The organism is Streptomyces tropicalis (assembly GCF_029269835.1).
Classification (GTDB): Bacteria; Actinomycetota; Actinomycetes; order Streptomycetales; family Streptomycetaceae; genus Streptomyces; species Streptomyces tropicalis.
Genome location: NZ_JARJBB010000015.1, coordinates 115,344 through 164,690 on the forward strand (window position 1 = coordinate 115,344; position 49,347 = coordinate 164,690).

The window sequence follows — 49,347 nt, forward strand, 5'->3', positions numbered from 1 at the left end:
GCAGGTGCGCACCTGGACCCGGCAGATCATCTCCCTGCGCGGCGGGGCCACGGCCGCGGACCGCGCCAAGGCCGGTATGTACGGCTGGATCGCCGACACCATCCGCGCCCGCCGCGACAGCGGCGCCGAGGACGTCCTGTCGCTGCTGGGCGCCGCGGTCGGCCGGGGCGAGATCAGCGAGGACGAGGCCGTCGGGCTCGCCGGTCCGCTGCAGATCGGAGGCGAGGCCGTCACCCACAACTGCGGGCAGATGCTGTTCCTGCTGCTGACCCGGCCCGAGCTGATGGCACGGATGCGGGAGCGCCCCGACGGGCGCGGCCCCGTGATCGACGAGCTGCTGCGCCACGTCCCGCACCGCAGCAGCGTCGGGCTGGCCCGGGTGGCGCTCGAGGACGTCGAGCTGCACGGGGTGCGCATCTCGGCGGGCGACCCCGTGTACGTCTCGTACCTGGCCGCGAACCGCGACCCGGAGGTCTTCCCTGACCCGGACCGGATCGACCCCGACCGCGACCCCAACCCGCATCTCGCCTTCGGCAACGGGCCGCACTACTGCACGGGTGCCGTCGTCGCCCGCCTCCAGACCGAACTGCTGGTCGGCACGCTCCTCGACCGGCTGCCCGGACTGCGGCTGGCGGTCCCCGCGGACCAGGTGGCCTGGCGCCGCAGCACGATGATCCGCGGCCCGGAGACCCTGCCCGTCCGCTGGTGAGGGGAGCGGGACCCCCCCCCGCGGAACCGGAGGGGCTCTGGTCGCCGTGCGGCGCGGGCCCTCCCGTTGCGGGCCCGTGCGGGAGCGCTCCGGCGGCAGGGCGGCGCGGGAAGCCGGGCCGTGACCGCGCGGCGGCTCAGGCCCGGAGCCACTCCGTGACCACCGTCTCCCCGCCGGTCCGCAGGCGCAGCGCGAACGGCCCCGCGGGCGGGGCGTCCCCGGCGAAGCGGCCCAGTTCGTCGGCGACGATCGGGACTCCCGGCCGGGGCCCGCTGAGCACCTCGATCCGGGCGGGCCCGGGCGGGATCAGCTGCCCCAGCAGCCCGTCCCCGCCGACCTCGACGTCCACGGTCAGCCCGCCCGCGCGGAAGGTCAGCATGCGCGGCACGTCCGTCGCGCCCCGCACCGGCAGCGCGTCCACCAGCGAGTCGAAGGTGAGCTCGGCGAGCCGGGCGTCGAGGTCGTGCAGGGCGAACGCCTCGACGGCCAGCCGGCGCAGCTCGGCGGGGACCGGGTCGAGGATGGCGGCCGCCTGCCGCAGCTCCTCCTCCAGCGGTCCGGTGTCCGGTTCGTCGGGGCCGCGGCCGCCCTCGGCGAGGACGCCGTCGTCGTGGCCGCTCACAGCGCCCCCCGGGCGTCGAGTCGGGCGCGCAGCCGCCGCAGGCAGCGCTGGCGCAGTGGTCCGATGCTGCCCACGGCGATGCCCAGCCCGGCGGACACCTCCTGGTAGCTCGGGGGCGGAGCGGCCATCAGCACCCGCAGCAGCTGACGGCAGCGCTCGCCGAGTGCCTCGAACTCCTGCCACAGCCTGCGGATCCGCTCGCTCTGCGCGGCGGCCTCCTCGGAGTCGAGCAGCGACTGCTCGGGCGTGCGCTCCTCGCTGACCCGGTCGAGCAGGCGCGGATCGTCCGTCACCGTCAGCCGGTTGAGGCTGCGGATGGTGCGCAGGCACTCGTGCCGCGCGGTGCTGGCCAGCCAGGATCCGGCCTTGTGCGGCTCGCGGATGCGCCCGAGGTGCTGGGCGAAGCGGAACCAGACTGTCTGGTAGACCTCGTGCCCGTCGGCGTCCGAGAGCCGGTGCGCGCGCACCACCGACCACACCAGCGGGCTCAGCCCCTCCACCAACGCCTTCCAGGCCGCCGCGTCGCCGTCGACGGCGGACCGGACGAGCGCGCCGACATCTGCTCGGTCCACGTCCCCACCCCTCGTGTACGGCAAGACATCGTACGCCGTGGTGGGGAAGGCTCCGCTCCTCATGTCCGCGGAGCGTGTCGGGCGACCGGGGCCGGGCGCCAGGTGGGCGGGCGGAGCGCCGGTACGTGCGCCCCGCGCACCTCGGCGTACTCGGTGTTGGCCGCGAGGAGTTGGCGTCGGGCGGCACGCGGGTCGCGCTCCTGATGCGCCGTCATGTGGGCGGCGACCATGCCGGCGGCGACGGGGGTGGCGAAGGACGTCCCGCTCCAGTGCGCGAGCCCTTCGAACATCACCTGGTCGGCCTTGCCGGACCGGGCCCCGCGCTCCTCGCTCAACACACCGGTGTGGCGCGGGAACTGGCAGGTGCAGGCGTAGCCGAAGCCGTAGCGGCAGGCGTCGTAGGTGGAGTGCTGGTAGACGTACGGGACGGGCGCGGCGAAGCCGGTGAGGGCGCTGGTGAGCCGCTCGCCGGGGGCGTACGCCTTCACCCAGTGGCCGTGGTTGCTGAAGCAGGCGCCGTGTTCGCCGTCGCCGCGCAGCGCGCCGACGGACAGCACCACGTCGGCGAAGTCGGGCTGGTCGGCGTAGGCGGCGGGCCAGAAGGGCGTGGCGCTGGAGTTGTTGCCGGCGGCCGCCACGAGCAGGGTGTCGCGGGTGCGCAGTGCCTCCATGAAGGCGTGCACGCCGAGCAGTTGGTCGGTGCGGCCGTTGGAGGTGCCGGCGGAAAGACTGATGAGATCGGGCCAGCCGTGCGTGTCGACGGCCTCGAAGAGCCGGTGCCCGAACTCGGACTCCAGGACGGCGCCGGCGTCGTCGAGGGTGCCGAGCACGGTGATGTCGGTGCTGGGGGCGACGGCGGCGACGAGCCCGGCGATGAAGGTGCCGTGGCCGACGTACTGCCCGAGGACGCCCCGGTCGTCGCACTCGGTGGTCTGGGTGTCGCCGTCGACGTGCGCGAGAAGCGGCAGGGAGCGGTAGTCGTGCATGAGGCCGGTGTCGATGACGAGGACGCCGACCGCTCCGTCCGCGTCGTACGGCGTGTCCGCGGGCGCCGGGTTGGTGCCCGCGCCGAGCGGGGCGGGCACGGGCTCGTCGCCGGGACAGGCGTTGACCGCGACGGACACCACGTGGTTGCGGCTCACCAGCCGCCTCCCGGCGCGGCCCTCGTGCTGCCGCAGCGCCCGCAGCGCGTGTCCGACGGCGGGGTCGCCGCTGCGGTCGCCCTCGCCGGGGTCGCCCACGCGGATGCGGGTGACGCCCGAGCGGTTGGTGTCCGGGCCGCTCCGGCGCACGTGGTCGGCGCTCAGGCCGGCCGTCCCGGCGAAGTGGCTCCGCACGGCGTCCTCGACCAGGCGGGCCTCCTCTCCGTCACGGGCGAGGACGACGCCCTTCTCGTAGAGGAACTCGGCGGAGTCGTCGGGCCCCATCGCCAGGGGGACGCCGGGCATCGCCCGCTGGATCTGGTCGAACTGCTCGTGGAATCGCTGTGGTGCCATGGCGCGTTCCCTCCCGTGGTGGCGGTGGTCGACAGTCTGAGCCGCGGGGGCCCCGCGTGATACAGCGCAGCACCGTATGACGCGGTCACGGCGGCCACTACCATCCGTGGGGTGAGTGCGGGAAGCGAGGCGGTGCTCGACCTTCTGCCGATGGTGTTCGCGGCGCCCGGCGAGGCCCTGGCGCAGGCCACGGAGGTGCTGGACGACCGTCCGCCGCCGCTGCACGCCTCGGTGGCGCACCAGGTCATCGGCATCTGGCAGCGCGACTTCGGCGATCTGCGCCTGGCGTTGCGGCATCTGCGGCGGGCCCGGGACCTGGCGGCGCGCGCGGACTCCGCCGACCGGGAGGCCGACGTCCTGGCCACGCTGGGGGTCGCGTTGGTGCACGCGGGGCGCACCCGGCAGGGTCTGGAGGCGTTCGACCGCGGGGTCGCGCGGGGCACCGGGCACACGCGGGCCCGGGTCCTGTACCGGCGGGCGTACGTGTGGTGGGTGCTGGGCCGCCACTCCGAGGCGCTGGAGGACGTGCGCCGGGCCGTTCCCGTCCTCCGGCAGGCGGACGACGTGATCTGGACGGCGCGGGCGCTCACCCTGCGGGCCACGGTGCATCTGGCGCTGGGCGCGGTGGAGCGGGCCGACGCCGACTTCTCCGCGGCCGAGGTGCTGTGGGACACCACCGGCCAGGAGCACGACAAGGCGGACGCGGTGGAGAGCCGGGGTCTCGCGGCCTTCCGGCGCGGCGACATCCCGGCGGCGCTGCGGCTGCTGGACGAGGCGGAGGAGCGGTACGGCAAGCTCGGCACGCCGACGTTCATGCTCGACATCCGCCGCTGCGAGGTGCTGATGGCCGCCGGGCTCGCCCCGGAGGCGCTGGCCGAGGCGGACACCGCGATCGCCCGGCTCGACCGTATCGGGGGGCAGTCGACCCGGAAGGCGGAGCTGCTGCTGGCCGCGGCCCGCGCGGCGCGGCTGACCGGCGACCCGCACACGGCGCTCGCGCGGGCGGCCGTGGCCGTCCGGTTGTTCGCCGGGCAGCGGCGCGCCTGGTGGGAGACACACGCCCGGCTGGTGCTGATCGAGGCGAGGGCGGGCACCGGCCGGCGCACCGGCCGGATGGTCGCGGACGCCGCCGCCGTCGCCGAGCGGCTGAGGTCCTTCGGCTCCCCGGCCGCGCCGGAGGCGTCGCTGCTGGCCGGCCGGATCGCCCTGGCGCTGGGGCGTCCGGCCGATGCGGAGCGGCACTTGGCGGTCGCCGCGCGCAGCCGGTACGGCGGTCCGCCGCTCGCCCGGATGACCGGCTGGGCCGCGCAGGCGCTGCGGGCCCGAGCGGCCGGTTCGGGCCGGGGCGTGCTGGAGGCGTGCCGGCGCGGCCTGGACGTCCTGGACGACCACCGGATGACGCTCGGCGCCTCGGAGTTGCGGGCGCGTGCGACGGCGCAGGGCACCGAACTGGCCGCGCTGGCCCAGGAGGCGTGCCTCGCGTCGGGCGATCCGCGGCGGCTGCTGGCGTGGAGCGAGCGCTGGCGGGCCACGGTGCTGTCCGCGCCGCCCACCCGGCCGCCCGCGGACCCGGCGCTGCTGAGCGGGCTCACGGCCTTCCGGGAGATCGCGGCGCGGGCCGAGGGGGCCCGGCAGGACGGCCGGCCGGTGCCCGCGCTGGACCGTGAACAGCGGCGTCTGGAGAGGGAGATCAGGTCCCGCACGCTGCGGCTGCGCGGCGCGGCTCCGGGCACGGGCGACCGCTTCGACCCACGGGCCCTGCTGGCACGGCTCGGTGACGGACGGCTCGTCGAACTCGCCGTGCTGGACGGGCGGGTGCACGTGCTGCTGTGCGGGGCGGGCCGGGTCCGGCGCTACGAGGCCGGACGGCTCGCGGACGCGGTGGCGGAGGCCGAGCACGTGCAGGCCGGGCTGCGGCGCCTCGCGCACCCCGGCGGCCAGGCCCGGCTGCCGCTGGTCGAGGCGGCGGGGCGGCGGCTGGAGGAGCTGCTGCTGGGCCCGGCCGCCCGGCACCTGGGCTCCGGCCCGGTGGTGGTCGTGCCGCCGGCCTCGCTGCACCGGGTGCCGTGGGCGCTGCTGCCGTCGCTGCGCGAGCGGGTGCTGAGCGTGTCGCCGTCGGCGAGCAGCTGGCTGCGCGCGGGGGCCGTGCGTCCCCCGGCGGGCGGCCGGCAGGTGCTGGTGCGCGGTCCGGGGCTGGCCACCGGCGGCGCGGAGGTGCCGGAGCTGGCGGGCCGCTACGGCGCGCCGACGGTGCTGGAGGGCGGCTCGGCGCGCGCGGCGCGGGTGCTGCGGGAGCTCGACGGGGCGACGCTCGCCCACATCGCCGCGCACGGCGCCTTCCGGGCCGACAGCCCGCTCTTCTCGTCCCTGGCGATGGCGGACGGCCCGCTCATCGTGCACGACTTCGAACGGCTCGCCCGCAGCCCGTACCGGATCATCCTGTCCTGCTGCGACACGGCCCGCTTCGCTTCGGTCGGCGCCGACGAACTCCTCGGTCTGGTGTCCGCGTTGCTGCCGCTGGGCACGGCGGGCGTGGTGGCGTGCAGCGCACCCGTCAACGACGCGGCGGTGGTCCCGTTGATGCTGGCCCTGCACAAGGGCCTGGACGCGGGCCTGTCCCTCGCGGAGTCCCTCCGCGACGCCCGCTCCGCCCTCCCGGGCGACGCGGTCCACCAGTCCACGGGCTGGGCGTTCACGGCCTTCGGAGCGGCCTGAGCGATGCCCCGGAAAACGGTCAGGAGGGGTCCCTCGGGACCCCTCCGAACCGCTCTGCCGCTGTCGGGACGACAGGATTTGAACCTGCGACCCCTTGACCCCCAGTCAAGTGCGCTACCAAGCTGCGCCACGTCCCGGTGCGTCCCCACGGTGTCCCGTGTGAACGACCAGGTGAAGCCTACCGCACGCGGACCGGTGGGCCGGTCGCGGGCCGCGTGGCGGCCCCGGCGGGTACGGGGTCCCGGGGCGTTCAGGGGTTCAGCGGGTGGTTCGGGGCCGGGGCGGTCGCGATGCCGACGAGTTCCGGCGGGGTCCACGGGCGGAAGGGGTCCGCGTAGAGCTGTTCCACGAACGCCGGGTCGGTGACGTGGTCGTGCAGGCCGGAGGTCGAGTCGCCGAGCATGCGCAGGGTGATCCGGTCGCCGCGCGGCAGGTCGGGCAGCCGGCGGGAGACCGGGTCGTCGAGGCCCACCGTGTGCTCGTCGACGAGCTGGCAGCACGGTGCCGAGGTAGGCGATGCCGGCCGGGCCGACCCGGACGTGCATGCCGGGCGTGGCCGGGACTCCGGACTCCGGACACCGGCTCGCCGGCGGCCGCGGTCACCACCTCGTGCCCGTCGACGGTGACCCGGGCCAGGGCGGACCTGAGGTCCAGGTCGCGGGGTGCCGTCCGGACGATGTCGGCGACCGTGCGGGCCCGGTCGTCCCCGGGCCGGTCGGTCGCGGTGCAGCCGGGTCCGGGCGGGGCTGCGGGGGCCGTGGCAGCCGCGGTGGCGGGGAGCGCGGCGGCGCACAGCAGGGCGGTCCGCCTACGCACCATGGGTCCGCTGTGCGCGCGGCGGCGCGACCCGGCCCGGTGGGGCAGGGACGACGGGCAGGACGATCGGGCGGAGCGGAGGACAGCGGACGGAGCGGAGGACATCGGGCGGCACGGCACGGCGGCTCCGGGCGGCCGGCGGGACACAATGGCGTCGCGGCGGCCCGGGCCCCACTCCCGCGGCTCCGCGTCCGGACGACACCGAAGGAGCAGGCAGCATGGCCGCGTCGGCACAGAGGATCACCCCGTTCCTGATGTTCGAGGGCCGCGCCCAGGAGGCGATGGACTTCTACGTCTCGCTCTTCGACGACGCGAAGGTCGTCCGCGTCACCCGCTACGGCCCCGACGGCCCCGGCGCCGAGGGCACCGTCCGGCACGCCGTGTTCTCGCTGGCGGGCCGGGACTTCCAGTGCATCGACAGCGCGGGGCACGACTTCGGCTTCACCCCCGCGCTGTCGCTCGCCGTGGAGTGCGGAAGCGAGGAGGAGATCGACCGGCTGTACGCCGCGCTCGCCGAGGGCGGTTCGGAGCTCATGCCGCTGGGGTCGTACGGCTTCAGCGCCAAGTTCGGCTGGGTGAACGACCGGTTCGGCGTCTCCTGGCAGCTGACGCTTCCCGGGGAGCCTTCCTGACGGGTCGTCACGCGCCGGGGCCCGAGGGACGCCGTGACCTCGGGCGTCGGCGGGCGGCGGGCCGTGCGGCCTCGTTCCCGGGGACGTCCCCGGTGTCCCCGGGACGCGGGGACGACATCACGGGCCGCCACCCCGGAAACGCTGGGTGACGAGTGATCACGTCATGTGGTCGCTGGAACGACAGCCCGGAGGTTTCCATGATCCGACGGTCCCTCACCGGTGGCCTGCTGACGGCGGTCGCGGTCCTCGCGCTCGCGCCCTCGGCGCACGCCGCCCCGGTCGCCCCGGTCCCGCAGGTTTCGGCGTCCGCGGCCGCACCCCGTCTGCTCCCCGCGCCGGTGACCCTCCCCGCGGGGCAGGCGCCCGCCGCGCACCGGGCCGTGCGTCCGGTGCACCGTCTCCACCCGGCCCGGCGGACGCACTGCCTCCGCCCCATCGGCCGGCTCACCGTCCACCGCCGGGTGCTGCAGCCGGTCGGGCGGGTGACCACCGTGCACTTCCCGCTCAACGTGCGCAGCGGGCCGGGCACCGGCTACCGGGTGATCGGGGTCCGGCACGCGCACCGCGCGCTGGCACTGACCTGCCGGACCCACGGCTCCTGGGTGCGGGGCAACCGGCAGTGGTACCGGCTGACGTACGCACGGGGCTGGGTCTCCGCCCGTTACGTGCGCGTCCGCACCGCCCTGCCCTGGTGCTGACGCCGGGCAGGTCCGCACTCCCGTGGTCCTGACCCGCAGCACCTGACGGATCGGCCCGCCCGGGCCCGCACGCCCCCGGGCGGGCCCTCGACACGCCCGGCCCCCTCCGCCTCACCGTCCTCACCCTTCCCGGAGGTGTGGCGGCACCCCGAACCCGGGAAACCTTTCCGACAACCGGGGTGAAACGCCCAAAGCGGTAGCGGAGTCGGGAGACGCATCATGCGGCAGCCCCCAGCAGCGGCACCGTCGGACGAGCAGCTCACGGCGTGCTTGCGCGAGCTCCGGGACCGTACGGGGCTGAGCCTGGCGGCACTGGCTCAGCGGACGCCGTACAGCAAGTCCGCCTGGCACCGCTACCTCACCGGGATCAAGCCCCCGCCCCGCTCGGCCGTCGAGGCGCTCGCCCGGCTCGCCGGCGCGGATCCGGCCCGCGCGCTGGCCCTGTGGGAGACGGCGAGCGCGCCCGGGCCCGCGCAGGGAGGCGCGCCCGTCCCGGCGCGGACCGGGCGCGGCCCGCTGCCGGCGCTCACGGTGCTGGCCGCGGTGGCCGCGGTCGTGGCGGCCCTCGTCGCCCCCAGCGGGAGCGGTGTGCCGGGCGCGCGTGCGGTGATGGCCGGTCAGCGGTGCCACGGACGGGCCTGCCAGGGTGTGCTGCCCGGCGCCTCGGCGTGCGCCGGGGACGCCCAGACCCGCAGCACCGTGGCCGACGCGGATTACACCGTGCGGCTGCGCTACTCGCCCTCCTGCGGCACCGCCTGGTCGCAGGTGCGGGTGAGCGGCGCGGTCGCCCGGGAGGTCTCGGTGCGGGCGGGCGAGGACGCGCTGTCCGCGACGTACTCCGCCGACGACGTGCGCGGGGACACCAGCCCGATGCTCGCGGTGCCCTCGCCGAGGGGCGTCGAGGCGTGTGCCGAGGTGGCCGGGAAGCTGGCGTGCACGGGCCTGGACGCCGACGCGGCCCAGCAGCCCTGACCCCGCCGCGGGACCCGCCGGCGCCCAAGCACCCGTGGACGGCCGGCGCCCGTCACGCGGCCGAGCGGTGGGCGCGTGGGCGCGTGGGCGCGTGGGCGCCCCTCACTTGATGAGCGCGTTCGCCACGACCACGAACAGGCCGAGCAGCGCGTCGCCCACACCCGTGACGAGCGCCGCGGGCCAGCGGCGCCCCGCCCACCGGGCCGAGAGCAGGCCGAGCACGAACAGCAGCCCGATGTTGAAGACGAAGGCGGGCAGTTCGACCCGGTCGGCGGGCCACCAGCCCCAGCCGGCGCCCGCCAGGATCAGGGCGGTCGGCAGCATGGCCACGACGAGGGGCCACTCCGCGGCCAGGGCCCGCAGGGCCTGACCGCGCCGGCGCGGGCCGCGCTCGGCGATGTAGTGCGCGTAGCCGTGGGCCAGCGCGGAGGCGAAGGCGGTCACCAGCAGCCAGGCGGCGTCGTAGCGCCGGTCCCCGCGCGTGCTGTGCCCGTACTCGGTGAGCGCGGCCACCATGGCACTGGCCACCACGGCGCCGTAGACACCGCCGAAGACCACCATGGAGCGGGTGTCGCGCGCGGGCGTGGTGCGGGCGGCCTGCGTGGTGTCCGCCATGGGCTGCCCCCTTCGCGGGCGCGGAAGGACGGTCCTGTCCACGATCACCCGGCCCGCCTGCGGGCGCCACTCCACCGGGCGGCCGGGCGGCGCCGCGCCGGGGCGACGAAGTGTCAGGGCACCCGTGCCGATCACGGACACCCTGTCGACGTCGGCGGGTCGCGCGGCCCGGCTAGGGTCGCCGCATGACCCACAGCTTCGCGCTCCACGTCCCCGACGCCGACCTCGTGCCCGAGCCGCTCGACCCGACGCAGATCGTGTCCGGCACGCCCGAGGTGACCGGGAAGGTGGTCTGGGAGTCGGCGGACGGCCGCCGGGCGCGCGGCATCTGGCAGATCACCCCCGGCGTGGTCACGGACACCGAGGCGGACGAGGTGTTCGTGGTGGTGAGCGGCTCGGCGACGATCGAGGTGGAGGACGGCCCGACGCTGCACGTCGGCCCGGGCGACATGGCGGTGCTGCGCGAGGGCGACCGGACGACCTGGACGGTGCACGAGACACTGCGCAAGGTGTACGCCGTGACCCTCTGAGCGCGCCGCGACAGCCGGCACGGCCGCCGGTCGGGCGACCGGCCCGCGGTCGAAACGGCCGTACCGGATCAGGGCCGCGCACCGGGCGGCCGGGGGCGAGGCCGCACACCGGGCCGCCGCACGGTCGACCGACGCCCGGGCCGAGGCCGCACACCCCGCGTCGGCCCGCACGGCTCCGCGGCGGCAGGTCGTGGCGTCACCCTCCGCGCGCTCTCCCGCACACCGCCCCGCCCGTGGCACACCCGGTCGGCGGTGGCCTCGCCGAGCCCGGTCGGGCGTGCGATCGCGCGGATCGGGAACGGATGGCCCCTGCGGGGCTCCTCGAGGGCTTCTTGGCGGCCCCGGCTGTTCGAGGGGTTTGTACGGACAACACCGACCACAATGACAGGACCGCGGAGCCGGTGCCGGGGGGCGGCGCAGTGATTCGACCGGAACCAGAACGCGCCCGGCGCCCCGGACCGAACCGGCCGGCGGCCCGCCGTACGGAACCCTCGACACGAAGGAGCAGCGGAGCTCATGCGCATCGGAATCCTCGGCCTCGGCCGCATCGGCGCCTTCCACGCCGGGACCCTGTCCGGACTCGACGCGGTCGCGTCGCTGGTCGTCGCCGACCCGGTCGCCCGGGCCGCGAAGGCGGCCGCCGAGCGGTTCGGCGCCGAGATCGCCGACTCGCCCGAGGCGGTGCTCGCCGCCGGGGTGGACGGTCTCGTCGTGGCGGCCGCGACGGACGCCCATCCGGCGCTGATCCTGGCGGCCGTCGAGGCGGGGGTGCCGGTCTTCTGCGAGAAGCCGGTGGCGCGCACCATGCCGGAGGGCGTCGCGGTCCTGGAGGCGGTGCGGGGCGGCGGCGTGCCGGTGCAGATCGGCTTCAACCGCCGCTTCGACGCCGGTTTCGCCGCCGCCCGGGCGGCCGTGCGCGCCGGTGAGCTGGGCCCCCTGCACACCGTGCGGTCGACCACGCTCGACCCGGCGCCCCCGCCGGCCGCGTACATCGCCGCGTCCGGCGGCATCTTCCGCGACTGCGCGGTGCACGACTTCGACGTCATCCGCTGGGTGACCGGGCGCGAGGTGACGGAGGTGTACGCCGTCGGCGGCAACCGGGGCGCCGACTACATCCGGGAGGCGGGTGACGCCGACACCACCGGGGCGCTGCTGACCCTGGACGACGGCACCGTGGCGGTGGTGTCCAACAGCCGCCACAACGCCCGTGGTTACGACGTCCGCATGGAGCTGCACGGCTTCCGTGACTCCCTCGCCGTCGGCCTCGACGACCGGCTGCCACTGCGGTCCGCGGAGCCGGGCACGGTGTTCCCGGCGGGGCCGCCGCACGACTTCTTCATGGACCGCTTCGCCGACGCCTACCGCGCCGAACTGGCCGCCTTCACCGAGGTGGTGGCCGGGCGCCTGGCCTCCCCGTGCACCGTCGCGGACGCGTTGGAGGCCGGGTGGATCGCGGAGGCGTGCACGCTGTCCCTGCACGAGCACCGCCCGGTGCGTCTGGACGAGGTGCGCGGCGGCGGGTGACCGGGACCGCGCGGCCGGCGGCGCGGCAGCGGGTGGCCCGGGCCCCGGCGGTCAGCGGCGCGGGCGGGGGGCCGCGAGGACGGCGCGCTCCCGGGCGGCGCGGACCGCGGCGGAGAGGGTGGCGATGTCGTAGGCGCCGTGGTGGCGGCGGCCGTTGACGAAGAAGGTGGGGGTGCCGGAGACCCCGCTGAGATCGGCTGACTCCACGTCCTCGGCGACCCGCTCGGCACCCGATCCCTCCCGCAGGTCCCGGCGGAAACGGTCGGTGTCGAGGCCGGTGGCCTCGGCGTGGCGCAGCAGGTCCGGTGGCCGCAGGTCGCCCTGGTGGCTGATCAGGACGTCGTGCATCGGCCAGTAGCGGCCCTGCCGTTCCGCGGCCTCGGCCGCCTCGGCGGCGAGCTGCGCGTCGGGGTGGACGTCGGTCAGCGGCAGGTGCCGCCACACGTAGCGGACGTCGTCGCCGAACTCGGCGAGCAGTGCGCGCACCACAGGCTCGGCGAGCCCGCAGTACGGGCATTCGTAGTCGCCGTACTCGACGAGCGTCACTGGCGCGGACGGCGGCCCGCGGACGTGGTCGCGCCCCGGGTCGACGGGTTCGGCGAGGTCGACGACGGTCTCGCCGCCGCCGAGCAGTGCGCGGGCGCGAGCGGGCGGGGGCAGCAGCGCGAGGGCGCGGGTGATCAGCCAGGAGAGCAGGAAGGAGCAGACGACGGCGGCCAGCACGCCGGTCTTGGCCTCCTCCAGCCGGGCGCCGTCGAAGGCGAGGGTGGCGATCAGCAGGGCCACCGTGAAGCCGGCCCCCGCGAGCCCGCCGCCGGTGGCGACGGCGCCCCAGCCGATCGAGGGACGCAGCCGGCCACGGCTCAGCCGTGCGGCGAGCCAGGTGGAGCCGGCGACGCCGATCGGCTTGCCGGCGACGTAGCCGATCAGGATGCCGAGGGTGACCGGCGAGGCGAGGGTGTGGGCGAGCCGGCTCGGGGAGACGGGCAGACCCGCGTTGGCGAGGGCGAACAGCGGCACGATGACGTAGCCGGTCCAGGGGTGCACCATGCGCTGGAGCCGCTCGTTGGGCGGGAGGGAGGCGGCGAGGCCGCGGCGCAGGGTGCGTTCCAGTTCGGGGGTGGGCTGCTCGCGGAAGTTGCGGAAGAGGCGGCTGACGCGTTCGAGGGAGTGCCGCCGGGCCGGGTGGGCGGAGGTCAGCAGACCCATGACGAGGCCGGTGACCACGGGGTCCACGCCGGAGCGCAGCAGCGCCGCCCACAGGGCGAGGGCGGGCAGGAGGTGGACGGCGGAGACGCGTACGCCCGCGGCGCGCAGGCCGAGCAGCACGGCGAGCACGCCGACCGCGGCGAGCAGGGCCGGGACGTACACGGACCCGCTGTAGGCGAGGGCGATGACGGCGAGCGCGAGGAAGTCGTCGGCGACGGTGACGCCGAGCACGAACACCCGCAGCCCGGCGGGCAGCCGGGAGCCGAGGACGGCGAGGAAGCCGAGCGCGAAGGCCGTGTCGGTGGACATGGCGGTGCCCCAGCCCCGCGCCGTGTCCTGTCCGGCGTTGAGGGCCAGGAAGACGGCCACGGGGACGAGCATGCCGCTGGTGCCGGCGATCGCGGAGAGCGCGAGCCGGCGGCGCTCGCGCAGCTCCCCGATGTCGAACTCGCGGCGGGCCTCCAGCCCCACCACGAAGAAGAACAGCGTCATCAGCCCGCTGTTGACCCACTCCCTCAGGTCCAGGGACACGCCCGCGGGGCCGAAGGCGAGCGACAGACGGGTGTGCCACCAGGCCTCGTACGTGTCCGGGGAGGCGTTCGCCCACACGAGCGCGGCGACGGTGGCCGCGAGGAGCACGGCGGCGCTGCCGGTCTCGGTCCGCAGGAAGGCCAGGAGCGGGCTGCGGGCGCCGCCGCCGCAGACGGTCCGGCCGGTCATGGGCGGGCCGGGCGGCGGCTCCGGCCGGGTCGGGGACGCCTCGTGCATGGGGGTCGTGGTCCGTCGGCGGTGCGCGCGGCCGCGGGTCACCGGGCGGCGGGCTGCGCCGGCAGGTCGAAGACGTGCTGCGGGGAGACGATCCTGGTGACGGTCTCGCCGAAGACGGTGCTGGGCTCGCTGCCCCGGTAGTCGATGTCGGTGTTGAGCAGGACGACGAGGGTCGCCTGCGCCGAGGGCAGGTACACGGTCAGGGACTCGTAACCGGGCAGGGAGCCGTTGTGGCCGATCCAGCCCTGCACGTCGAAGATGCCGAGGCCGTATCCGGTGCCCGCGATGGGGGTGGGCGGGGTGGTGAGCCGCTGCTTCTGGGTGGCGGGGCTGATCAGGGTGCGCCCGTCGGGGAGCACGCCGGTGGCGACGGTGCGCGCCCACACGCGGAGGTCGTCCAGGTCGGAGATCATCGCGCCGGCCGCCCAGGCCCAGGAGGGGTTCCAGTCGGCGGCGTCCTCGACCTGGCCGGTGGCGGTCTGGTCGGTGTAGCCCTGCGCGTGCGGCTGCGGGAACTCCGCGCCGCGCGGGAAGAGGGTGTGGCCCAGGCCGGCCGGAGCGAGGACCCGGGTGCGGAGGTAGTCGGCCAGGGGCAGGCCGCCGGCCTTCTCGACGACCAGGCCGAGCAGGATGAGGTTGGTGTTGCAGTAGTCGAACTTCTGGCCCGGCGGGAAGAGCACGGGGTGCTGGAAGGAGTAGTCGAGCAGCTGCTGCGGGGTGAAGGGGCGCTGCGGGTCGGACGTGAGGGCCTTGAAGAACCCGTCGTCGTCGGAGTAGTTGAACAGTCCGCTGCGCATGCCTGCGAGTTGGCGCAGGGTGAGGGAGTCGCCGTTGGGGACCCCGGCGACGTACTTGCCGATCGGGTCGTCGAGGCCGACCTTGCCCTGGTCGGCGAGCTGGAGCAGTGCCGTCACGGTGAACGTCTTGGTCTCGCTGCCGATCCGCAGGTACAGGCCCGGGTCCATGGGACGGCCGGTGGTCTTGTCCGCGACGCCGAAGGACTTCACGTACTGCCCCTGGTGCGGCGTCCACACCCCGACGGTCGCCCCGGGCACGTGGGTGCGGTCCATGAGCTGCTGGACGGCCTGGTCGAGTTGCCGCTTCACGTCGGGGGTGAGGGTGCGGACCCCGGTGTCCGAGGGCGAGGGGGCCGGTGGCGCGGTGGCGGTGACGGCGGCCGGTGCGGACGCGGGCGCCGCGACGGCGGTTCCGGCGGCGGACGGGACGACGAGCGCCCCCACGGCCGTGGCGGTGACGGTCCCCCGGCGCAGGCGGGTGCAGGTGTGCCTCATGGACTGACTCCCAGCACAGGTGCGAAGACCCGCCCGCGTCGTGGACGGGGCGGGACGGGCGGCGGGCGTCGCTCCGCGGTGGACGCCCGTCAGGACCGGTCTCGGCGCGGGCGGAGCATCCGGTGCCTCATCGACCTCGCGCCCGACGCCTCCAGGATAGGAGCGCCCGCGCCCCACCGCCCGTCGGTGCCCCGGCCGCCCCGCGCCGGGGCGGCCCAGGGGGGAGTCCGGCGCCGGGTCCTACGCCCCTCGCCAGACGTTCGCGAAGGCCGCGTCCTCGATGGCGCGGCGCTGGCGCACGGCCTCCAGTTCCATCAGGGCGTCGTGGACGGCGGCGAGCACGGTGAGGACCGTGTCGTCGGCCGGGTCCGGGACGGCGTCCGGCGCGCGCACCCCGACGGCCCCGGCGAGGGTGGCGAGGACGGGCTCGCCGGCCGCCCAGCGGGCCGCCGACCGGCGCCGGGCGTCGGTGTCGGCGAGCACCGCGCGCACCCCGCGGAAGGGCATCCAGTGGCTGCGCCGCCAGGTGATCAGCCCCTCCTCCTCCAGGGCGGCCAGGTAGGCCGTGGACAGCCCGCGTCCCCGGCGCCACAGCCAGTCCTCCAGCGTCTCGTACGGTGTCCCGCGCACCAGGGAGGCGGCCGCCTCGTCCAGCAGCCGGTCGTCGGGGCGCGGCGTCAGCCGGGGCACGACCCGGTCGCCCTCCAGCCCGAGCGCCTCGGCCGCGAGGAGGTCGACGGTCTCGGCGCCGGCGAGCGCGAGCGAGAGTTCACCCTGCTGCACGGGCTGCTCCTCCCCCGCGTCCAGGGTGACGATCATCAGGTCCCGCGCTGTGCTCATGGGGGCTCCCCTCGACGGGATGGGCGGCCCGGCGCCCGGCGGCCCCGGGTCCGGGCGGGGGCGGCGGCCGGTGTCCGTTCCACGCCCAGCCTACGACCGCCGCGGGGCCCGGGGCCGCAGGAGCGGGCGCCGGCCGCGGCGCGCCCGCGCCCTCAGGCCCCGCAGGACCGCAGGAACCGGCGGGTGCGCACCGCGACGGGCAGCGGCCGGTCCGGCTCGCAGGGGTACATGTCCTGCTCGACGATCGCGAAGAGGTCGACTCCGAGCTTCTGCGCGGCGGCCAGCACGGGTTCCAGGTCCGGTACGCCGTGCGGCGGTTCGCACATGACGCCGCGTGCGACGGCCGGCCCGAACGCCACCCCGTTCGCCACGACGTCGGCGAGGATCCCGGGGTCGACCTGCTTCAGGTGCAGGTAGCCGATGCGTTCGCCGTAGGTCTCGATCAGGCGGACGCTGTCGCCGCCGCAGTAGGCGTAGTGCCCGGTGTCCAGGCACAGGTTGACCCGTGCGGGGTCGGTGGCGTCCAGGAACCGCTCGACGTGCGCCGCGGTGTCGATGTGGGTGTCGGCGTGCGGGTGCACGACGATGTCGAGGCCGTACCGCTCGCGGACCTCGTGGCCGAGCCGCTCCATGCCGCGGGCCAGGTGGGTCCACTGCGCGGCCGTCAGCTCGGGCGGCTCCAGGATCTCGGCGGTCCGGTCGTCGCGCCAGAAGGACGGGATGACCACCAGATGCCTGGCGCCCATGTCCCGGGTGAGCGCGGCGACCCGGGCGACGTGCTCCCAGGTGGAGTCCCAGACGTCCGGACCGCGGTGCAGGCCGGTGAAGACGGTGCCCGCGGAGACCTTCAGGCCGCGCCGGGCGACCTCGTCGGTGAGGCGCGCGGGGTCGGTGGGCAGATAGCCGTACGGGCCGAGCTCGATCCAGGAGTACCCGGCCTCGGCGACCTCGTCGAGGAAACGCGGCCAGGGCACCTGGCGCGGGTCGTCGGGGAACCAGACGCCCCAGGAGTCGGGGGCCGAGCCGACCCGGATGCGGTCGAGCACGTGGGTCATGTCAGGGGGTCCCTTCGGAAGACGCCGGGCCGGGTGCGGTGAGGTCCTGCTCCTCGGGGAGCTCGTCGACGTCGACGCCCCGGACCTGGGCCAGCTCGTGCTTGAGTGCGGCCAGTTCGGCACCTCCGGCCATGTGGTTGGTCAGCTCCTCGAGGCCGACCTCGCCGCGGTCGGCGCTGAGTTCGAGGGTGCCCAGGCGCAGCACGCTGAAGTGGTCGCCGACCATGTAGGCGTGGTGCGGGTTGTGGGTGATGAAGATGACGCCGAGGCCGCGGTCGCGGGCGGCGGCGATGTACTTGAGCACCACGCCGGACTGCTTGACGCCGAGGGCGGCGGTCGGCTCGTCCAGGATGAGGACGCGGGCGCCGAAGTGGACGGCGCGGGCGATCGCCACGCACTGGCGCTGGCCGCCGGAGAGGGTTCCGATGGGCTGCTCCAGGTCGTCCAGGACGATGCCCATGGCCCGCAGTTCCTCGTCGGCGGTCCGCTTCATGCGGGCGATGTCGAGGCGGCGGACGGGCCAGGGCCCGCGGGTGGCCTCGGAGCCGAGGAAGAAGTTCCGCCACACCGGCATGAGGGGCACGGTCGCGAGGTCCTGGTAGACGGCGGCGATGCCGCGGTCCAGGGCCTCGCGCGGGGAGGAGAAGCGCACCGGCGCGCCGTCCACGAGGAACTCGCCCTCGGTGTGCCGGTGCAGCCCTGAGACGATCTTGATGAGGGTGGACTTGCCGGCGCCGTTGTCTCCGAGGACGCAGGTCACCCGGCCGGGGCGGACGGTGAGGTCGACGCCGTGCAGGGCGCGGATGTTGCCGTAGGACTTGCCCGCGCCGCGCAGTTCGACGAGGGGCCGCCCGTCCTCGGGCGCGGTGGCGTCGGGGGCGGGGCCGGGTGTCGTGGCCGTGTCGTCGGTCATGGCGGTCACCTCCTGGTCGCGGTGCGCCGGACCCACAGATTGACGAGGACGGCGCCGAGCAGCATCACGCCGAGGAACGCCTTGAACCAGTCCGGGTTCCAGCCGGCGTAGACGATGCCCTGGTTCACCATGCCGAACATGAAGGCGCCGAAGACCGGGCCGATCGCGGAGCCGTAGCCGCCGGTCAGCAGGCAGCCGCCGATCACGGCCGCGGCGATGTAGATGAGCTCCTGGCCGACGCCCTCGCCGGACTGCACGGTGTTGAAGGAGAACAGCTGGTGCATGCCCACGAACCAGGCGCCGAAGCCGACCAGCATGAAGAGCGTGATCTTGGTGAAGGTGACCGGCACGCCGACCGCGCGGGCGCTGTTCCGGTCGCCGCCGACCGCGAAGATCCAGTTGCCGTACTTGGTGCGCATCAGCACCCAGGTGGCCAGGGCCGCGAAGACCAGCCACCACACCACGGTGATCTTCACCTGCACCCCGCCGACGTCGAACGACGACGCGAAGAGGGCCTTGGCCCGGCCGAAGCCGTCCATGTCGCTGATGTCGTCGGTCGCCACGTTGCCGGTGATCATCTTGGTGACGCCGAGGTTGACGCCCTGCAGGATCAGGAAGGTGCCGAGGGTGACCAGGAAGCTGGGCAGCCCGGTCTTCACCAGCATCCAGCCGTTGAGGGCGCCGATGCCGAGGGAGACCGCGAGGGCCACGACCACCCCGGTCCAGACGTTCAGGGTGAGCTGGTAGCTGAGCATGCTCGCGGTGAGCGCGGAGGTGACCACGGCGACACCGGCCGACAGGTCGAACTCGCCGCCGATCATCAGCAGCGCGACCGGCAGGGCCATGATGCCGATGGTGGACGACTGGTAGAGGACGGTCGCCATCGAGCTGCCCTGGCGGACCGAGGGCGCGGCGACGAAGAAGAAGACGAACACGGCGACGGCGCCGAGGAGGACGCCGACCTCCGGCCGGGCGAGCAGCCGGAGCAGCAGCGGGCGCCGGGCGGTCCGGCCGTCCCGGTTCCTGTCGCCGGGGGCCGGCGGTGTGCCCGCCGCCGGTGCGGCCTGCTGGGTCATGCGCATCACCGGGTGCCCTTCGCGGCGAACCGGGCGACCTTGTCGACGTTGGACCGGTCGACGAAGGCGGGACCGGTCAGCACCGGCCGTTCGCCGCCGCCGCTGTAGTTGCCGTTGTTCCTGTAGAGCCAGAGGGAGTCGACCGCGAGGTAGCCCTGGAGGTAGGGCTGCTGGTCGACGGCGAACTGGATGTCGCCGCGCTGGACGGCGTGCGCGAGGTCCTTGTTGAGGTCGAAGGTGGCGATCTTCGCCTTGCTTCCGGCGTCGCCCACCGACTGCACCGCGGTCAGCGCGAAGGGTGCGCCGAGGGTGACCACGTAGTCGATGCCGCTGTCCTGCTTCAGCTTCGCGGTGATCGTCGACTTCACGGACGGCATGTCGGTGCCGTTGACGTAGAGGGTCTCGGTGGTGCCCCTGAAGGTCTTCCTCACCCCGTCGCAGCGCTGGGTGAGGCCGACGTTGCCCTGCTCCTGGATCACGCAGACGGCCTTCTTCGCGCCGACCTCGTTCAGCCTGGTGCCGAAGGCCTCCCCCGCGACGGACTCGTCCTGCCCGAAGAACTCCAGCAGGCCGAGTTTCTTCCAGTCGCTCACACCGGAGTTGAGGCCGACGACGGGTATCCCGGCGTGCTCCGCCCTGGCGAGGACGCCCTTCATCGCGTCCGGCTTGGCGAGGGTGACGGCGATGCCGTCGACCTTCTGGTCGATCGCGTTCTGGACCAGGTTGGCCTGGTTGCCGGCGTTGGGGTCAGCCGAGTAGACGAGCTTGACGTTGTCCTTGGCGGCGGCCGCCCTGGCCCCCTTCTGCACGATGTCCCAGAAGGTGTCGCCGGGCGCCTGATGGGTGATCAGGGCGACCGTCATCCGGGGCGTGTCGGCCCGGCCCGCCGCGGCTGCGGCCCCGCCCTCCTCGGCCTTCTTGCCGCCGGAGCCGCTGGAGCAGCCGGCGAGGGTCAGGGCCGCCGCCGCGGCGAGGGCCACGACGGGGGCGAACGGGCGGGAGCGGGAAGAGCGGTCCATCTTTCCTGCACCTCACTGTGCGACGGGGGAAAGGGAGGGATCAGGAGGATCCGGGGGCCCGGATCCGTGGGACCCGGGTCGTCGTCCGTGTGCTCGTCTGTTGCGCTGGGACGGGATCCAATCCCCTGCCACGCCCGCTGTCAATACTTTGTTAAGACATTATTTCACAAGCTAGTCAGAATGTAAGTACAAACCCTTGACACCCCGGGCCCCTGCGGCCTACACCTGGGAGTCGGCAGGCCCCCGGGACCGGCGTCTCCACCGTCGCAGGGCACCCGGGGATCCGCACCCCCGCCACCGTCGAGGAGCGCGCATGGCCGAGTCAGCCCCACCCTTCGACCTCATCACGATGGGCCGCATCGGAGTCGATCTGTACCCGCTGCAGTCCGGCGTACCCCTGGCGCGGGTGGAGACCTTCGGCAGATTCCTCGGCGGCTCGGCCGCCAACGTCGCCGTCGCGGCCGCCCGCCTCGGCCGTTCCACCGCCGTCATCACCCGCACCGGCGCCGACCCCTTCGGCGCCTTCCTGCACCAGGCACTCGGGGACTTCGGCGTCGACGACCGCTGGGTCACCCCGGTCGACGGCCTGCCCACCCCGGTCACCTTCTGCGAGCTGTTCCCGCCGGACGACTTCCCGCTCTACTTCTACCGCCGTCCCAAGGCCCCCGACCTGGAGCTGCACACCCGCGACCTGGACCTCCCCGCCGTCCGCGCCGCCCGGATCTTCTGGATGACCGGCACCGGCCTGAGCGAGGAACCGAGCCGCTCCACCACCCTCGACGCGCTCCGCGCCCGCGACCGGGCGGGCACCACCGTCTTCGACCTCGACTGGCGCCCCATGTTCTGGACCGACCCCGAACAGGCCCGCACGGTCTACGCCGAGGCGCTGCGGCACGCCACGGTCGCCGTCGGCAACCTCGACGAGTGCGAGATCGCCACCGGCGTCCGCGAGCCCGGCGCCTGCGCCGAGGCGCTGCTCGCGGCCGGGGTGGAACTGGCCGTGGTCAAGCAGGGGCCCCGGGGCGTGCTCGCCGTGCACCGCGACGGCACCCGGGCACAGGTGCCGCCGGTGCCCGTCGAGGTGGTCAACGGCCTCGGCGCCGGAGACGCCTTCGGCGGGTCGCTCTGCCACGGGCTGCTGTCCGGCTGGGACCTGACGACGGTCGTGCGGCGCGCCAACGCGGCCGGCGCCCTCGTCGCCTCCCGGCTCGCCTGCTCCTCCGCGATGCCCACCGGGGCGGAGGTCGACGGCCTCCTCGCACGAGCCACTGCCTGAACGGAGCTTCGCCGTGCCCCTGAGCATCCCCGACCTCACCGCGGTCAGAGCCCGGCACCCCGGGGCCGTCGCCGAGGCCGCCGCCCGCCGGGTGCGCCGTCCGCTGGTCGGCGACAGCGGGCGCCTGATGATCGTGGCCGCCGACCACCCGGCGCGCGGCGCGCTCGGCGTCGGGGACCGCGGGCTCGCCATGGCCAACCGGGCCGACCTGCTGGAACGACTGTGCGTGGCGCTGTCGCGGCCCGGCGTCGACGGGGTGCTGGCCACGGCCGACGTGCTGGAGGACCTGCTGCTGCTCGGCGTGCTGGACGGCAAGGTGGTGATGGGCTCCATGAACCGCGGGGGCCTCGCCGGCTCCGCCTTCGAGATGGACGACCGCTTCACCGGCCACCGCCCCCGCGACCTGGCCCGGCTGCGCTTCGACGCGGGCAAGCTGCTGCTGCGCATCGACTACGCCGACCCCGGCTCGCTGGCCACCCTGGAGTCCACCGCCCGCGTCATAGACGAGATGGCCGAGTTGCGGCTGCCCGTCTTCGTCGAGCCGTTCCTGTCCCGCCGGGTGGACGGCCGGGTGTCCAACGACCTGTCCGGGGAGGCGGTCACCCGCTCCATCGCGATCGCCTCGGGCCTGGGCGGCACCTCCGCGTACACCTGGCTGAAGCTGCCGGTCACCGAGGACCCCGACGACATGGCCGAGGCACTGGCGGCCTCCACGCTGCCCGCGGTGCTGCTCGGCGGCGACGTCGGCGACGACCAGGCGGGCGCGTACCGGCGCTGGCGCACGGCGCTGCGGCTGCCCACCGTGCAGGGCCTGGTCGCCGGCCGCTCGCTGCTGTACCCCGCACACGGCACGGTGGAGACGGCGGTCGACACGGCCGTGGGCCTGCTGCGACAAGGAGACATGCGATGACCAGCCGCCACCACCTTCCCGCCGGCCGGGCGCGCCGCGGCCCCCACCTGGTGGACGTCTCGCCCGAGTCCGCCGGCTGGGCCCACTCGTCGCTGCGCGTGCTGGAGCTGCCGCCCGGCGGCACCCACACCTTCGGCACCGGCGACAGCGAGTGGATCGTGCTGCCGCTCGCCGGCGGCTGCACGGTCGGCTGTGCCGACGAGTTCGGGCGGGACACCTTCGCCCTCACCGGCCGCGAGAGCGTCTTCACCGGGGTCAGCGACTTCGCCTACGTGCCCCGCGACGCCCGCGTCACGATCGGCTCCGCCGGCGGCGGCCGCTTCGCGCTCACCGGGGCGCGCTGCACCCGGCGCCTGCCCGCCCGCCACGGGCCGGCCGCGTCCGTGCCGGTGGAGCTGCGCGGCGGCGGCAGTTGCAGCCGCCAGGTCAACAACTTCGGCGCGGCGGGCGTGTTCGAGTGCGACCGCCTCATCGCGGTCGAGGTGCTCACCCCGGGCGGCAACTGGTCGTCGTTCCCGCCGCACAAGCACGACGAGCACCGGCCCGGCGAGGAGTCGGTGCTGGAGGAGATCTACTACTTCGAGTTCGCCGCCCACGACGGCACGCCCGGCCTCGGCTACCAGCGGGTGTTCCCGTCCGGGCACGGCCGCCAGGGGACCGACGTGCTCGCCGAGGTGCGCGACGGCGACGTGGTGCTCATCCCGGACGGCTGGCACGGCCCGTCGATGGCCGTGCCCGGCCACACCATGTACTACCTCAACGTCATGGCCGGCCCCGAGGCCGAACGCGCCTGGCTGATCAGCGACCACCCCGACCACGCCTGGATCCGCGCGACCTGGCCGGACCAGCCCGTCGACCCGCGCCTGCCGCTCTACTCGGCCCCGGCCGCGTCCCCCGAACCGTCGTCCCCGTCCGCCCCGTCGTCCCCGTGAGGTCACCGATGAGCCAGCCGAGCCGGCCCCCGCAGCCGGACCGCCCGTCCACCGTGCGCCGGACCGTCGCGCAGGCGCTGGTGCGCTTCCTCGCCGCCCAGTACACCGAGCGGGACGGTGTGCGGCACCGGCTGATCGCCGGGACCTGGGGCATCTTCGGCCACGGCAACGTGGCGGGCGTCGGCCAGGCGCTGCTGGAGGCCGGCGAGAGCGTGATGCCGTACCACCAGGGCCGCAACGAACAGGCCATGGTGCACGCCGCCGTCGGCTTCGCCCGCCACCGGGGCCGGCTGTCCACCCAGGCGGTCACCACCTCCATCGGGCCCGGCGCCACCAACCTCGTCACCGGGGCCGCCCTGGCGACGATCAACCGTCTCCCGGTGCTGCTGCTGCCCGGCGACTACTTCGCCGCGCACACCGCCGACCCCCTGCTCCAGCAGCTGGAGCACTCCGTCGCGGCGGACGTGTCGGTCAACGACACCCTGCGCCCCGTCTCACGCTACTTCGACCGGGTCACCCGGCCCGAGGCGCTGATCGCCTCCGCGCTGAACGCCGTACGGGTCCTCACCGACCCGGCGGAGACCGGCGCGGTCACCCTCGCGCTGCCGCAGGACGTGCAGGCCGAGGCGTACGACTGGCCGGCGGAGTTCTTCGCGGAGCGGGTGTGGCGGGTGCGGCGGCCCGCCCCCGACCCGGAGGAGCTGGCCGCGGCCGCGGCGGCGGTCCGGGCCGCTGCCCGCCCGCTGGTCGTGGCCGGCGGCGGCGTCCACCACAGCGCCGCCGAGGACGCGCTCGCTGCCTTCGCGGAGGCGACCGGCATCCCGGTCGCCTCCACCCAGGCAGGCAAGGGCTCGCTGCGCCACGACCACCCGGCCGACCTCGGCGGCATCGGCCACACCGGCACGGCGGCCGCCGACGACACGGCGCGCGAGGCGGACCTGGTGATCGGGGTGGGCACCCGGTACACCGACTTCACCACGGCCTCCGGCACGCTCTTCGCCCACCCCGGCGTGCGCTTCGTCAACCTGAACATCACCGCGTTCGACGCGCACAAGCTGGCGGCCCGGCCCCTCGTCTGCGACGCCCGCGCCGGTCTCCGGGCCCTGACCGCCGCGCTCGCCGGACACCGTGTCGACGCCTCCTACGAGGCCCGCTGCCGCGCCCGCAAGGAGCGCTGGGCCGAGGTGGTCGAGGCCGCCTGCCGCGCCGGCGACGACAGCGCGGTCCCGACGCAGACCCAGGTCCTCGGCGCCCTGGACGCGGTCGTCGGCGACGAGGACGTCGTGATCAACGCGGCCGGCTCGCTCCCCGGCGACCTGCACAAGCTGTGGCGGGCCCGCTCACCGCGCCAGTACCACCTGGAGTACGGCTACTCGTGCATGGGCTACGAGATCCCCGCCGCCGTCGGCGTGCAGCAGGCCGCCCCGCACACCCCCGTCTGGGCGCTGGTCGGCGACGGCACCTATCTCATGATGCCGACGGAGATCGTCACGGCGGTCCAGGAAGGGCTGCCGATCAACCTGGTCCTGGTCCAGAACCACGGCTACGCCTCCATCGGCGGGCTGTCGGAGTCGGTGGGCGGTGAGCGCTTCGGCACGGCCTACCGCCACCGGGCCGCCGACGGCACCTTCACCGGCGCGCCCCTGCCCGTCGACCTCGCCGCGAACGCGGGCAGCCTCGGCCTGGACGTCCTGCGCGCCGGGACGGTGGGCGAGCTGCGCGCGGCGCTCGCCGCGGCCCGCGCCTCCGACCGCCCCACCTGCGTGTACGTGGAGACCGATCCGGCGCCGGGCGCTCCCCCGGCACAGGCATGGTGGGACGTGCCGGTGGCCGAGGTCGCCTCCCGCGGGGCGGCCGTCAAGGCCCGGGAGCACTACGACCGGGAGGCGGCCGGACGCCGCCGCCACCTCTAGTCGACCGGCCGGCACTCGGACCGCGTGGTGCGGTTCCGGCCACGCACCGTGATCCTCGGCGAAGCTCAAGAGGGGAGTCGTTGAACCCTTCGTGAACGTCCGCCGAATCATCAAGCGGAAGTTGCAAGTCCAGTTCGCGCGGCCGCTATGAAGGGTCACGTGAGCATCTCCCGCAGGAAACTGATCATCGGGGCCGCGACCGTGGCCGCGACCGCGACCGCCCCACTCGTCACCGAGGGACTGGCCCAGGGACAGACCGCACCGCAGCCCCCGTCTCTCCCGGCACCCCAGGACTCCGGCATCGACCACATCGTGGTCGTGATGATGGAGAACCGTTCCTTCGATCACTACCTGGGCTGGCTCCCGGGCGCCGACGGCAAGCAGGCCGGGCTGACGTACACCGACCGCGACGGGGTCGCCCACGCCACCCACCGTCTGGACACCGCCCAGGGCTGCGCGTACAACGACCCGGACCACAGCTACGAGGGCGGCCGGATCGAGTACAACGACGGCCGCTGCGACGGCTGGCTGCGCGCCGGCACGAACGACGAGTTCTCCATCGGCTACTACCTGCCCGAGGACCTCGACTTCTACAGCAGGGCCGCCCCCGCCTGGACGGTCTGCGACCGCTACTTCTCGGCGGTCATGGCCGAGACGTACCCCAACCGCTTCTACCAGCACGCCGCGCAGACCGACCGCATCCACAACTCCACGGACACCTCGACGCTCCCCACCATCTGGGACCGCCTCGCCGACGCGGGCCTGGACGGCAAGTACTACTACCACGACGTGCCGTTCACCGCCCTGTGGGGGACCAAGCACATCGGGATATCGCACCCGTACACGGAGTTCCTCGCCGACTGCGCCTCCGGCAACCTGCCCCAGGTCTCCTTCGTCGACCCCAAGTTCCTCGACGAGGGCAGCGGCACCTCCGCCGACGACCACCCCCACGGCGACATCCGTGCGGGGCAGTACTTCCTCAACGAGGTCTACCACGCGGTCACCTCGAGCCCCGCCTGGAAGCGGACCCTGCTCGTGGTCAACTACGACGAGTGGGGCGGCTTCTTCGACCACGTGGCACCCGCCACCGCCCCCGACGCCCACCCCGAGTGGGGCCTGCGCGGCTTCCGCACGCCGTGCCTGGTGATCTCCCCGCGCGCCAGGCGCGGGTACGTCGCTCACGGCGTCTACGACCACACCTCGGTCCTCAAGGCCATGGAGTGGCGCTGGAACCTGCCCGCCCTCACTCCCCGCGACGCCGCCGCCAACAACATCGTCGAGGTGCTCGACTTCAGCGACGCGCCGAACCCCGACGCCCCGCAGTGGTCGGTGCCCCCCGTGGTCGGCACGCCCTGCTCTCCCGCCGTGGCGCCCGACTACGAGCAGTGGCACGCGCTGCGCGACAAGGCCCAGTCCCTCGGATGGAAGCTCCCCTCATGAAGCACCGCGTCACCCGCGGCACGCGCCGCCTGATGGTCCTGGCCGCCGCGTTCGCCGCCCTCCTCGCGGCCGGCGGGGGCACGCTGGCGGCGATGCAGGCCGAGGCCGCGCCCGCGGCGGGCCCCCGCCACGTCTTCGTCATCAACCTCGAGAACAAGGGGTACGACGAGACCTGGGGCCCCGGCTCGAAGGCGCCGTACCTCAGCCAGACCCTGCGCTCCCAGGGCGTGCTGCTCTCGCAGTACTACGGCATCGGCCACAACAGCCTGGACAACTACGTCGCACAGATATCCGGGCAGGGGCCCAACCCGGACACCCAGGCGGACTGCCAGACCTTCGCGCCGTTCGTCCAGACCGGCACCGCCGACCCCGGCCAGGCCGTCGGCCGGGGCTGCGTGCACCCCTCCGGCGTGAAGACGCTGGCCGACCAGATGGACGCCTCCGGGCACACCTGGAAGGGCTACATGGAGGACATGGGCACCCCCTGCCGCCACCCCGCGGTCGGCGCGGTGGACGACACGCAGAAGGCGAAGGCGGGCGACCAGTACGCCACCCGCCACAACCCGTTCATGTACTTCCACTCGATCATCGACCGGCAGGACGACTGCGCCCGGCACGTCGTCGACCAGTCCGCGCTCACCACCGACCTGCAGACCACGGCCACGACGCCCGACCTGAGCTACATCACGCCCAACCTGTGCGACGACGGCCACGACTCCCCGTGCGTGGACGGCCGTCCGGGCGGGCTGGCCTCCGCCGACGAGTGGCTGAAGAAGTGGGTCCCGGCCATCACCTCGTCCCCGGCCTTCAAGCAGGACGGCATGCTGGTGATCACCTTCGACGAGTCGGACGGCCCCGACAAGGACTCCAGTGCCTGCTGCGGCGAGGGCCCGGCGCCCAACGCCCCGCTGCCCGGCATCACCGGCCAGGGCGGCGGCCGGACGGGCGCACTCGTGGTCTCCCCCTTCACCAAGGGCGGCACGTGGAGCACCACGCCGTACAACCACTACTCGCTGCTCGCCAGCATCGAGGACCGGTTCGGGCTGCCGTACCTGGGTTACGCCGGGCAGAAGGGCCTCAGCCGCTTCGGCACCGACGTGTTCAACACCGGGACCTGACGACTGATCCCCGAACAGCCCCGAACATGCGAAAGCCCGTGCCAAGTCCCCTGGCACGGGCTTCCGACCTGCGATGCCGCAAGTCGGGACGACAGGATTTGAACCTGCGACCCCTTGACCCCCAGTCAAGTGCGCTACCAAGCTGCGCCACGTCCCGATGCGCTCACGTGCGGTGACCCGCGTGATCGCGCGACCGTCACTTTACCGCACACCGGACGCTGCGCCGAAAGGGGCGCGGAGCCGGGGGACAATCGGGGACATGAACAGCGCATCCCCCGGACGGCCGGGCGACGGGCGGGACCGGGACGACGAGGGCCGGGCACGCAGCGCCCGGCCGCGGGACGGGCTGGGACGGCCGCTGCCCTACGGCTCGGAGGGCGTGGCCCGGCAGCCGGAGGGCGTGCTGCGCACGCCCGCGGAGTCCGTCGCCGAGGCGCAGGAACTCCTGGACGCGGGCAGGCCGTTCCACGCGCACGAGGTCTTCGAGGACGCCTGGAAGTCGGGCCCCGACGCGGAGCGCGGGCTGTGGCGGGGGCTGGCCCAGCTCGCCGTCGGACTCACCCACGCCGCCCGGGGCAACGCCACCGGCGGTGCCCGGCTGCTGCGGCGCGGCGCGGACGGCGTCGACCGCTGGGCGGGGGAGGCCGGGCGGCCCGCGCCGCACGGCCTGGACGTCGACGGGCTCGGCGCCTGGGCGCGCGGGCTGGCGGACGCGGTGGAGCGGCGGCCGGAGGCCGTGGACCCGGCGGCCCGGGCACCCCGGCTGCGGCGGGCGCGGTAGCCCCGGCCGGCCGCGTGACGGCCCGCCGGGCGCCCGGTGCGGCCGCCGCGGCTCCGGTGCGCGGACCGTCGGCGGCGTACGGCAGACTCGGGGCGTGCGAAAGATTCATGTCATCGGCATCGGCGCGGGCGACCCCGAGCAGCTCACCCTGCAGGCGGTGCGGGCACTGCGCGACACGGACGTGTTCTTCGTCCTCGGCAAGGGCGAGGTGAAGGCCGACCTCGTGCAGCTGCGCCGGGACCTCCTCGACACGCACGTACCGCAGGGGACGTACCGCCTGGTGGAGGCGCGCGACCCGGAGCGGGACCGGGCGGCGGGCGGCAGCGCCTACTCCCCCGCCGTCGGGGACTGGCGCAGCGCCCGCGCCGGGATCTACGAGCGGCTGATCGCCGAGGAGCTGGGCCCCGACGAGCGCGGCGCGTTCCTGGTGTGGGGCGACCCGTCGCTGTACGACAGCACGCTCGGGATCCTGGAGGAGGTGCTCGCGCGGGGTGCGGTGGACTTCTCGTACGACGTGGTGCCCGGCATCAGCAGCGTGTCCTCGCTGGTGGCCCGGCACCGCACGGGGCTGAACCGGGTCGCCCGCCCGGTGCAGATCACCACGGGCCGGCGCCTGGCCGAGGGATTCCCGGAGGGTGTGGACGACGTGGTCGTGATGCTGGACGCCCACCAGACCTTCCGTCGGTACGCCGACCAGGACATCCACATCTACTGGGGCGCCTACCTGGGGACGCCGGACGAGGTGCTCGACTCCGGCCCGATCGCGGAGGCGGCGCCGCGCATCGAGCGGCTGCGGGCCGAGGCCCGCGCCCGCAAGGGCTGGATCATGGACACGTACCTGCTGCGCCGGAACCCGCGGCAGGACTGACCGGGCCGGCCGGACCGGGCCGCCCCCGCCCGGTGTCCGCGCGGGCGGATCCGCCCCGGTGTCAGCGCGGGGCGAGACCCAACCGGGCGAGGGCCGCGGCGACGTCGGGGACGGCGTCCACCCCGCCGGGCAGCGGAGGGCGCCGTACGACGACGACCGGGAGGTCCAGCCCGCGTGCGGCCGTGAGCTTGGCCGCGGTCGCCGCTCCCCCGCTGTCCTTGGTCACGAGCACGTCGACGCGGTGCTCCCGCAGCAGCTCCGTCTCGCCGGCCACCGTGAAGGGGCCCCGGGCCTGCACCAGGTCCACGTCCGGCGGCAGCGGCGGCTCCGGCGGCTCGACCGACCGGACGACGAAGTGCAGCTCGGTGAGGGCGGCGAAGGCGGCGAGGCCGAGCCGGCCGGTGCTCAGGAACACCCGGCGCCCGAGCCCGGGCAGCAGCCGGGCCGCATGCTCCAGCGAGTCGGCCGGATGCCACCGGTCTCCGGGTGCCTGCGGCCATCCGGGGCGGCGCAGGACGACCGCGGGGACGCCGGTGGCGACCGCCGCCCGTGCCGCGTTCCGTGTGATCGCCTCGGCGAAGGGGTGCGTGGCGTCGACGAGGGCGTCCACGTGGTGCGCGCGCAGCCAGGCCGCCAGGCCCTCCGCCCCGCCGAAGCCGCCGACACGCACCTCGCCGTCCACGGTGCCCGGCCGGGACACGCGCCCGGCCAGCGAGGTCGTCACCCGCACACCGGGCCGGGCGGTCAGGGCTGCGGCCAGTTCGCGTGCCTCGGTGGTGCCGCCGAGGACCAGGACGTGCGCGGGCATGGGCCGAGCGTACGGGGCGGGCGGGCCGGCGGGGACGGTGGGTGGTCGCGGGCCCCGTGGCCCCGGCGGCCCGAAGCGCCCGAGCCTTACGCCCTCTCGTCCAGGCGCTTCACGTGGGCGATGTTCTCGCGGTCCTCGGCGTCGTCGCCGGGCGCGGCGGCGAACCAGGCGTCGAGGATCTCCCCCAGCAGCGGCTCGGAGGTCAGCCGGAGGCTGAGCGCCAGCACGTTGGCGTCGTTCCAGCGGCGTGCGCCGTCCGCCGTGCCGGCGTCGGTGCACAGGGCGGCGCGGACGCCGGGCACCTTGTTCGCCGCGATCGAGGCGCCGGTTCCGGTCCAGCAGCACACCACCGCCTGGTCGCTCCGCCCCTCGGCGACGTCGCGCGCGGCGGCGGCGGAGCACACCGCCCAGCGCGGGTCGCCGTCCGGCCGCAGCGCACCGTGGGCCAGCACCTCGTGTCCGCGTTCGCGCAGCCGGGCGACCAGGCTGCGGGCCACGGGTTCGTCCATGTCGGAGGAGACGGAGATCCGCATGCGCCGAGCCTACTCAGCGGGAGGCGCCGCGCCGTGGGTCGGCCGGGAGTACGGCGCCGGGGCGGGGCGCCGCTCCGGGGGCGGCGGGCCCCGGCACACGCCCTAGAACCAGGTAAGGCCGACCAGCACCGCGGAGGCGAAGAGGAACGTGCCCCCCACCACGGCGACCGTGCGGGGGTGGCGGCGCAGGGAGGTCCGCAGGCCGGGGCGCCGCGGGGGCACCCGGTGCACGGTGGTGTTCCAGCCGTCCCCCGCGGCCGACGCCGTCGGGGCCGCGGCACGGGTGCGCGGCGGTGCGACGGTCCCGGCGGGGGCCCCGGCGGCTCGTGGGCCCGCGGAGCGCCCGTGGCCGGACGCGGCGCCGGGCAGCTCCGGCGGCAGCGGCTCCGGCGCGCCCCGCCAGGCCCCGCTGCCGAACCAGTCCGCGGTCTGCCGGGCGGTGGGACGGTCCTCCGGGCGCTTGGCGAGCATGCCGAGCAGGTACGCCTCGAAGGCGGGCGGCAGCGCGGCGCCGCGCTGGTGCGGCGGCACGGGCGGGGCGTCGACGTGCTGGTAGAGCAGCGCGGTCGCTGTCTCGGCGTCGAACGGCGGTTTCCCCACGGCCAGTTGGTAGAGCACGCAGCCCAGCGAATACAGGTCGGAGGCCGGGCTCGCGGGATTTCCGATGGCACGCTCGGGTGCGAGGTACAGACCGGTTCCCACGATCTGCCCGGTGGAGGTGAGCCCGGCGGAGGGGTCGTCGAGGAACCGGGCGATGCCGAAGTCCGCGATGCGCACGGTGCCGGTGCCGTCGTGGGCGCCGAGCAGGTTCCCGGGCTTGATGTCGCGGTGCACGATGCCCTGCGCGTGGGCCGCGGCGAGTCCCTCGGCCGCCTGCTGCGCCACCTGGGCGAGCCGGTCGGGGTCGAGCGGCCCGCCGGCGGTCAGCTCGCCCGCCAGGCTGTCCCCCTCGACCAGTTCCATGACGAGGAAGAAGCGGTCCTCCCAGGCGCCGAAGTCGAACATGCCCACCACGTGGGGGTGGTTGAGCCGTGCGGAGGTCTGCGCCTCCAGCCTGAACCGGGCCGCGGCGGAGGCGTCCACCCCGTCGTTCAGCAGGAGCTTGACCGCGACGGGACGGCCGAGGACCTCGTCGAGGCCCCGCCAGACCTCCCCCATCCCGCCGCGCCCGATGACCGCTTCCAACCGGTAACGACCCGCCACCAGCACTCGTAGACCGTCCTCAATCCCCGGAGATTCGCACCCGCCGCGCCGGCGCCCCGCGGCGCTCCCGGCCCGTGGCCGGCCGGCGCGTCGGGGCTCGGCAACCGGCTCATCCTAGCGATCGCTTGACGTCCCCGTGACCACGCCGGAACCGGGTGCGGGCGGCGCCCGACGGACCGTCACCCGCTTGACGCCGACGAGGGTGCGGTAGCGCTCCCGGACGGCGAGGTCGGCGAGGCTCCACACCGCGGGGCGCCCCACCTCGGCGCACAGGTGCAGGACCCGGCCGTCGTCCGTGCGGACGCCGACGTGGGCGCCGTAGGGGTCCGGGCCGTTGTTGAACAGCATGAGGTCCAGGAGGCGGGCGCGGTCCACGCGGACCGTGGACCGGGTGTCGGCCCACAGCTCGCCGGACCGCAGCGGGGGTGCGAGCAGGCCGAAGTGGTGCAGCACGGCGTAGGCGTAGAGCTGGCAGTTCGCCCCGGCCGCCGGGTCCGGCCGGGCGGCCACGGCGGCGGAGCCCGGGAAGCGGGAGCCGGCGTACGGGACGGCCCGCAGCACTGCCGGGAGCCGGTCGATGAGGGGCCCGGCGATCACGTCCCGCTCCGCGACGGGGCACTCGGGTGTGCCGGCGTCCGACGGAGGAGTGAAAAGATGATGAGTTGCCTCTTATGGAGATATGTGCAGCTGATGACCTGTGCCATCGTCGCCGTACCTGCTGATCCACCTCAGGCTAGGAGAACGGCTTTGAGCGTACTGTCGTGGCTGCTCATCCCGCTGGCGACGGGTTTCTCGACGGCTCTGTGGGGCCTGTTCGCAGGCCGCCCGCGCCGGATCGACCTCTGGACGGATGTGGACCGCCATGACCGGTTCCGCGCCGTTTTCACCCGTCAGGCCGCCTGAGGGGCCGCGGAAGCGGCCCCCGCGGGCGGGGGCCGGGCTCAGGCGCCCTCGACCAGCAGGGCGCTGCCCTGGCCGACGCCGACGCACATCGTGGCCAGGCCGCGGCGGGCGCCGGTGCGGTGCATGCGGTGGAGCAGGGTGGTGAGGATGCGGGCGCCGGAGCAGCCGAGGGGGTGGCCGAGGGCGATGGCGCCGCCGGTGGGGTTGACCAGGTCGGGGTCGATGCCCAGCTCGTCGACACAGGCGAGCGCCTGGGCCGCGAACGCCTCGTTGAACTCGGCCTCCTCCAGGTCGCCGACGCCCCAGCCGGCGCGGGCCAGCACCTTGCGGGTGGCGGGGACCGGCCCGATGCCCATGACGTCGGGGTGGACGCCCGCGGAGGCACCCGCGACATAGCGGCCCAGCGACTCCAGCCCCAGCTCCTCCAGGGCCTCCTCGCTGACCAGGAGGAGGCCGGCGGCACCGTCGTTCATCGGCGAGGCGTTGCCCGCGGTGACCGTGCCGCCGGGGCGGAAGACCGGCTTGAGGCGGGCCAGCCGGTCGAGGGAGGTGTCCTCGCGGATGCACTCGTCCTGGTCGACGGTCACGCCGTCGGGCCGTACGACGGGGACGAGTTCGGCGTCGAAGTGGCCGTCCTTGCGGGCCCGGGCGGCCCGTTGGTGGCTGCGCAGCGCGAACTCGTCCTGGCGCTCGCGCGGGACGCCGTGGCGCGCGGCGACCTCCTCGGCCGTCTCCCCCATCGGGAGCAGGCCGTGCAGCTCCTTCATCGCCGGGTTCACCAGGCGCCAGCCGAGGCGGGTGTCGAAGGTCTCGATGCGGTGCGGGAGGGCCTCGTCGGGCCGGGGCAGCACGAAGGGGGCGCGGCTCATCGACTCCGAACCGCCCGCGACGACGACGTCGGCCTCGCCCGCGGCGATGGTGCGGGCCGCGGTGGTCACGGCCTCCAGGCCGGAGGCGCACAGGCGGTTGACCGTGGCGCCGGGTACCGTCTCGGGGAGACCGGCGAGCAGGGCGGCCATGCGGGCGACGTTGCGGTTGTCCTCGCCGGCCTGGTTGGCGGCGCCCCAGTAGACGTCGTCGATGCGGGCCGGGTCGAGCGCGGGCACCTGCTCGACGAGGGCGCGGATCACGGCCGCGGCGAGGTCGTCGGGCCGCACGGAGGACAGGCTTCCGCGCAGCTTGCCGATCGGGGTGCGGCGGGCGGCCGCGAAATGGACGGGACGCACGACAGGACTCCTTGGACTACCCATTTAATTAGCACCGCTAGTTTTGGACTATAGACCTCCCTCCGGCCGCCTGGGAAGATCCCCCGCAGGCCCGCCGACCCCTGGAGGAGACATGGCCGACCCGCGCGAGCACGTCCTCACCGGCACCCGGGGCGCGCTGTGCGTCCTGGAGTGGCCGAACGAGCGGCCGCGCTACGTCGCCGTGGTGGTGCACGGCTACGGCGAGCACGCCGGACGCTACGCGGGAGTGGCCCGGGTGCTCGTGGCGCACGGCGCGGCGGTGTACGGCCCCGACCACGTGGGCCACGGCCGGTCGGCCGGCGAGCGGGTCGTGGTGGAGGACTTCGAGGACGTGGTGACCGACGTGCACACGGCGGTCGGCGCGGCCCGGTCCGCGCATCCGGGCCTGCCGCTGGTGCTGATCGGCCACTCCATGGGCGGGCTCGTCGCCGCCCGCTACGCCCAGCGGCACGGCGGACTGGCCGCGCTCGTGCTGTCCGGCCCGGTCATCGGGGACTGGAGGCTGCCGGGCCGGCTGCTTGCGCTGGACGAGATCCCCGACACCCCTATCAGCCCGGCCGCGCTCTCCCGCGACCCGGCCGTCGGCGCGTCGTACGCGGCGGACCCGCTGGTGTGGCACGGGCCGATGAAGCGGCCGACGGTCGAGGCGTTCGCCCGGACGCTGCGCACCGTCGAGGAGGGCGGCGGAGCGGGCGGGGTCCCGGTGCTGTGGCTGCACGGGACCGACGACCGGCTGGTGCCGCTGCCGGGCAGCCGCCCGGGCGTGGAGCGGCTGGGCGGCGCCGGCGTCACCGAGCGGATCTACCCGGGCGCCCGGCACGAGGTCTTCCACGAGACGAACCGGGACGAGGTCCTCGCCGACCTCACGGGATTCCTGGACACGGTCCTGCCGCGCTGACGGCGGAGGCCCTCCGGGGACCGTCAGAAGACCGCCGGCGGGAGGTGCAGGAGACGTGCGAGGGTGCGCAGGACGCCGTTGTCGTTGTTGGAGGGGGCCAGGTGGCGGGCCCGGGCGATGACCCGGGGGTGGGCGTTGGCCATGGCGAAGGACCAGTCGGCGGCGTCCAGCATCTCCAGGTCGTTGAGGTAGTCGCCGAAGACCAGGGTCTGCGCCGGGGTGACGCCGAGGTCCCGCTGGAGGCGGCGCAGGGCGGCGCCCTTGTTCGCGGTGCGGTTCATGACGTCGACCCAGTGCTCGCCGGAGACGACGACCTGGTGGGTGCCCGCGAAGTCCGCGAGGGCGGGCGCGGTGGTCCGCTCGGCGGGGCCGAAGTCGAAGAGGGCCACCTTGATGACCTCGTCGTCGACGGCCGTCGCGTCCGGCACGATCCGGTGCCGCACGTAGTACTTGCGCACCTCGGCCAGGAACGCCTCGTCGGTCCGCTCGACGTACGCCGACCGCTTGCCGCAGACGACGGCGCCCACGTCCACCCCGCCGGCCGCGAGCCCCCGCACACAGTGGACGAGCCGGCCCGCGGCGGCCGGGTCCAGCGGGTCGGAGCTCAGCTCCTCGCCGTCCCGCACGACGTAGGTGCCGTTCTCGGCGATGAAGACCATGCCCCGCCCCTCGGCGCCGAACTGCTCCGCGAGGGTGGCGTACTGGCGGCCGCTGGCCGGGCTGAACAGCACACCGCGCCGGCGCAGCTCGGCGAGGACCGGCCGCAGGCCCGGAGGGAATCGCTTGGCGTCGTCCAGGAGCGTGCCGTCCATGTCGGTGACGACGAGCCGGATGTCGGCCTGAGCGCCGCAGGGCCCGGAGAGGGAGGTGAGGGTCGAGGGGGTGCTGGGCATGGTCCGGTTCTCTGCGGGGGCGCGAGGGCACGCCGGGCTTCGGGCGCCGGCTCCGTTGCCGTACGCGGGACGGTGTCGCTGCCGGGCGGGCCGCCGCTCTCCCGGCCCCGGGATCCGCGGCCGGGTCCCGCGGGGCGGGAGCGGGCGCACGCCGCGCCCCCGTACGGGACCGCACGGTCGCGGCACGACGGGACGGCCCCCGCACCGCACGGCCGGCCGACGGCCCCGGGGGCCCGCCGCCGGACCGCCACCCTCCGGAACGACCCCGCCAGCGTACCGACCCGGCCGCCCGCCCCCTCCGTCCGGTCGCCGCCCCGGCCCCGGCAGGACCCGGCACCGGCCCCCGAAAGGATTCGCTCCGCGCAATCCCGGGACAGCGTGATCACCGGGCGGCACAATGGCGGCGACGGCCGCGAGCGCGGGACGGACCACGAGGGAAGCGGAGCGCAGACGTGAGCGGGACCCACACCCCTTCCGGCGGATCGCCGAGGCTGAACACGTCCGTGGCGCACAACGCGCGCGTGTGGAACTACTGGATCGGCGGCAAGGACAACTACGAGGTCGACCAGCGCGTCGGCGAGCAGGTCGCCGGGATGTTCCCGGTGATCCGGGACGTGGCGCGCGCGGACCGCGACTTCCTGGGCCGCGCGGTCCGCCATCTGGCCGCCGAGCGCGGCATACGGCAGTTCCTCGACGTCGGCACCGGGCTGCCGACGGTCGACAACACCCACGAGATCGCCCAGCGGATCGCTCCGGACTCCCGGATCGTGTACGTCGACAACGACCCGATCGTCCTCGCCCACGCCCGCACCCTGCTGACCAGCACGCCCGAGGGTGTCACCGGCTACATCGACGCCGACGTGCACGACCCGGACACCATCGTGGCAGGCGCCGCCGCCACCCTCGATCTGGGCCGCCCGGTCGCGGTCATGATGCTGGGCATCCTCAACTTCGTGCTGGAGACGGACCGGGCCCGGGAGATCGTCCGCCGGATCATGGCCGCGGTGCCGCCGGGCAGCTACCTGGTGCTCACCCACCCGACGTACGACGCCGACCTCGGCGGCGAGGGCAACGTCCCGGCGATGGAGTTCTGGAACGCCAACGCCACGCCCCCGATCACCGCCCGCGGCCGCGCCGAGGTCGCCGCGTTCCTCGAGGGCCTGGACCTCGTCGAGCCGGGACTGGTGCCCTGCTCGCAGTGGCGCGCCGACGCCCCGTCCCCGGCCGCGGTGCCGCAGTTCGGCGCGGTCGCCGTGAAACCCTGAGGCGGGCCGCCCGCGGCACACCGGCCGCCGGTCCGACCGAGTTCGCCGAGGAGGACGAATGACCACGCCTGCCGACCCCGTCCCCGGTGGACGCCCCGGCGACGTCGATCGGGCCACCGCGCTCGCCGGCGAGCTGGCCGGCCGCGGGGTGCACGGCGTCGTCCTGGCCTACGTCGACACCGCGGGCGTCGGCCGGGTGAAGACCGTGCCCACCGCGAAGCTTGCGTCGGCCGCGGCCTGGGGCGTCGGCATGTCACCGGTGTTCGACACCTTCCTGGCGAACGACTCCATCGTCTCCACCGACGTGCTCGGCTCCCCGGACGGCGACCTGCGCCTCTATCCCGACCTCGGCCGGCTGACCGTGCTGCGGGGCCAGCCCGGCTGGGCGTGGGCCCCGGTGGACCGGATCACCCAGGAGGGCGCCCCTCATCCCGGGTGCAGCCGCACCGCGCTGCGCCGGATCGCCGCGGACGCCGAGCGGCGCCTCGGGCTCACGTTCCGGGCGGGCATCGAGGTCGAGTGGTCCGTCGGCCGGGGGGACGCGCCCGAGGGCGCCTTCGTACCGGCGACCACGAGCCCGGCGTACGGCGCCGCCCGGCAGGTGGAGCTGAGCGACTGGTCGGCCGACCTGCTCGCCGCGCTCGCGGCCCAGGGCGTGGACGTGGAGCAGTTCCACCCCGAGTACGCGGCCGGGCAGTTCGAGGTCTCGGTCGGCGCGGCCGATCCGGTGGCCGCGGCCGACCTCAGTGTGCTGGTGCGGCAGACGGTGCGCGCGGTGGCCCGCCGGCACGGACTGCGGGTCTCCTTCTCCCCCGCCGTCCTCGCCACCGGCGTCGGCAACGGCGGGCACGTCCACCTGTCGGCCTGGCGGGACGGCACGAACCTGCACTCCGGCGGCGCCGGCCGCCACGGCATGACGCCGGACGCAGAGTCCTTCGCCGCCGGTCTGCTCGCCCGGCTCCCGGCCCTGACGGCGGTCACCGCGCCGAGCCCGGCGAGCCGTCTGCGGCTGCGGCCCTCCCAGTGGGCCGGCGTCTTCACGGCCTGGGGCCGGGAGGCCCGCGAGGCCGCGGTGCGCGTCGTCACCGGCACCGCGGGGGAGCACGACCGGGCCGCGAACCTGGAGGTCAAGCCCGTCGATCTGGCCGCCAACCCGTATCTGGCCCTCGGCTGCCTGATCGCCGCCGGAGTGGACGGACTGACGTCGTCCGCACCCCTGCCCGAGGAGGTCACCGGGGATCCCGCGCGGCTCGGCGCGGCGGAGGCGGCCGCGCGGGGTGTGCGGAGACTGCCGACCGGCCTGGCGGAGGCGGTCGCCGCGTTCCGCGCGGACGCCCTGCTGCGCTCCGCCCTCGGGCCCGTGCTGGCCGACGCGGTGATCGCGGTGCGCGAGGGGGAGCTCGCGGCCGTCGACGGCATGGACGACGAGCAGGTGGCGGCGGCGTACCGCTGGGTGTACTGATGAACGACACCACGAACGGCCCCGGTGAGATGCACGAGATTTTGGCGGAGCTGCCGCTGGTGGACCACCACTGCCACGCCGTCACCACCGACGATCCGGACCGGGTGGGCTTCGAGGCCTTGCTCACCGAGGGCACGGTGTGGCCGGACAGCGGCATCTCCCCCTTCGACAGCCCGGTCGGCGTGGCCGTCCGCCGCCACTGCGCCCCCCTGCTGGACCTGCCCCGGCACGCCCGGGCCGACGACTACGTGGCGCGGCGGGCGGAGTTGGGCGCGCGGGAGGTCAACCGCCGCTTCCTCACGGCCGCGCGCACCGACGTGTTCTGCGTGGACACCGGGTTCGCTCCGGCCCGGGCCACGACCCGGGCGGAGCTGGCCGCGGCCGCGGGCGGGGACGCGGTGGCGTACGAGGTCGTACGGCTGGAGCGGGTGGCTGAGGCGGTGGCAGCGCGCGGGGTCGAACCGGGCGAGTACGCACGGGCGTTCACCGACGCGGCCCAGCAGGCGGCGCGACGGCCGGGCGTGGTGGCGGTGAAGTCGGTGGCGGCGTACCGCACGGGTTTCGACCTCGATCCGGCCCGGCCGACCGACGAGGAGGTCGCGCTGGCCGCGGCCCGGTGGCAGGCGGACCGGCACGAGCGGCTCGACGATCCGGTCCTCGTGCGCCATCTGCTGTGGACGGCCGTCGAGCTGGGGCTGCCGCTGCAACTGCACACCGGGTTCGGCGATCCGGACGTCCGGCTGCACCGGGCCGACCCGTCCCGGCTCACCGACTGGCTGCACCGGATCCCCGGCTCGGTGCCGGTGCTGCTGCTGCACTGCTGGCCCTATCAGCGCCAAGCCTCCTACCTGGCCTCGGTGTTCGAGCAGGTGTACCTGGACGTGGGCCTGACCCTCACCTACGTGGGGCCCGCCCGGGCGCGCGTGGTCCTGGAGGAGGCCCTGGAGATCGCACCGTTCCGCAAACTCCTGTACAGCTCCGACGCCTATGGTCTGGCCGAGTTCCACCACCTCGGCTCACTGGCCTTCCGCCGCGGCATGGCCGCACTGCTCCAGGAGCGGGTGGACGACGACGAGTTGAGCCGTGCGGACGCCCTGCGCATCGCCCGCTGGACGGGGCGCGGCAATGCGGAGCGGGTCTACGGACTCGACAACGGCATCCGGGAGGTGCGGCCGGCAGGCGGCCGGTAGCAGCCGCCCGGAGCGGCACGCCCCACGACGGAACACCGGAAAGTATGATCAAGCAATGTCTGACATGACCGAAACCACGTCGGGTTGGCTGACCAGCGACGAACTGGAGTCGGCCCGGGCCCGGATGCCCATCCTGTACGTCGAGGCGGTGCCCGTGCGCGTCGACGACAGCGGCGAAGTCACCAGCATCGGCCTGCTCCTGCGCATAGGACCGGACGGCACGGTCAGCCGGACGCTCGTCTCCGGCCGGGTGCTGCACCACGAGCGGGTGCGGGACGCACTGCTGCGCCACCTGGAGAAGGACCTCGGCCCGGTGGCACTGCCGCGGGTGCCGGCCTCGCTGCAGCCGTTCACGGTCGCCGAGTACTTCCCGACGGCCGGCGTCACGCCCTACCACGACCCGCGGCAGCACGCGGTGTCGCTCGCCTACATCGTCCCGGTCACCGGGGACTGCCGTCCCCGGCAGGACGCCCTGGACCTGGTCTGGTTCAGCCCGCAGGAGGCGGCCTCCCCGGCGGTGCAGAGCGAGATGCCCGGCGGTCACGGCGTGCTGCTCCGGCAGGCGCTGGCGCACGTCGGCCACGTGTTCTGACGCGCGCGCCCGGCGCGCCACCGCACGGCCCTGCCCGACCCTCCTTCGTACCCGCCGGTCAACCCCTGTGACCAGGGATTCCGCGGAGTCGTTCAGGTTGCGGTCAGGTTCGCGGGGGCGCCGGGCAACACCTGCACCAGAAGTCCCAAAACCCTGGCAAAGGGCCCTGGGAAAAGCCCGGTTACGCATGCGATCGTGCGCGCCATGAGCACAGAGCACGTCCTGGACGACCGCCGCGACACACCGCGATCCGACAGCCCCGTCACACGCGCCGGCCGCCTGGCGAACAAGGTGCCCGAGGTCACCGTCTACTTCTGGATCATCAAGGTCCTGACCACCGGCATGGGCGAGACGGCGTCCGACTGGCTGGCCCACCTCCTCGGCCCGGTTCCGGCGGTCGCGCTCGGCGGGCTCGGCCTGCTCGCCGCCCTGGTGCTCCAGTTCGCCGTCCGCCGGTACGTGGCGTGGATCTACTGGACGGCCATCGTCGCGGTGAGCGTCTTCGGCACCATGGCCGCGGACGTGCTGCACGTCGGCCTCGGAGTGCCCTACGCGGTCTCCACGCCCGCGTTCCTGGCCGCGCTGGCCGCCGTGTTCGGCCTCTGGTACGCCGTCGAGCGCACCCTGTCCATCCACAGCATCCGCACCCGCCGCCGTGAGGCGTTCTACTGGGCCGCGGTCCTGGCCACCTTCGCGCTCGGCACCGCCGCGGGCGACCTGAGCGCGACGGCCGGGCTCGGCTACCTCGGCTCGGTGGTGCTCTTCGGCGCGGCGATCTGCGTGCCCGCGCTCGCCCACCGCGGCCGGGTGCTCGGCGCGGTGACCGCCTTCTGGACCGCCTACGTCATCACCCGCCCGCTGGGCGCCTCGCTCGCCGACTGGATGGCCCTGCCCACCACCCGCGGCGGCCTGGACCTGGGCCTGGGCCCGGTCACGCTGGCCTGGACGGTCGCGATCCTCGGCTTCGTCACCTACCTGGCCGTGTCCCGGGCGGACACCCGCCCCTGAGCCGGAGAGCCCGCGCCCGCGGGCCGCGCCCCGGACCCACCGGGCGGCCCGCGGGCCTCGCGCGCCGGGGCCGCGGGGCAGACGGAGAAGGCCGCCTCCTCGTGGTGAGGAGACGGCCTGCGACCTGCGTGAAGCTGGTCGGGACGACAGGATTTGAACCTGCGACCCCTTGACCCCCAGTCAAGTGCGCTACCAAGCTGCGCCACGTCCCGTTGCCCGTCTGACCTGGGGGTTTCCCTCGGCCGTACGCGCAGGAAAACAATACCGCACTCGGGTCGGTGGTCGCGCACCCCTTTCCCGTGCGCCGCCGACGACGGCCGCTTGACCTCAAGCTTGGTTGAGGTTGCACGATCGTCCGTATGACGATCACCGACCAACGCGGGGACGCCCCCGGCCACGCCGGCCTGCCCCGGCTGATGGCCCTCATGACCGGGGACGAGAAGCACGGGCCCGCCGCCACCTCCACCCTCGACGTGCTCTGGGTGCTGTACGACCGGGTGCTCAACGTCTCCCCGGACCGCCTCGACGACCCGCAGCGGGACCGCTTCCTGCTCTCCAAGGGGCACGGGCCGATGGCGTACTACGCGGTCCTCGCCGCGAAGGGCTTCCTGCCCGAGGGATGGCTGCCGGACTTCGGCACCTACGACTCCCCGCTCGGGCACCACCCGGACCGCACCCTGGTGCCCGGCGTGGAGATCGGCAGCGGTTCGCTCGGACACGGGCTGCCGATCGCGGTCGGCACGGCGCTCGGCCTGCGCGCGCAGGGCCTGCACGGGCCGCGTGTGTGGGTGCTGACCGGGGACGCCGAGCTGGACGAGGGCAGCAACCACGAGGCCATCGCCTTCGCGGGCCCGGCGGGACTGGAGCGGCTGCACACCGTGGTCGTCGACAACGCCTCCGCCCGCCACGCCCGGCCCGGCGGGATCGCCGCCCGCTTCGAGGCGGCGGGGTGGTCGGCACTGACCGTCGACGGCCGCGACCACGCGGCCCTGCACCGCGCCTTCACCGCCGCGCACCCCGGGCGCCCGCACGTCGTGGTGGCCCGGGTCGAGCCGAAGTCCTCCTGACCTCGGGACGCGCGCCCGGCCCCGGCCGCACTCCGCTCCCCCGTCCTTCCACCCCGCCCGACCAGCAAGAAGGGTCCACGTCCATGGACACCATGCGCGACCGCCTCGCCCCCGTCCTCTCCGGCCTGCTCGACGAGGATCCGCGGGTCGCGGTCGTCCTCGCCGAGATCGGCGCGGACGGCTTCGCCGACGCCCTGCGCCGCCACCCCGACCGCGTGATCAACGTGGGGATCCGCGAGCAGCTCCTCGTGGGTGCGGGAGCCGGTCTGGCGCTCACCGGGATGCGCCCGGTGCTGCACACCTTCGCCAGCTTCCTGGTGGAGCGGCCCTTCGAGCAGGTCAAGCTGGACCTGGGCCACCAGGGGGTGGGAGCGGTGCTGGTCAGCGCGGCGGCCTCGTTCGACTGGCCGGCCGGCGGCCACACCCACATGGCGCCCGGCGACGTGGCGCTCCTGGACACCCTGGACGGCTGGACCGTGCACGTGCCCGGGCACCCGGACGAGGCCGAGACCCTGCTGCGGCACGCGGTCGCCGCGGGGGACGACAAGGTCTACGTGCGCCTGTCGGTGCAGTCGAACGCGGAGGCGCGCCCGGTGGACGGCGCGCACCTCACGACCGTCCGCGAGGGCCGCCGCGGGGTCGTCGTCGCCGTCGGGCCGATGCTCGACGCGGTGCTCGACGCCACCCGCGGCCTGGACACCGCCGTGCTGTACGCGGCCACGGTCCGGCCGTTCGACGCGGCCGCGCTGCGCCGGGCCGTCCGGGCGGCGGGAGCGGACGTCGTCCTGGTCGAGCCGTATCTCGCGGGCACCTCGACGGCGGCGGTCGGCGAGGCGCTGCATGACGTCCCGCACCGCGTCCTCGGGCTCGGCGTGGGTCGCCGCGAGCTGCGGCGCTACGGCACCGTGGACGAGCACGTGGCGGCCCACGGACTGGACGCCGGGTCGCTGCGGGAGCGGATCACCGGCTTCCTCGGGGGCGCGGCGGGCGTCTGAGCCGGGGCGCCGCGCTCACCGGCCCCCGGGCAGGCCCAGACGCGGGTGGGCCTCCAGCAGGCGCGGCGGGGCCGCCTGGCGCCAGGAGTCGGCGAGGATGTCGCGCAGCTCGTCCTCGCCCTCCAGGGCGGCGAGCCGGACCCGGACCCAGGCGAACTGCGCCTCGTGGCCGGCGATCCAGAATTTGGCGGGCTCCGCCAGCACCAGCTCGTCGCGCTCCTCCTTCGGGCAGCGCACGGCGACGGAGGTCTCCTCCTCGGGCAGCGTGGCGAACATCTTCCCCGCGACCCGGAAGGTGGGCATGCTCCAGGCGGTCTTCTCCACCGTGTCCGGCAGGGACAGGGCGACACGGCGTACGTCTTCGGCGTCCGGCATGCTCCGCACGGTAGCCGCCGCCACCGACAGCGGACCCGGGGCGGCCGCGCCCGGGCGGGCAGCGGTCGGCGGGCCGGGGCTCAGTCCCGGGCCACGTCGTCCCGGGCCACGTGGTCCAGGGCGCGGAGCACGGGGCGGATCAGCGGGTGCTCCTCGGCCCCCCGGCGGACCGCCGCGAAGACCCGGCGGGTGGGGGCGACCCCGTCGACCGGGCGGACCACCACACCGCCGAGGTCCATGCCGTGCAGCGCGGACCGGGGGACGAGGGCCACGCCCGCGTCGGCCGAGGCCAGGGCCACCACCGCCCGGAAGTCGTCGGAGGAGTGCTCCAGGCGGGGCTGGAAGCCGGCGTTCTCGCAGGCCAGGACGACCACGTCATGGCACGGGTTGCCGGGGTAGGGGCCGATCCAGGGGTCCTTCGCCAGCTCGGCGAGCGGCACCTCGGCGGCCCCGGCCAGCCGGTGGGTGACCGGGACGACCGCGTCGAAGGGTTCGGCGTAGAGCGGCAGGTGGGCCAGGCGGGGGTCGCCCGCGGGGGGCGCGCCGCGGTACTCCACGGCGACCGCCACGTCGACCTGCCGGTCCAGCACCATGGGCAGGCTGGCGTCGCCCTCCGCGTCCTGCACGCGGATGCGGATGCCGGGCGCGGTGACGGCGAGCCGGGCCACCGCGGGGGCGACGACCAGGGCGATGCCGGTGGCGAAGGCGGCGACGGTGACCGTGCCCGCCTCCCCCGAGCCGTAGGCGGCCAGCTCGGCCTCGGCCCGCTCCAGCTGGGCGAGGACCGCGTTGGTGTGGTTCAGCAGGATCTCGCCGGCCGGGGTGAGCCGCACGCCCTTGGCGCTGCGCTCGACCAGGCGGTGGCCGGTCTCCTGCTCCAGCGCCGTCAGCTGCTGCGAGACCGCGGACGGAGTGAGGTACAGGGCGGCGGCGGCCGCCGTCACGGTGCGGTGGTCGGCCAGCGCACGCAGGATGTGCAGCCGCCGTGCTTCGATCATGACGTCGATTATCGCAAGCCGGACGGGAAGGTCGGATTCCGGCCACCGGCCGGACCCGCGGGGGCGCGGGTCCGGCCGTGTTCCGCCGGGGGCCGTCAGGCCTCCAGCTCCGCGCGGGCCGCCACGAAGGCGTCCACCGCACGGTTCACGTCGTCCGTCGAGTGCGCGGCGGACAGCTGCACCCGGATCCGGGCCTGGCCCTGCGGGACGACCGGGTACGAGAACCCGATCACGTAGACGCCCCGCTCCAGCAGCAGCTCCGCCATCCGGCCCGCCCTCGCGGCGTCGCCGATCATGACCGGGGCGATGGCGTGGTCGCCGGGGAGGACGTCGAAGCCCTCCTCCGTCATCCGGCGCCGGAACAGCTCCGTGTTCTCCGCCAGCCGGACCCGCAGGTCGTCCGCGGCCTCCAGCAGGTCCAGCACCTTCAGGGAGGCGGCCGCGATGACGGGGGCGAGGGTGTTGGAGAACAGGTAGGGCCGGGAGCGCTGGCGCAGCAGCGCGACGATCTCGGCGCGGGCGGCGACGTAGCCGCCGGAGGCGCCGCCGAGGGCCTTGCCGAGGGTGCCGGTGATGATGTCGACACGGTCCATGACGCCGTGCAGCTCGGGGGTGCCGCGGCCGCCCGGGCCGACGAAGCCGACGGCGTGCGAGTCGTCCACCATGACCATCGCGTCGTGGCGGTCGGCGAGGTCGCAGATCTCGCGCAGCGGCGCCACGTAGCCGTCCATGGAGAAGACGCCGTCGGTGACGATCAGCTTGCGGCGGACCCCGGCCTCGGTGGCCTCCTTCAGCTGCCGCTCCAGATCCGCCATGTCGCGGTTGGCGTAGCGGAAGCGGCGGGCCTTGGACAGGCGGATGCCGTCGATGATCGACGCGTGGTTCAGCGCGTCGGAGATCACCGCGTCCTCGGGGCCGAGCAGCGTCTCGAACACGCCGCCGTTGGCGTCGAAGCAGGAGGAGTAGAGGATCGTGTCCTCCTGGCCGAGGAACGACGACAGCCGGGCCTCCAGCTCCTTGTGCACCTCCTGCGTGCCGCAGATGAAGCGCACCGACGCCATGCCGTAGCCCCACCGGTCCAGCGCGGCGTGGGCGGCGGCCACGACCTCGGGGTGGTCGGCGAGGCCGAGGTAGTTGTTGGCGCAGAAGTTGAGGACCTCGCCGGGGCGGCCGCCCGCGGTGACCCCGACGGTCGCGGACTGCGGGGTGCCGATGACGCGCTCGGGCTTGTGCAGGCCGGCGGCGCGGATCTCGTCGAGGGTGGCGCGCAGGTCGTCGCGCACGGAGTCGAACATGGAAGGGCTCCTAGGGTGCTTGCGCTGCGGGCGGGTCAGGCGGTCCAGTCGAGGATGACCTTGCCGCCGCGGCCGCCTGCCGCGTCGTCGAAGGCCTCCTCGAAGTCCTGGTAGCCGTAGCGTCCGGTGATGACGGGGGCGAGGTCGAGGCCGCCCTCCAGCAGCACCGACATCGCGTACCAGGTCTCGAACATCTCCCGGCCGTAGATCCCCTTGAGGGTGATCATCGAGGTGACGATCCGCGCCCAGTCGACCGGGAACTCCTCGGCGGGCAGGCCGAGCATGGCGATCCGGCCGCCGTGGGTCATGTTGGCGATCATGTCGCGCAGGGCCTCGGGGCGGCCGGACATCTCCAGGCCGATGTCGAAGCCCTCGCGCAGGCCGAGGGTGCGCTGCCCGTCGGCGATGGTGGTCGCGGAGACGTCGAGGGCGAGGCTCACGCCGATCTTGCGGGCGAGTTCGAGGCGCTCCTCGCTCACGTCGGTGATGACGACGTTGCGGGCGCCGGCGTGCCGGGCGACGGCCGCCGCCATCAGGCCGATCGGGCCCGCACCGGTGATCAGGACGTCCTCGCCGACCAGCGGGAAGGACAGCGCGGTGTGCACGGCGTTGCCGAACGGGTCGAAGATCGCGGCGACGTCGAGGTCGACGGGGACCCGGTGCACCCACACGTTGGTGGCGGGCAGGGCGACGTACTCGGCGAAGGCGCCGTCCCGGCCGACGCCGAGGCCGACCGTGGAGCGGCACAGGTGACGGCGTCCGGCCAGGCAGTTGCGACACTTGCCGCACACCAGGTGGCCCTCGCCGCTGACCCGGTCGCCGGGCTTGATGTCGCTGACGTCACGGCCGGTCCCCACGACCTCGCCGACGAACTCGTGTCCGAGCACGAGCGGGGTGCTGATGGCCTGCTGGGCCCAGCCGTCCCAGTTCCGGATGTGCAGGTCGGTGCCGCAGATACCGGTCCGCAGGACCTTGATCAGTACGTCGCCGGGGCCCACCGTGGGCTCGGGCACGTCCATGAGCCACAGGCCGGGCTCCGACTTCTCCTTGACCAGCGCCTTCAACGCTCGGGCTCCTGTGCGTGCGGCCCGGGGTGCGGGTGTCCGGGCGCGCCGAAGGAACCCTTGCCCGGGGAGAGGGGTGGAATCGACTGGCAATCTGCCGTATACCGCCGCCCCCGGTCCATCGAGGATTTCTTAAGCGCGGCCACAGCTTTCCTTCACGCTAGCCTCAGGGCTCCCGGCACTCCAGTCGCCGCGCGAGCTCGTCCGCCGCCTCCTTGATGGTCCTCAGGCCCTCCCGGCCCCAGGGCCGCGGCTCGGTGTCGACGACGCACACCGTGCCCAGGACCGTCTGCGTGCTGTCGATCAGCGGGGCACCGAGGTAGGAGCGGATGCCGAACTCGTCCACGACCGGGTTGCCCGCGAACCGCGGGTAGTCGCGGACGTCGTCCAGGACCAGCGCCTTGCGGCGGGCCACCACGTGCGGGCAGAAGCCGTGGTCGCGGGGCAGGTAGCGGCCCACCTCGCGCCGGGTCCCGTCGGTGTCGACACTGAGCACGTCCCGCTCGGGCCGGTGCAGGCCGGCGAAGAACTGCCGGTTCTCGCACGGGAGGTTGACCATCGCGTACGGGGCGCCGGTGCGGTCGGCGAGGAGGTCGGCGAAGGCGTCCAGTGCGGGCTCGGCGCGCTCCCCCAGGCCCAGTCCGCGCAGCCTGGCGGTGCGGGCCGGAGCGTCCCGGTCCTCGGGGGTGAGCAGCAGGCGACCGGCCGGGCGCGGCGGGTCGTAGCTCATGGCCGGGCTCCGGCGCTGTGCGCGTGTGTCATGTACGGGCTCCGTAGCAGGGTGGGGAGGGTCGGTCACCAGCGGGCGCCGTGGCTCGGCGCGGGGGCGGGTGTGTGGGCGAGGAGGTGGCGGACGAGGGCCAGCAGGGTCTGGACGCCGGAGCTGGAGATGCGGGCGTCGCAGCGGACGACCGGCACCTCCGCGTCGAGGTCCAGGGCGGTGCGCACCTCCTCGGGGTCGTAGTGGTGTCCGCCGTCGAACTGGTTCATGGCGACGACGAAGGTGAGGCCGCGCTGCTCGAAGAAGTCGACGGCGGCGAAGCACTCCTCCAGACGGCGCGTGTCGGCCAGGATGACCGCGCCGAGCGCGCCCTCGGAGAGTTCGTCCCACATGAACCAGAAGCGCTCCTGTCCGGGCGTGCCGAACAGGTAGAGCACGTGCCGGGCGTCGAGCGTGATGCGGCCGAAATCCATGGCGACCGTCGTCTCGACCTTGTTCTCGATCCCGTCGAGGTTGTCGGTGGCCGCGCTGACGGTGGTGAGCAGTTCCTCCGTGCTGAGCGGGGCGATCTCGCTCACCGCGCCCACGAAGGTCGTCTTGCCCACACCGAACCCGCCCGCCACCAGGATCTTCAGCGCGGTGGGGAAGGGGTCGGTGCCGCCGGCGTGGTCAGAGCTGTCGTCGTAGTCCATCGAGCACTGCCTCCAGAAGGGCCCGGTCAGTGGGGTGGTGGTGGAACGCGGGGGGCTTGGTGGTCAGCGCCCCGCAGTCGACGAGATCGGCCAGCAGGACCTTGGTCACCGCCGCCGGCAGCTTCAGGTGGGCGGCGATCTCGGCGACCGGGACGGGGCTCCGGCACAGGTCCAGGACCTGGGCGTGCTCGGGGCCGAGGTAGCCGAGTGGGGTGGCTCCGGTGGCCATGACCTGCGACAGCAGGTCGAGCTCGATGGTCGGCCGGGTACGGCCGTTGCTGACCGTGAAGGGGCGCACCAGCCGTCCGGCCGCGTCGTCGAGCCAGGGCCCGTCGCCGGCCGTCGCGGCGCTCAAGGCCTCAGCGCCGGGGGTTCGGCGGTGTGCTGCCGGGGCGCCGTGACCAGGTAGGGGCGGACGCTCTTGACCAGCATCGCCATCTCGTAGCCGAGGACCGCCGCATCGGCCTCGCGGCCCGCGAGCACGGCGAGGCAGGTGCCCGAGCCGGCGGTGGTGACGAAGAGCAGGGTCGAGTCGAGCTCGACGACGACCTGCCGGACGTCGCCGCCGTCGCCGAAGCGGATGCCGGCGCTGCGGCCGAGCGAGTACAGCCCGGACGCGAGGGCGGCCATGTGGTCGGCGCTGTCGGGGTCGAGGCCGTGGACGGACTTCACCAGTCCGTCGCAGGACAGCAGGACGGCGCTGGTGGTGTGGGGCACGCGCTGGACGAGACCGCTCATCAGCCAGTCGAGGTCGGAGAACTGACCGGTCGGCGCATCGCTCGCCATGGTGGATCGACTCCTCGGGGTGCGAAGGGCTGCGGGAGGGC

General features: G+C 74.8%; 50 protein-coding genes and 3 tRNA genes (1 of these 53 cut by a window edge). 24 read left to right on the forward strand and 29 right to left on the reverse strand.

Translation table 11 applies throughout. From position 1 onward, the window contains the following. Positions 1 to 709, forward strand: the 3' portion of a protein-coding gene (locus P3H78_RS24735) for a cytochrome P450 (RefSeq protein ID WP_276111348.1). Its footprint begins 521 nt before the window's first position; 709 of the gene's 1,230 nt are visible here — the last part of the coding sequence; its start codon lies off the left edge, out of view; the stop codon is at positions 707 to 709. 136 nt (positions 710 to 845) lie between these two features. Here the strand turns inward: P3H78_RS24735 and P3H78_RS24740 are convergent, their stop codons facing one another. The 3 genes from P3H78_RS24740 to P3H78_RS24750 are packed head-to-tail and all read right to left on the reverse strand — an operon-like array spanning position 846 to position 3,399. Then, positions 846 to 1,331 (reverse strand): hypothetical protein, encoded by a 486-nt coding sequence (locus tag P3H78_RS24740; RefSeq protein ID WP_276111349.1) that lies wholly within the window; start codon positions 1,329 to 1,331, stop codon positions 846 to 848. After that, positions 1,328 to 1,966, reverse strand: coding sequence for an RNA polymerase sigma factor (locus P3H78_RS24745; RefSeq protein WP_276111350.1), 639 nt, complete (start codon positions 1,964 to 1,966; stop codon positions 1,328 to 1,330). Before P3H78_RS24745 ends, P3H78_RS24740 begins: the two co-directional genes overlap by 4 nt. Then, a complete protein-coding gene (locus P3H78_RS24750; protein ID WP_276111351.1) occupies positions 1,963 to 3,399 on the reverse strand; it encodes a S8/S53 family peptidase in 1,437 nt (478 codons plus the stop codon). Before P3H78_RS24750 ends, P3H78_RS24745 begins: the two co-directional genes overlap by 4 nt. Positions 3,400 to 3,549: 150 nt before the next feature. On the opposite strand from P3H78_RS24750, the gene P3H78_RS24755 reads away from it, so the two are divergent. Then, positions 3,550 to 6,114 (forward strand): CHAT domain-containing protein, encoded by a 2,565-nt coding sequence (locus tag P3H78_RS24755; protein ID WP_438828038.1) that lies wholly within the window; start codon positions 3,550 to 3,552, stop codon positions 6,112 to 6,114. A 63-nt stretch (positions 6,115 to 6,177) separates the two neighbouring features. Here P3H78_RS24755 and P3H78_RS24760 read toward each other — a convergent pair. Beyond that, positions 6,178 to 6,251: transfer RNA gene (locus P3H78_RS24760), tRNA-Pro, on the reverse strand. A gap of 113 nt (positions 6,252 to 6,364) precedes the next feature. After that, positions 6,365 to 6,586: a serine hydrolase gene (locus P3H78_RS24765; protein ID WP_276111353.1), complete on the reverse strand. Its 222-nt coding sequence runs from the start codon at positions 6,584 to 6,586 to the stop codon at positions 6,365 to 6,367. Between the two features lie 562 nt (positions 6,587 to 7,148). Between P3H78_RS24765 and P3H78_RS24770 the strand changes: the two genes are divergently transcribed. The 3 genes from P3H78_RS24770 to P3H78_RS24780 all read left to right on the forward strand — a co-directional run bounded on the left by P3H78_RS24770 (position 7,149) and on the right by P3H78_RS24780 (position 9,232). Further along, on the forward strand, positions 7,149 to 7,562 hold the full coding sequence (locus tag P3H78_RS24770) for a VOC family protein (protein ID WP_276111354.1): 414 nt from the start codon (positions 7,149 to 7,151) through the stop codon (positions 7,560 to 7,562). 197 nt (positions 7,563 to 7,759) lie between these two features. After that, entirely contained in the window at positions 7,760 to 8,260 is a 501-nt protein-coding gene (locus P3H78_RS24775; RefSeq protein ID WP_276111355.1) for an SH3 domain-containing protein, read from the forward strand. 219 nt (positions 8,261 to 8,479) lie between these two features. Beyond that, complete coding sequence (locus P3H78_RS24780) at positions 8,480 to 9,232, forward strand: helix-turn-helix domain-containing protein (RefSeq protein ID WP_276111356.1); 753 nt, start codon at positions 8,480 to 8,482, stop codon at positions 9,230 to 9,232. 102 nt (positions 9,233 to 9,334) lie between these two features. Here P3H78_RS24780 and P3H78_RS24785 read toward each other — a convergent pair whose 3' ends face one another. Continuing rightward, positions 9,335 to 9,847, reverse strand: coding sequence for a hypothetical protein (locus tag P3H78_RS24785; protein ID WP_276111357.1), 513 nt, complete (start codon positions 9,845 to 9,847; stop codon positions 9,335 to 9,337). 185 nt (positions 9,848 to 10,032) lie between these two features. Here P3H78_RS24785 and P3H78_RS24790 point away from each other — a divergent pair, with 185 nt between their 5' ends. Both P3H78_RS24790 and P3H78_RS24795 read left to right on the forward strand, forming a co-directional pair. Beyond that, the gene (locus tag P3H78_RS24790) at positions 10,033 to 10,377 is read left to right on the forward strand and encodes a cupin domain-containing protein (RefSeq protein ID WP_276111358.1); all 345 of its coding nucleotides are present in this window, start codon (positions 10,033 to 10,035) and stop codon (positions 10,375 to 10,377) included. A gap of 516 nt (positions 10,378 to 10,893) precedes the next feature. Then, the gene (locus P3H78_RS24795) at positions 10,894 to 11,901 is read left to right on the forward strand and encodes a Gfo/Idh/MocA family protein (protein WP_276111359.1); all 1,008 of its coding nucleotides are present in this window, start codon (positions 10,894 to 10,896) and stop codon (positions 11,899 to 11,901) included. A 51-nt stretch (positions 11,902 to 11,952) separates the two neighbouring features. On the opposite strand, the gene nhaA is transcribed toward P3H78_RS24795, so the two are convergent. The 7 genes from nhaA to P3H78_RS24830 form a co-directional block, all read right to left on the reverse strand. Beyond that, positions 11,953 to 13,878, reverse strand: coding sequence for a Na+/H+ antiporter NhaA (gene nhaA / locus P3H78_RS24800; protein WP_438828034.1), 1,926 nt, complete (start codon positions 13,876 to 13,878; stop codon positions 11,953 to 11,955). Positions 13,879 to 13,916: 38 nt separating this feature from the next. Next, positions 13,917 to 15,170, reverse strand: a complete 1,254-nt coding sequence (locus tag P3H78_RS24805; RefSeq protein ID WP_276111360.1) for a serine hydrolase domain-containing protein — start codon at positions 15,168 to 15,170, stop codon at positions 13,917 to 13,919. Positions 15,171 to 15,410: 240 nt separating this feature from the next. Further along, positions 15,411 to 16,010 carry a GPP34 family phosphoprotein gene (locus tag P3H78_RS24810; protein ID WP_276111361.1) on the reverse strand — a complete coding sequence of 200 codons (600 nt, stop codon included), beginning with the start codon at positions 16,008 to 16,010 and terminating at the stop codon, positions 15,411 to 15,413. Positions 16,011 to 16,162: 152 nt separating this feature from the next. Further along, on the reverse strand, positions 16,163 to 17,065 hold the full coding sequence (locus P3H78_RS24815; RefSeq protein ID WP_276111362.1) for a sugar phosphate isomerase/epimerase family protein: 903 nt from the start codon (positions 17,063 to 17,065) through the stop codon (positions 16,163 to 16,165). Between the two features lies 1 nt (position 17,066). Next, the gene (locus P3H78_RS24820) at positions 17,067 to 17,978 is read right to left on the reverse strand and encodes an ATP-binding cassette domain-containing protein (RefSeq protein ID WP_438828035.1); all 912 of its coding nucleotides are present in this window, start codon (positions 17,976 to 17,978) and stop codon (positions 17,067 to 17,069) included. Positions 17,979 to 17,983: 5 nt separating this feature from the next. Then, entirely contained in the window at positions 17,984 to 19,060 is a 1,077-nt protein-coding gene (locus P3H78_RS24825) for an ABC transporter permease (RefSeq protein ID WP_276111364.1), read from the reverse strand. After that, the gene (locus P3H78_RS24830; protein ID WP_276111365.1) at positions 19,060 to 20,073 is read right to left on the reverse strand and encodes a sugar ABC transporter substrate-binding protein; all 1,014 of its coding nucleotides are present in this window, start codon (positions 20,071 to 20,073) and stop codon (positions 19,060 to 19,062) included. The genes P3H78_RS24825 and P3H78_RS24830 overlap by 1 nt, the downstream gene beginning before the upstream one ends. 313 nt (positions 20,074 to 20,386) lie before the next feature. Here P3H78_RS24830 and iolC point away from each other — a divergent pair, with 313 nt between their 5' ends. From iolC to P3H78_RS24860, 6 genes are all read left to right on the forward strand, one after another. Continuing rightward, on the forward strand, positions 20,387 to 21,349 hold the full coding sequence (gene iolC / locus P3H78_RS24835) for a 5-dehydro-2-deoxygluconokinase (RefSeq protein WP_276111366.1): 963 nt from the start codon (positions 20,387 to 20,389) through the stop codon (positions 21,347 to 21,349). A gap of 13 nt (positions 21,350 to 21,362) precedes the next feature. Beyond that, a complete protein-coding gene (locus P3H78_RS24840; RefSeq protein ID WP_276111367.1) occupies positions 21,363 to 22,259 on the forward strand; it encodes a Cgl0159 family (beta/alpha)8-fold protein in 897 nt (298 codons plus the stop codon). Continuing rightward, the gene (iolB, locus tag P3H78_RS24845) at positions 22,256 to 23,191 is read left to right on the forward strand and encodes a 5-deoxy-glucuronate isomerase (RefSeq protein WP_276111368.1); all 936 of its coding nucleotides are present in this window, start codon (positions 22,256 to 22,258) and stop codon (positions 23,189 to 23,191) included. The genes P3H78_RS24840 and iolB overlap by 4 nt, the downstream gene beginning before the upstream one ends. 8 nt (positions 23,192 to 23,199) lie before the next feature. Continuing rightward, positions 23,200 to 25,104 carry a 3D-(3,5/4)-trihydroxycyclohexane-1,2-dione acylhydrolase (decyclizing) gene (gene iolD, locus P3H78_RS24850; RefSeq protein WP_276111369.1) on the forward strand — a complete coding sequence of 635 codons (1,905 nt, stop codon included), beginning with the start codon at positions 23,200 to 23,202 and terminating at the stop codon, positions 25,102 to 25,104. 159 nt (positions 25,105 to 25,263) lie between these two features. Further along, a complete protein-coding gene (locus tag P3H78_RS24855; RefSeq protein ID WP_276111370.1) occupies positions 25,264 to 26,544 on the forward strand; it encodes an alkaline phosphatase family protein in 1,281 nt (426 codons plus the stop codon). After that, positions 26,541 to 27,662, forward strand: coding sequence for an alkaline phosphatase family protein (locus P3H78_RS24860; RefSeq protein WP_276111371.1), 1,122 nt, complete (start codon positions 26,541 to 26,543; stop codon positions 27,660 to 27,662). Before P3H78_RS24855 ends, P3H78_RS24860 begins: the two co-directional genes overlap by 4 nt. An 83-nt stretch (positions 27,663 to 27,745) precedes the next feature. Here P3H78_RS24860 and P3H78_RS24865 read toward each other — a convergent pair. Further along, positions 27,746 to 27,819 (reverse strand) — tRNA-Pro (locus P3H78_RS24865). A gap of 102 nt (positions 27,820 to 27,921) precedes the next feature. Between P3H78_RS24865 and P3H78_RS24870 the strand changes: the two genes are divergently transcribed. Both P3H78_RS24870 and cobF read left to right on the forward strand, forming a co-directional pair. Continuing rightward, the gene (locus tag P3H78_RS24870) at positions 27,922 to 28,443 is read left to right on the forward strand and encodes a DUF309 domain-containing protein (RefSeq protein ID WP_276111372.1); all 522 of its coding nucleotides are present in this window, start codon (positions 27,922 to 27,924) and stop codon (positions 28,441 to 28,443) included. Between the two features lie 94 nt (positions 28,444 to 28,537). After that, positions 28,538 to 29,311, forward strand: a complete 774-nt coding sequence (gene cobF / locus P3H78_RS24875; protein ID WP_276111373.1) for a precorrin-6A synthase (deacetylating) — start codon at positions 28,538 to 28,540, stop codon at positions 29,309 to 29,311. 61 nt (positions 29,312 to 29,372) lie between these two features. On the opposite strand, the gene P3H78_RS24880 is transcribed toward cobF, so the two are convergent. The 4 genes from P3H78_RS24880 to P3H78_RS24895 form a co-directional block, all read right to left on the reverse strand. Continuing rightward, positions 29,373 to 30,119 carry a cobalt-precorrin-6A reductase gene (locus P3H78_RS24880; RefSeq protein ID WP_276111374.1) on the reverse strand — a complete coding sequence of 249 codons (747 nt, stop codon included), beginning with the start codon at positions 30,117 to 30,119 and terminating at the stop codon, positions 29,373 to 29,375. An 86-nt stretch (positions 30,120 to 30,205) separates the two neighbouring features. After that, positions 30,206 to 30,652: an RpiB/LacA/LacB family sugar-phosphate isomerase gene (locus P3H78_RS24885; RefSeq protein WP_276111375.1), complete on the reverse strand. Its 447-nt coding sequence runs from the start codon at positions 30,650 to 30,652 to the stop codon at positions 30,206 to 30,208. Positions 30,653 to 30,754: 102 nt separating this feature from the next. Beyond that, positions 30,755 to 31,861: a serine/threonine-protein kinase gene (locus tag P3H78_RS24890; RefSeq protein ID WP_276111376.1), complete on the reverse strand. Its 1,107-nt coding sequence runs from the start codon at positions 31,859 to 31,861 to the stop codon at positions 30,755 to 30,757. Between the two features lie 108 nt (positions 31,862 to 31,969). Next, entirely contained in the window at positions 31,970 to 32,449 is a 480-nt protein-coding gene (locus P3H78_RS24895) for a hydrolase (RefSeq protein ID WP_438828039.1), read from the reverse strand. A gap of 153 nt (positions 32,450 to 32,602) precedes the next feature. Between P3H78_RS24895 and P3H78_RS24900 the strand changes: the two genes are divergently transcribed. Next, the gene (locus P3H78_RS24900) at positions 32,603 to 32,758 is read left to right on the forward strand and encodes a hypothetical protein (RefSeq protein ID WP_276111378.1); all 156 of its coding nucleotides are present in this window, start codon (positions 32,603 to 32,605) and stop codon (positions 32,756 to 32,758) included. A gap of 38 nt (positions 32,759 to 32,796) precedes the next feature. On the opposite strand, the gene P3H78_RS24905 is transcribed toward P3H78_RS24900, so the two are convergent. Further along, positions 32,797 to 33,984 (reverse strand): thiolase family protein, encoded by a 1,188-nt coding sequence (locus P3H78_RS24905; protein WP_276111379.1) that lies wholly within the window; start codon positions 33,982 to 33,984, stop codon positions 32,797 to 32,799. Between the two features lie 112 nt (positions 33,985 to 34,096). Between P3H78_RS24905 and P3H78_RS24910 the strand changes: the two genes are divergently transcribed. Next, positions 34,097 to 34,903 carry an alpha/beta hydrolase gene (locus P3H78_RS24910; protein ID WP_276111380.1) on the forward strand — a complete coding sequence of 269 codons (807 nt, stop codon included), beginning with the start codon at positions 34,097 to 34,099 and terminating at the stop codon, positions 34,901 to 34,903. A gap of 23 nt (positions 34,904 to 34,926) precedes the next feature. Here the strand turns inward: P3H78_RS24910 and P3H78_RS24915 are convergent, their stop codons facing one another. After that, positions 34,927 to 35,796 (reverse strand): Cof-type HAD-IIB family hydrolase, encoded by an 870-nt coding sequence (locus tag P3H78_RS24915; RefSeq protein ID WP_276111381.1) that lies wholly within the window; start codon positions 35,794 to 35,796, stop codon positions 34,927 to 34,929. Between the two features lie 452 nt (positions 35,797 to 36,248). On the opposite strand from P3H78_RS24915, the gene P3H78_RS24920 reads away from it, so the two are divergent. The 5 genes from P3H78_RS24920 (at position 36,249) to P3H78_RS24940 (ending at position 41,313) form a co-directional block, all read left to right on the forward strand. Then, positions 36,249 to 37,061 carry an SAM-dependent methyltransferase gene (locus P3H78_RS24920; RefSeq protein WP_276111382.1) on the forward strand — a complete coding sequence of 271 codons (813 nt, stop codon included), beginning with the start codon at positions 36,249 to 36,251 and terminating at the stop codon, positions 37,059 to 37,061. Positions 37,062 to 37,119: 58 nt separating this feature from the next. Further along, entirely contained in the window at positions 37,120 to 38,523 is a 1,404-nt protein-coding gene (locus tag P3H78_RS24925; RefSeq protein ID WP_276111383.1) for a type I glutamate--ammonia ligase, read from the forward strand. Further along, positions 38,523 to 39,713 (forward strand): amidohydrolase family protein, encoded by a 1,191-nt coding sequence (locus P3H78_RS24930; RefSeq protein ID WP_276111384.1) that lies wholly within the window; start codon positions 38,523 to 38,525, stop codon positions 39,711 to 39,713. The genes P3H78_RS24925 and P3H78_RS24930 overlap by 1 nt, the downstream gene beginning before the upstream one ends. A gap of 55 nt (positions 39,714 to 39,768) precedes the next feature. Next, positions 39,769 to 40,305, forward strand: a complete 537-nt coding sequence (locus tag P3H78_RS24935; protein WP_276111385.1) for an NUDIX hydrolase family protein — start codon at positions 39,769 to 39,771, stop codon at positions 40,303 to 40,305. Between the two features lie 204 nt (positions 40,306 to 40,509). Beyond that, complete coding sequence (locus P3H78_RS24940; protein ID WP_276111386.1) at positions 40,510 to 41,313, forward strand: COG4705 family protein; 804 nt, start codon at positions 40,510 to 40,512, stop codon at positions 41,311 to 41,313. A 135-nt stretch (positions 41,314 to 41,448) separates the two neighbouring features. Here the strand turns inward: P3H78_RS24940 and P3H78_RS24945 are convergent. Continuing rightward, a tRNA-Pro gene (locus P3H78_RS24945) sits at positions 41,449 to 41,525 on the reverse strand. A 147-nt stretch (positions 41,526 to 41,672) separates the two neighbouring features. Here P3H78_RS24945 and P3H78_RS24950 point away from each other — a divergent pair. Together P3H78_RS24950 and P3H78_RS24955 are read left to right on the forward strand one after the other, a co-directional pair. Continuing rightward, complete coding sequence (locus P3H78_RS24950) at positions 41,673 to 42,380, forward strand: thiamine pyrophosphate-binding protein (protein ID WP_276111387.1); 708 nt, start codon at positions 41,673 to 41,675, stop codon at positions 42,378 to 42,380. Between the two features lie 83 nt (positions 42,381 to 42,463). Further along, entirely contained in the window at positions 42,464 to 43,375 is a 912-nt protein-coding gene (locus P3H78_RS24955) for a transketolase family protein (RefSeq protein WP_276111388.1), read from the forward strand. A gap of 15 nt (positions 43,376 to 43,390) precedes the next feature. On the opposite strand, the gene P3H78_RS24960 is transcribed toward P3H78_RS24955, so the two are convergent. The 8 genes from P3H78_RS24960 to P3H78_RS24995 form a co-directional block, all read right to left on the reverse strand. Continuing rightward, positions 43,391 to 43,750, reverse strand: coding sequence for an MmcQ/YjbR family DNA-binding protein (locus P3H78_RS24960; protein WP_276111389.1), 360 nt, complete (start codon positions 43,748 to 43,750; stop codon positions 43,391 to 43,393). Between the two features lie 80 nt (positions 43,751 to 43,830). Beyond that, a complete protein-coding gene (locus P3H78_RS24965; RefSeq protein ID WP_276111390.1) occupies positions 43,831 to 44,748 on the reverse strand; it encodes a LysR family transcriptional regulator in 918 nt (305 codons plus the stop codon). A 95-nt stretch (positions 44,749 to 44,843) separates the two neighbouring features. After that, the gene (locus P3H78_RS24970) at positions 44,844 to 46,043 is read right to left on the reverse strand and encodes a glycine C-acetyltransferase (RefSeq protein WP_276111391.1); all 1,200 of its coding nucleotides are present in this window, start codon (positions 46,041 to 46,043) and stop codon (positions 44,844 to 44,846) included. Between the two features lie 35 nt (positions 46,044 to 46,078). Continuing rightward, entirely contained in the window at positions 46,079 to 47,107 is a 1,029-nt protein-coding gene (gene tdh / locus P3H78_RS24975) for an L-threonine 3-dehydrogenase (RefSeq protein ID WP_276111392.1), read from the reverse strand. 166 nt (positions 47,108 to 47,273) lie between these two features. Continuing rightward, positions 47,274 to 47,837, reverse strand: coding sequence for a GAF domain-containing protein (locus tag P3H78_RS24980; RefSeq protein WP_276111393.1), 564 nt, complete (start codon positions 47,835 to 47,837; stop codon positions 47,274 to 47,276). A 65-nt stretch (positions 47,838 to 47,902) separates the two neighbouring features. Further along, positions 47,903 to 48,520 carry a GTP-binding protein gene (locus P3H78_RS24985; protein ID WP_276111394.1) on the reverse strand — a complete coding sequence of 206 codons (618 nt, stop codon included), beginning with the start codon at positions 48,518 to 48,520 and terminating at the stop codon, positions 47,903 to 47,905. Continuing rightward, positions 48,498 to 48,875: a DUF742 domain-containing protein gene (locus tag P3H78_RS24990; RefSeq protein ID WP_276111395.1), complete on the reverse strand. Its 378-nt coding sequence runs from the start codon at positions 48,873 to 48,875 to the stop codon at positions 48,498 to 48,500. The genes P3H78_RS24985 and P3H78_RS24990 overlap by 23 nt, the downstream gene beginning before the upstream one ends. Further along, positions 48,872 to 49,306: a roadblock/LC7 domain-containing protein gene (locus P3H78_RS24995; RefSeq protein ID WP_276111402.1), complete on the reverse strand. Its 435-nt coding sequence runs from the start codon at positions 49,304 to 49,306 to the stop codon at positions 48,872 to 48,874. Before P3H78_RS24995 ends, P3H78_RS24990 begins: the two co-directional genes overlap by 4 nt. Between the last annotated feature and the right edge of the window lie 41 nt (positions 49,307 to 49,347).

Excerpts from the sequence above, each read along its gene's own strand:
- P3H78_RS24755 (WP_438828038.1), top strand. The coding sequence starts at position 3,550 with ATGGTGTTCGCGGCGCCCGGCGAGGCCCTGGCGCAGGCCACGGAGGTG.
- nhaA (WP_438828034.1), bottom strand. The coding sequence starts at position 13,878 with ATGCACGAGGCGTCCCCGACCCGGCCGGAGCCGCCGCCCGGCCCGCCC.
- P3H78_RS24940 (WP_276111386.1), top strand. The coding sequence starts at position 40,510 with ATGAGCACAGAGCACGTCCTGGACGACCGCCGCGACACACCGCGATCC.
- P3H78_RS24775 (WP_276111355.1), top strand. The coding sequence starts at position 7,760 with ATGATCCGACGGTCCCTCACCGGTGGCCTGCTGACGGCGGTCGCGGTC.
- P3H78_RS24880 (WP_276111374.1), bottom strand. The coding sequence starts at position 30,119 with ATGCCCGCGCACGTCCTGGTCCTCGGCGGCACCACCGAGGCACGCGAA.
- P3H78_RS24985 (WP_276111394.1), bottom strand. The coding sequence starts at position 48,520 with ATGGACTACGACGACAGCTCTGACCACGCCGGCGGCACCGACCCCTTC.
- P3H78_RS24910 (WP_276111380.1), top strand. The coding sequence starts at position 34,097 with ATGGCCGACCCGCGCGAGCACGTCCTCACCGGCACCCGGGGCGCGCTG.
- P3H78_RS24780 (WP_276111356.1), top strand. The coding sequence starts at position 8,480 with ATGCGGCAGCCCCCAGCAGCGGCACCGTCGGACGAGCAGCTCACGGCG.
- P3H78_RS24820 (WP_438828035.1), bottom strand. The coding sequence starts at position 17,978 with ATGACCGACGACACGGCCACGACACCCGGCCCCGCCCCCGACGCCACC.
- P3H78_RS24750 (WP_276111351.1), bottom strand. The coding sequence starts at position 3,399 with ATGGCACCACAGCGATTCCACGAGCAGTTCGACCAGATCCAGCGGGCG.
- P3H78_RS24950 (WP_276111387.1), top strand. The coding sequence starts at position 41,673 with ATGACGATCACCGACCAACGCGGGGACGCCCCCGGCCACGCCGGCCTG.
- P3H78_RS24870 (WP_276111372.1), top strand. The coding sequence starts at position 27,922 with ATGAACAGCGCATCCCCCGGACGGCCGGGCGACGGGCGGGACCGGGAC.
- iolB (WP_276111368.1), top strand. The coding sequence starts at position 22,256 with ATGACCAGCCGCCACCACCTTCCCGCCGGCCGGGCGCGCCGCGGCCCC.
- P3H78_RS24980 (WP_276111393.1), bottom strand. The coding sequence starts at position 47,837 with ATGAGCTACGACCCGCCGCGCCCGGCCGGTCGCCTGCTGCTCACCCCC.
- P3H78_RS24790 (WP_276111358.1), top strand. The coding sequence starts at position 10,033 with ATGACCCACAGCTTCGCGCTCCACGTCCCCGACGCCGACCTCGTGCCC.
- P3H78_RS24960 (WP_276111389.1), bottom strand. The coding sequence starts at position 43,750 with ATGCCGGACGCCGAAGACGTACGCCGTGTCGCCCTGTCCCTGCCGGAC.
- P3H78_RS24825 (WP_276111364.1), bottom strand. The coding sequence starts at position 19,060 with ATGCGCATGACCCAGCAGGCCGCACCGGCGGCGGGCACACCGCCGGCC.
- P3H78_RS24770 (WP_276111354.1), top strand. The coding sequence starts at position 7,149 with ATGGCCGCGTCGGCACAGAGGATCACCCCGTTCCTGATGTTCGAGGGC.
- P3H78_RS24930 (WP_276111384.1), top strand. The coding sequence starts at position 38,523 with ATGAACGACACCACGAACGGCCCCGGTGAGATGCACGAGATTTTGGCG.
- P3H78_RS24935 (WP_276111385.1), top strand. The coding sequence starts at position 39,769 with ATGTCTGACATGACCGAAACCACGTCGGGTTGGCTGACCAGCGACGAA.
- P3H78_RS24965 (WP_276111390.1), bottom strand. The coding sequence starts at position 44,748 with ATGATCGAAGCACGGCGGCTGCACATCCTGCGTGCGCTGGCCGACCAC.
- iolC (WP_276111366.1), top strand. The coding sequence starts at position 20,387 with ATGGCCGAGTCAGCCCCACCCTTCGACCTCATCACGATGGGCCGCATC.
- P3H78_RS24745 (WP_276111350.1), bottom strand. The coding sequence starts at position 1,966 with ATGAGGAGCGGAGCCTTCCCCACCACGGCGTACGATGTCTTGCCGTAC.
- P3H78_RS24925 (WP_276111383.1), top strand. The coding sequence starts at position 37,120 with ATGACCACGCCTGCCGACCCCGTCCCCGGTGGACGCCCCGGCGACGTC.
- P3H78_RS24805 (WP_276111360.1), bottom strand. The coding sequence starts at position 15,170 with ATGAGGCACACCTGCACCCGCCTGCGCCGGGGGACCGTCACCGCCACG.
- P3H78_RS24955 (WP_276111388.1), top strand. The coding sequence starts at position 42,464 with ATGGACACCATGCGCGACCGCCTCGCCCCCGTCCTCTCCGGCCTGCTC.
- P3H78_RS24785 (WP_276111357.1), bottom strand. The coding sequence starts at position 9,847 with ATGGCGGACACCACGCAGGCCGCCCGCACCACGCCCGCGCGCGACACC.
- P3H78_RS24810 (WP_276111361.1), bottom strand. The coding sequence starts at position 16,010 with ATGAGCACAGCGCGGGACCTGATGATCGTCACCCTGGACGCGGGGGAG.
- P3H78_RS24860 (WP_276111371.1), top strand. The coding sequence starts at position 26,541 with ATGAAGCACCGCGTCACCCGCGGCACGCGCCGCCTGATGGTCCTGGCC.
- P3H78_RS24815 (WP_276111362.1), bottom strand. The coding sequence starts at position 17,065 with ATGACCCACGTGCTCGACCGCATCCGGGTCGGCTCGGCCCCCGACTCC.
- P3H78_RS24795 (WP_276111359.1), top strand. The coding sequence starts at position 10,894 with ATGCGCATCGGAATCCTCGGCCTCGGCCGCATCGGCGCCTTCCACGCC.
- P3H78_RS24830 (WP_276111365.1), bottom strand. The coding sequence starts at position 20,073 with ATGGACCGCTCTTCCCGCTCCCGCCCGTTCGCCCCCGTCGTGGCCCTC.
- P3H78_RS24995 (WP_276111402.1), bottom strand. The coding sequence starts at position 49,306 with ATGGCGAGCGATGCGCCGACCGGTCAGTTCTCCGACCTCGACTGGCTG.
- P3H78_RS24885 (WP_276111375.1), bottom strand. The coding sequence starts at position 30,652 with ATGCGGATCTCCGTCTCCTCCGACATGGACGAACCCGTGGCCCGCAGC.
- iolD (WP_276111369.1), top strand. The coding sequence starts at position 23,200 with ATGAGCCAGCCGAGCCGGCCCCCGCAGCCGGACCGCCCGTCCACCGTG.
- P3H78_RS24970 (WP_276111391.1), bottom strand. The coding sequence starts at position 46,043 with ATGTTCGACTCCGTGCGCGACGACCTGCGCGCCACCCTCGACGAGATC.
- P3H78_RS24915 (WP_276111381.1), bottom strand. The coding sequence starts at position 35,796 with ATGCCCAGCACCCCCTCGACCCTCACCTCCCTCTCCGGGCCCTGCGGC.